The organism is Acinetobacter septicus (assembly GCF_019355975.1).
In the GTDB taxonomy this organism is placed as follows: Bacteria; Pseudomonadota; Gammaproteobacteria; order Pseudomonadales; family Moraxellaceae; genus Acinetobacter; species Acinetobacter ursingii.
In genome coordinates this window covers 3,284,662-3,342,332 of record NZ_CP079898.1, presented here as the reverse complement: position 1 = coordinate 3,342,332, position 57,671 = coordinate 3,284,662, and the positions used below count along the sequence as shown (strand labels likewise).

At 38.9% G+C, this 57,671-nt stretch carries 48 protein-coding genes and 2 pseudogenes (2 of these 50 only partly in view); 20 read left to right on the top strand and 30 right to left on the bottom strand.

What is annotated here, in order from left to right; translation table 11 throughout:
- Together I6L31_RS15720 and I6L31_RS15715 are read right to left on the bottom strand one after the other, a co-directional pair.
- Positions 1-1,972: the 5' portion of an ABC transporter permease gene (locus tag I6L31_RS15720; RefSeq protein WP_005003379.1), read on the bottom strand. 494 nt of this gene lie to the left of the window's left edge; only the first 1,972 of its 2,466 coding nucleotides appear in the window; it begins with the start codon at positions 1,970-1,972; its stop codon lies off the left edge, out of view.
- Positions 1,969-2,706 (bottom strand): ABC transporter ATP-binding protein, encoded by a 738-nt coding sequence (locus tag I6L31_RS15715; RefSeq protein WP_005003376.1) that lies wholly within the window; start codon positions 2,704-2,706, stop codon positions 1,969-1,971. Before I6L31_RS15715 ends, I6L31_RS15720 begins: the two co-directional genes overlap by 4 nt.
- A gap of 93 nt (positions 2,707-2,799) precedes the next feature.
- On the opposite strand from I6L31_RS15715, the gene I6L31_RS15710 reads away from it, so the two are divergent.
- Positions 2,800-3,387, top strand: coding sequence for an arylesterase (locus tag I6L31_RS15710; protein ID WP_005003374.1), 588 nt, complete (start codon positions 2,800-2,802; stop codon positions 3,385-3,387).
- A gap of 35 nt (positions 3,388-3,422) precedes the next feature.
- Here I6L31_RS15710 and I6L31_RS15705 read toward each other — a convergent pair whose 3' ends face one another.
- Positions 3,423-4,037, bottom strand: coding sequence for a carbonic anhydrase (locus I6L31_RS15705; RefSeq protein ID WP_010588747.1), 615 nt, complete (start codon positions 4,035-4,037; stop codon positions 3,423-3,425).
- A 320-nt stretch (positions 4,038-4,357) separates the two neighbouring features.
- On the opposite strand from I6L31_RS15705, the gene I6L31_RS15700 reads away from it, so the two are divergent.
- Together I6L31_RS15700 and I6L31_RS15695 are read left to right on the top strand one after the other, a co-directional pair.
- Positions 4,358-5,407 (top strand): alpha/beta fold hydrolase, encoded by a 1,050-nt coding sequence (locus I6L31_RS15700; RefSeq protein ID WP_005003372.1) that lies wholly within the window; start codon positions 4,358-4,360, stop codon positions 5,405-5,407.
- Positions 5,408-5,584: 177 nt separating this feature from the next.
- Positions 5,585-6,580, top strand: coding sequence for a hypothetical protein (locus tag I6L31_RS15695; RefSeq protein WP_005003370.1), 996 nt, complete (start codon positions 5,585-5,587; stop codon positions 6,578-6,580).
- Positions 6,581-6,637: 57 nt separating this feature from the next.
- On the opposite strand, the pseudogene I6L31_RS15690 reads toward I6L31_RS15695, so the two are convergent.
- Positions 6,638-7,570, bottom strand: a pseudogene (locus tag I6L31_RS15690) (IS5 family transposase).
- 29 nt (positions 7,571-7,599) lie between these two features.
- Between I6L31_RS15690 and I6L31_RS15685 the strand changes: the two are divergent.
- The 4 genes and pseudogenes from I6L31_RS15685 to gspG all read left to right on the top strand — a co-directional run bounded on the left by I6L31_RS15685 (position 7,600) and on the right by gspG (position 9,654).
- Positions 7,600-8,337: a polymorphic toxin-type HINT domain-containing protein gene (locus I6L31_RS15685; protein ID WP_005003368.1), complete on the top strand. Its 738-nt coding sequence runs from the start codon at positions 7,600-7,602 to the stop codon at positions 8,335-8,337.
- Positions 8,338-8,682 carry a DUF3969 family protein gene (locus tag I6L31_RS15680; protein WP_005003366.1) on the top strand — a complete coding sequence of 115 codons (345 nt, stop codon included), beginning with the start codon at positions 8,338-8,340 and terminating at the stop codon, positions 8,680-8,682.
- Positions 8,683-8,856: 174 nt separating this feature from the next.
- A complete protein-coding gene (locus I6L31_RS15675; RefSeq protein WP_005003363.1) occupies positions 8,857-9,294 on the top strand; it encodes a DUF6334 family protein in 438 nt (145 codons plus the stop codon).
- 3 nt (positions 9,295-9,297) lie between these two features.
- A pseudogene (gene gspG, locus I6L31_RS15670) lies at positions 9,298-9,654 on the top strand (type II secretion system major pseudopilin GspG).
- A gap of 53 nt (positions 9,655-9,707) precedes the next feature.
- On the opposite strand, the gene I6L31_RS15665 reads toward gspG, so the two are convergent.
- The 3 genes from I6L31_RS15665 to nfuA all read right to left on the bottom strand — a co-directional run bounded on the left by I6L31_RS15665 (position 9,708) and on the right by nfuA (position 14,958).
- Entirely contained in the window at positions 9,708-11,777 is a 2,070-nt protein-coding gene (locus I6L31_RS15665; protein WP_005003358.1) for a TonB-dependent receptor domain-containing protein, read from the bottom strand.
- Between the two features lie 210 nt (positions 11,778-11,987).
- Positions 11,988-14,132, bottom strand: coding sequence for a TonB-dependent receptor domain-containing protein (locus I6L31_RS15660; protein WP_005003355.1), 2,145 nt, complete (start codon positions 14,130-14,132; stop codon positions 11,988-11,990).
- A 187-nt stretch (positions 14,133-14,319) separates the two neighbouring features.
- Complete coding sequence (gene nfuA / locus I6L31_RS15655; protein ID WP_005003352.1) at positions 14,320-14,958, bottom strand: Fe-S biogenesis protein NfuA; 639 nt, start codon at positions 14,956-14,958, stop codon at positions 14,320-14,322.
- 162 nt (positions 14,959-15,120) lie between these two features.
- On the opposite strand from nfuA, the gene I6L31_RS15650 reads away from it, so the two are divergent.
- The 5 genes from I6L31_RS15650 (at position 15,121) to I6L31_RS15630 (ending at position 20,798) form a co-directional block, all read left to right on the top strand.
- Positions 15,121-15,738, top strand: a complete 618-nt coding sequence (locus tag I6L31_RS15650) for a rhomboid family intramembrane serine protease (RefSeq protein WP_035272011.1) — start codon at positions 15,121-15,123, stop codon at positions 15,736-15,738.
- Between the two features lie 187 nt (positions 15,739-15,925).
- Entirely contained in the window at positions 15,926-17,608 is a 1,683-nt protein-coding gene (locus I6L31_RS15645; protein ID WP_005003349.1) for an arylsulfatase, read from the top strand.
- Positions 17,605-18,606, top strand: a complete 1,002-nt coding sequence (locus I6L31_RS15640) for an SUMF1/EgtB/PvdO family nonheme iron enzyme (RefSeq protein WP_005003345.1) — start codon at positions 17,605-17,607, stop codon at positions 18,604-18,606. The genes I6L31_RS15645 and I6L31_RS15640 overlap by 4 nt, the downstream gene beginning before the upstream one ends.
- Before the next feature lie 148 nt (positions 18,607-18,754).
- On the top strand, positions 18,755-20,287 hold the full coding sequence (locus tag I6L31_RS15635) for a hypothetical protein (RefSeq protein ID WP_005003344.1): 1,533 nt from the start codon (positions 18,755-18,757) through the stop codon (positions 20,285-20,287).
- Between the two features lie 142 nt (positions 20,288-20,429).
- Positions 20,430-20,798, top strand: coding sequence for a DUF1090 family protein (locus tag I6L31_RS15630; protein WP_005003343.1), 369 nt, complete (start codon positions 20,430-20,432; stop codon positions 20,796-20,798).
- A gap of 72 nt (positions 20,799-20,870) precedes the next feature.
- Here the strand turns inward: I6L31_RS15630 and I6L31_RS15625 are convergent, their stop codons facing one another.
- Together I6L31_RS15625 and I6L31_RS15620 are read right to left on the bottom strand one after the other, a co-directional pair.
- Positions 20,871-22,208, bottom strand: coding sequence for a D-serine ammonia-lyase (locus I6L31_RS15625; RefSeq protein ID WP_035272248.1), 1,338 nt, complete (start codon positions 22,206-22,208; stop codon positions 20,871-20,873).
- A gap of 148 nt (positions 22,209-22,356) precedes the next feature.
- Complete coding sequence (locus tag I6L31_RS15620) at positions 22,357-23,988, bottom strand: inorganic phosphate transporter (protein WP_004996551.1); 1,632 nt, start codon at positions 23,986-23,988, stop codon at positions 22,357-22,359.
- A 437-nt stretch (positions 23,989-24,425) separates the two neighbouring features.
- Here I6L31_RS15620 and metH point away from each other — a divergent pair, with 437 nt between their 5' ends.
- Complete coding sequence (gene metH, locus I6L31_RS15615) at positions 24,426-28,112, top strand: methionine synthase (protein WP_005003340.1); 3,687 nt, start codon at positions 24,426-24,428, stop codon at positions 28,110-28,112.
- A 29-nt stretch (positions 28,113-28,141) separates the two neighbouring features.
- Here metH and I6L31_RS15610 read toward each other — a convergent pair whose 3' ends face one another.
- The 6 genes from I6L31_RS15610 to I6L31_RS15585 all read right to left on the bottom strand — a co-directional run bounded on the left by I6L31_RS15610 (position 28,142) and on the right by I6L31_RS15585 (position 36,527).
- Complete coding sequence (locus I6L31_RS15610; RefSeq protein WP_005003338.1) at positions 28,142-28,522, bottom strand: type II toxin-antitoxin system VapC family toxin; 381 nt, start codon at positions 28,520-28,522, stop codon at positions 28,142-28,144.
- The gene (locus I6L31_RS15605; protein ID WP_005003333.1) at positions 28,519-28,746 is read right to left on the bottom strand and encodes a type II toxin-antitoxin system Phd/YefM family antitoxin; all 228 of its coding nucleotides are present in this window, start codon (positions 28,744-28,746) and stop codon (positions 28,519-28,521) included. Before I6L31_RS15605 ends, I6L31_RS15610 begins: the two co-directional genes overlap by 4 nt.
- 63 nt (positions 28,747-28,809) lie before the next feature.
- The gene (locus I6L31_RS18645) at positions 28,810-34,041 is read right to left on the bottom strand and encodes a DEAD/DEAH box helicase (protein ID WP_219349269.1); all 5,232 of its coding nucleotides are present in this window, start codon (positions 34,039-34,041) and stop codon (positions 28,810-28,812) included.
- 161 nt (positions 34,042-34,202) lie between these two features.
- Complete coding sequence (locus I6L31_RS15595) at positions 34,203-34,775, bottom strand: nucleotidyltransferase family protein (RefSeq protein WP_005003327.1); 573 nt, start codon at positions 34,773-34,775, stop codon at positions 34,203-34,205.
- Positions 34,776-34,845: 70 nt separating this feature from the next.
- Positions 34,846-35,139 carry a cold shock domain-containing protein gene (locus I6L31_RS15590; RefSeq protein WP_004996544.1) on the bottom strand — a complete coding sequence of 98 codons (294 nt, stop codon included), beginning with the start codon at positions 35,137-35,139 and terminating at the stop codon, positions 34,846-34,848.
- A 164-nt stretch (positions 35,140-35,303) separates the two neighbouring features.
- Entirely contained in the window at positions 35,304-36,527 is a 1,224-nt protein-coding gene (locus I6L31_RS15585; RefSeq protein ID WP_005003325.1) for an MFS transporter, read from the bottom strand.
- 105 nt (positions 36,528-36,632) lie between these two features.
- On the opposite strand from I6L31_RS15585, the gene I6L31_RS15580 reads away from it, so the two are divergent.
- Positions 36,633-37,421, top strand: a complete 789-nt coding sequence (locus tag I6L31_RS15580) for an AraC family transcriptional regulator (RefSeq protein WP_005003324.1) — start codon at positions 36,633-36,635, stop codon at positions 37,419-37,421.
- Here I6L31_RS15580 and I6L31_RS15575 read toward each other — a convergent pair.
- The 3 genes from I6L31_RS15575 to I6L31_RS15565 form a co-directional block, all read right to left on the bottom strand.
- On the bottom strand, positions 37,418-38,701 hold the full coding sequence (locus I6L31_RS15575) for a glutaminase (RefSeq protein WP_005003323.1): 1,284 nt from the start codon (positions 38,699-38,701) through the stop codon (positions 37,418-37,420). The two genes, I6L31_RS15580 and I6L31_RS15575, sit on opposite strands and share 4 nt — an antisense overlap.
- Positions 38,702-38,920: 219 nt before the next feature.
- On the bottom strand, positions 38,921-39,403 hold the full coding sequence (gene def / locus I6L31_RS15570) for a peptide deformylase (RefSeq protein WP_004990282.1): 483 nt from the start codon (positions 39,401-39,403) through the stop codon (positions 38,921-38,923).
- 155 nt (positions 39,404-39,558) lie between these two features.
- Positions 39,559-40,425, bottom strand: coding sequence for a Cof-type HAD-IIB family hydrolase (locus I6L31_RS15565; protein ID WP_005003321.1), 867 nt, complete (start codon positions 40,423-40,425; stop codon positions 39,559-39,561).
- Positions 40,426-40,724: 299 nt separating this feature from the next.
- Here I6L31_RS15565 and I6L31_RS15560 point away from each other — a divergent pair, with 299 nt between their 5' ends.
- Together I6L31_RS15560 and I6L31_RS15555 are read left to right on the top strand one after the other, a co-directional pair.
- A complete protein-coding gene (locus tag I6L31_RS15560; RefSeq protein ID WP_035272242.1) occupies positions 40,725-40,928 on the top strand; it encodes a hypothetical protein in 204 nt (67 codons plus the stop codon).
- 243 nt (positions 40,929-41,171) lie between these two features.
- Positions 41,172-42,467, top strand: a complete 1,296-nt coding sequence (locus tag I6L31_RS15555; RefSeq protein WP_004990289.1) for an MFS transporter — start codon at positions 41,172-41,174, stop codon at positions 42,465-42,467.
- A gap of 49 nt (positions 42,468-42,516) precedes the next feature.
- On the opposite strand, the gene I6L31_RS15550 is transcribed toward I6L31_RS15555, so the two are convergent.
- The 10 genes from I6L31_RS15550 to I6L31_RS15505 all read right to left on the bottom strand — a co-directional run bounded on the left by I6L31_RS15550 (position 42,517) and on the right by I6L31_RS15505 (position 51,711).
- Entirely contained in the window at positions 42,517-43,116 is a 600-nt protein-coding gene (locus I6L31_RS15550; RefSeq protein WP_005003312.1) for an alpha/beta hydrolase, read from the bottom strand.
- A 29-nt stretch (positions 43,117-43,145) separates the two neighbouring features.
- Positions 43,146-43,460 carry a hypothetical protein gene (locus tag I6L31_RS15545; protein WP_004990294.1) on the bottom strand — a complete coding sequence of 105 codons (315 nt, stop codon included), beginning with the start codon at positions 43,458-43,460 and terminating at the stop codon, positions 43,146-43,148.
- Positions 43,457-44,035, bottom strand: coding sequence for a nicotinamide riboside transporter PnuC (gene pnuC / locus I6L31_RS15540; RefSeq protein WP_004990296.1), 579 nt, complete (start codon positions 44,033-44,035; stop codon positions 43,457-43,459). Before pnuC ends, I6L31_RS15545 begins: the two co-directional genes overlap by 4 nt.
- An 80-nt stretch (positions 44,036-44,115) precedes the next feature.
- On the bottom strand, positions 44,116-45,249 hold the full coding sequence (locus I6L31_RS15535; RefSeq protein ID WP_004990298.1) for an acyltransferase family protein: 1,134 nt from the start codon (positions 45,247-45,249) through the stop codon (positions 44,116-44,118).
- A gap of 232 nt (positions 45,250-45,481) precedes the next feature.
- The gene (gene pgaD, locus I6L31_RS15530; protein WP_004990302.1) at positions 45,482-45,895 is read right to left on the bottom strand and encodes a poly-beta-1,6-N-acetyl-D-glucosamine biosynthesis protein PgaD; all 414 of its coding nucleotides are present in this window, start codon (positions 45,893-45,895) and stop codon (positions 45,482-45,484) included.
- Between the two features lie 28 nt (positions 45,896-45,923).
- On the bottom strand, positions 45,924-47,186 hold the full coding sequence (gene pgaC, locus I6L31_RS15525) for a poly-beta-1,6-N-acetyl-D-glucosamine synthase (protein ID WP_004990303.1): 1,263 nt from the start codon (positions 47,184-47,186) through the stop codon (positions 45,924-45,926).
- A 12-nt stretch (positions 47,187-47,198) separates the two neighbouring features.
- Positions 47,199-49,274, bottom strand: coding sequence for a poly-beta-1,6-N-acetyl-D-glucosamine N-deacetylase PgaB (gene pgaB / locus I6L31_RS15520; protein ID WP_004990304.1), 2,076 nt, complete (start codon positions 49,272-49,274; stop codon positions 47,199-47,201).
- Between the two features lie 474 nt (positions 49,275-49,748).
- Positions 49,749-50,141, bottom strand: a complete 393-nt coding sequence (locus I6L31_RS15515) for a hypothetical protein (RefSeq protein WP_004990307.1) — start codon at positions 50,139-50,141, stop codon at positions 49,749-49,751.
- Between the two features lie 647 nt (positions 50,142-50,788).
- Positions 50,789-51,130 carry an FKBP-type peptidyl-prolyl cis-trans isomerase gene (locus tag I6L31_RS15510; RefSeq protein ID WP_004990308.1) on the bottom strand — a complete coding sequence of 114 codons (342 nt, stop codon included), beginning with the start codon at positions 51,128-51,130 and terminating at the stop codon, positions 50,789-50,791.
- Between the two features lie 44 nt (positions 51,131-51,174).
- Positions 51,175-51,711: a YaeQ family protein gene (locus I6L31_RS15505; RefSeq protein ID WP_004990315.1), complete on the bottom strand. Its 537-nt coding sequence runs from the start codon at positions 51,709-51,711 to the stop codon at positions 51,175-51,177.
- A 203-nt stretch (positions 51,712-51,914) separates the two neighbouring features.
- Between I6L31_RS15505 and dctA the strand changes: the two genes are divergently transcribed.
- The gene (dctA, locus tag I6L31_RS15500; protein WP_004990317.1) at positions 51,915-53,174 is read left to right on the top strand and encodes a C4-dicarboxylate transporter DctA; all 1,260 of its coding nucleotides are present in this window, start codon (positions 51,915-51,917) and stop codon (positions 53,172-53,174) included.
- 48 nt (positions 53,175-53,222) lie between these two features.
- On the opposite strand, the gene I6L31_RS15495 is transcribed toward dctA, so the two are convergent.
- Positions 53,223-54,221, bottom strand: coding sequence for a CobW family GTP-binding protein (locus I6L31_RS15495; protein ID WP_005003310.1), 999 nt, complete (start codon positions 54,219-54,221; stop codon positions 53,223-53,225).
- A 498-nt stretch (positions 54,222-54,719) separates the two neighbouring features.
- On the opposite strand from I6L31_RS15495, the gene I6L31_RS15490 reads away from it, so the two are divergent.
- A complete protein-coding gene (locus I6L31_RS15490) occupies positions 54,720-54,953 on the top strand; it encodes a hypothetical protein (RefSeq protein WP_004990327.1) in 234 nt (77 codons plus the stop codon).
- A gap of 197 nt (positions 54,954-55,150) precedes the next feature.
- Here the strand turns inward: I6L31_RS15490 and I6L31_RS15485 are convergent, their stop codons facing one another.
- Positions 55,151-55,609 carry a hypothetical protein gene (locus tag I6L31_RS15485; RefSeq protein WP_005003306.1) on the bottom strand — a complete coding sequence of 153 codons (459 nt, stop codon included), beginning with the start codon at positions 55,607-55,609 and terminating at the stop codon, positions 55,151-55,153.
- Positions 55,610-55,873: 264 nt separating this feature from the next.
- Between I6L31_RS15485 and I6L31_RS15480 the strand changes: the two genes are divergently transcribed.
- Both I6L31_RS15480 and I6L31_RS15475 read left to right on the top strand, forming a co-directional pair.
- Entirely contained in the window at positions 55,874-57,502 is a 1,629-nt protein-coding gene (locus I6L31_RS15480) for an NAD+ synthase (RefSeq protein WP_005003305.1), read from the top strand.
- A protein-coding gene (locus I6L31_RS15475; protein ID WP_005003302.1) for a hypothetical protein crosses the window boundary here: on the top strand, positions 57,492-57,671 show its beginning. Its footprint extends 885 nt past the window's final position; only the first 180 of its 1,065 coding nucleotides appear in the window; the start codon lies at positions 57,492-57,494; its stop codon lies beyond the right edge, outside the window. Before I6L31_RS15480 ends, I6L31_RS15475 begins: the two co-directional genes overlap by 11 nt.

Here is a 57,671-nt window from a genome sequence, read left to right as displayed (position 1 = left end):
GTGGTGGAACATAAAAACTACCTAAATAACTTCCTGCATTTTCATCCATGCTGTGTGGTGAAAAAATAAAGAAAAAATTCGGACTAAAACTTTCCCACTCTACACTTCGTAAGTTGATGACCCGCGCAGATAACGTCCCTTCTGGCAAATTAAATGTCAGCTTGTCTCCGACTTGTATGCCTAATTCTTCAGCGAGTTTAGCCTCAACTGAGACTTGATTGACCTGATTAAATAAGGGTTGACCTTGTGTAATGACATTGTCCTTTGGCAAGGCCTCTGCCTGAGTCAGATTTAGCTCACGACGTAAAGAATTATTGTGTTGAATCAAGTCGGCTGCAAAGGGCTGATCATTTTTGGCAACTAACCTTCCCCGAATATTCGGATATAAAGGCGTACTATGCCAGCCATTGTGTTCAATTTGTTGCTTAAACTCAGGCATATCAAAAGGCGGCAAGCCATACACAAATTGATTTGGCGTTCCTTCTGGTAATTGTTGTTGCCAACGCTGCAATAGATCGGTGCGTAATACAGTTAATACGGTAATTAAACTTAAGCCCAAAGCCAGTGCGGTAATCTGTAAACTGGTGTGCGCTGGTGTCCGTATATACACTGAAAATCGATTTTTGAGTTGCTTAAAAAATTTTAACAGACTCCAAACAATCCCATATAGAATCGCGCTCAGTAAGAGTATCGCTGCCAGCATCAGACCACTCAGTTGAATATTTTCACTCAACACCATACTAAACACCGCTAAACTCAACACACCTGCTAAAAACATAAAGGCAAATGATCGTTTGGAACGTGTTTCCTGACGAATCACTCGAATTGGAGGCGTATTTAGTAACTCCCAGATACTCGGCAAGATAAATCCGGCCATCACTACGATACTGGTGAATATCGCAATCGGTAATGGGCCGAACAAAAATGCAATCACTGAAAAACTTAACTCGAGTTGCGGAATCAACTGCAACATCAGTTGTAATAAGCCATAGCCAAGTCCCACGCCTAATAATGAGCCAATCAAAATTGAAATGAGACTGACTACAGCCAATAATCCAAGATATGCCCAGACGATCTGTACACGAGTTGCCCCGAGACAACGCATCAAGGCAATGTGATCCTGATTTTGTTGGACATAGCGCTGACTGGTTAAAGCAATGGCGATACCACACAGCAAAATCGTTAAAATATTGGTCAACTGTAAAAACGTATCCAGATTTTCAATCGGTTTCATCAAACGTGTATTGCCTTGAGCAGCGTTACGCAGCCTTAAGCTCGATTCTGGATCGGCCTCTGTATCATCCTGAACATGATGTTGCGCTTTAAATTTTTTTTCAAAATTTTGAATATTTTCAGGCAAACCAGACATTAGCAACCGATATTCAATCCGACTACCGACTTGAATCGCATTGGTTTTGGCAATATCTGATTGGTTAATCATGACAGTGGGAGAAAATCCAGAAAAGCCCAATTCCTGATTGGAATCATGCTTAATCACACCCGCAACTTTAAATGCACCATCTGCGATAAAGACCTGCTCACCCAATTTGACCTTAAGCAAATCCATTGCGCGTGGACTTAACCAGATTTCACCAGATTTGATCTGCTTTGCCTCGGGTTCAATCTGTAATTTTCCACGTAACGGAAAGTGTGTATCAATGGCTTTAACATTGACCATGACAAATTGATCATTCGTTCGTGCCATTGAGCTAAAAACAGTGACATTAGATTGCTGAAAGTTTTCAGTAGTTGCTTGTTGCTTCCATGTATCTGCAATGGGTTCATTGTCAGAAAGAACTAAATCGGCTGCTAGCATTTCAGCAGCTTGTAAAGTCACAGCATTTTGGATCTGATCATTACTAAATTTAAGTGCAGTGGTTGCACTGATGGCAAGTGACAAGGCAATGATGAGTAAATAAATACCGCCCGACCGAAAACTTTGGATAAATAAGGGTTTAAGCAATGCACTCATGTCCCATCCTCCATCTGATCAACTGGATGAGAGGATTCTTGGGCAGAGACTTGATCTTCAAATAATTTACCATCGATCAGTTGTAAGCGACGCTGGCACATTGCTGCCAGCTTGGCATCATGCGTGACCAAAATCAGTGTCGTGCCTAATTCACGATTCAGTTCAAATAACAGGCTCTCAATGTCTTGTGCAGTTTGACCATCCAGATTTCCTGTTGGTTCATCGGCAAAAATAATTTTAGGTGATGCAATTAAAGCACGTGCAATGGCTACACGTTGCTGCTCACCACCCGATAATACTTTGGGGGTTTGCAGCGCTTGGCGCTCTAATCCTACTCGTTTTAACCAAGACAAGGCTTTTTCTTCAGCCTGCTGATAATCAAACTTTGGCTGCAAACGTAAAGGCAGCATCACATTTTCTAGGGCACTCAAATGTGGTAACAGTTGAAAAGACTGAAATACAAAACCAATATTTTCCAGACGAACTTTTGCTCTTGCTTCTTCACTCAGTTGATGTACGGCTTGCTCACAAACCCATACCTCGCCTGAACTCGGCTGATCCAATGTTGCCAACATCCCTAAAAGAGTGGATTTTCCTGACCCCGAACGCCCAGTAATTGCAACTTGCTCACCTGCATAAATATCGAGATTGATATCATTTAAAATAGTTAATATTTTGTTATTAAATTGAATGGATTGTGTCAGTTGATGGGCAGAAATAATCGGTTGTGGCATGATGGTCATTATCCTGTCTGATGCAATGATCGGTCATTTTTTAATATGCAAATTTTAAAACGCTTGTTCAAACCCAAAACTGTAAAATACTACATGGTTGCTACGCTCAGTCTGATCCCTTTTGCCATAGAGGCAAAAACCATTTTGATTGTGGGAGATAGCATCAGTGCAGGTTATGGAATCAATCATGAACAAGGCTGGGTTCAATTATTGCAAAAACGTCTTGACCAACAGTATCCGAAACAGCATAAAGTGGTCAATGCAAGTGTGAGTGGTGAGACCACCAGCGGTGCGCTGGCTCGAATGCCAAAACTACTACAAAGTTATAAACCTGATGTGGTCGTCATCGAATTGGGTGGTAATGACGCATTACGCGGTCAACCGCCTCAAATGATCCAAAAAAATTTGGGGCAACTGGTACAACAGAGTCAGCAAGCCAACGCGAAAGTAATATTATTTGGTATGAAAATTCCGCCTAACTATGGCACAGCTTATAGCCAAACCTTTGAAAATAATTATAAAGTGATCAGTCAACAATACAAAATCAAACTACTGCCTTTCTTTATGCAAGGCATCGCGGGACATAAAGATCTGATGCAAAATGACCAGATTCACCCGAATGCCAAAGCACAAAGTATTTTATTGAATAATGCCTACCCATATATTAAAGGCGCGTTATAACGCGCCTTTAACTCAATTAAACATCTATAGGATGCTTAAAAATCAAAAAAAGTCACTTCACCTGTTTCCAGTGAATATTCTGCACCGACCACGATCATTTTGCCCTTTTCGATCAGGTGTTCAAGTACAGCAGAACCATGACGCAGTTGATTCACAGAAGCAAACACATTGGAACGAACCGCATGCATACATAACTTTGCATGGTCGTGTTTTAGATCAGTTTGCAGCAAAATTTCAACGGAAGGACGGACTCGATTGACAATTGACATCAAGTTGTCAGATGGCGGATGATCTGGATTCATCAACGTATCGACCGTGGCTTGAATTGCCCCACAGTGACTATGACCTAACACCACAACCACGGCACAATCATAACGTTCAGCCGCGAACTCCACACTTCCCACTTGTGACGGTGCAACAATATTGCCTGCCACACGGATCACGAACAAATCACCTAGCCCTTGATCAAAGACAATTTCAGCAGGGACACGCGAATCAGAACATCCCAAAATAATGGCAAATGGATTTTGGTCTTGAGCCATATCGGTACGTTCTTGATGTGATAATAATTTGCGGTGAGTCACTTCACCTGTTGCAAATCTCTTATTACCCGCTTTAAGACGTTCAAGCGCTTCCTGAGCAGTGATCATTTGTTTTGCCATCAAATAATGAGTTCAAAATAGTGTAATAAGCTAAACTCTGAAAGTCACTGACAAAAACTAAACTATGACAATCTTTCTCCATTTTGATATTTTTTTAATCAATTTAAGATAATGACTTGTTGTCTATAAATTTATTTACATTTTATTTCGATAATAATACGACCTATTTAACATTTTTTGAGTCTAAGCAGTTGACCAAATTGACTATAATTCTCCTAGATTTTTTTTAGCAGCAAATGACGGATACAAAGCCTTTATTTCATAATATAAAGACTCAAAACGTCAGCAACTTTCAAGGATGAAGTTAAATGACTTTCCGTATTCCTCACATTAACTTTTTCTATACATGGGCATTTGCTATGAGTATATGTATGGGACTATTTGTTGGTGGAAGTTTACAAAATGCTCAAGCCGCAGACTGTCATTTTAATTTACATGATGAACTGCAACAGCAACGTAACTGGGCTGGCTTAAAAACCAAAAGCTTAAAAGTAGATGATATTACTTGGGTCTATAGCGAAGGCGGTGCATCAAATAAACCAACGATTTTATTGATTCATGGTTTAGCAGGCAGCCGTGATAACTGGAATTCAATTGCCAAAGTATTAACCCCTTATTATCACGTGATCATTCCTGATCTGCCTATGGCGGGCGATACCATCGTTCCAAAGGATTTTGATTTATCTGTACCCAATGTCACTGAGAAACTTCGACGTTTTACCGAAGCTGCACATGTGTCCAATCAGATTAATATTGTCGGGCATTCGGTTGGCGGTTCAATTGCTATGCTATATGCATCGCAATATGCGTTTGACACACAAAGTCTATTTCTCATCAGCAGTGCGGGCGTTTATCATTCCGCCAATACTATTTACCTGAAAGATCCAACTTATCTCAAACAATTGATTGTTTCCAAGAAAGGCGATCTGAATTATGTGCTGAATCAAGTCATGTATCATCAGCCATTTTTGTCCAATGATTATAAAAATGCGTTGGAACAAAATTTAATCACCCATGCACAGGAAACCAGTAAAATTGTCGATCAACTGGTAGCACTTAAACGTCTATATACACCAGATACATTTTCAGTTTTAGCTCGCTCGATTGAAGCGCCCACCTTAATTTTATGGGGTGCAGACGATAAAATTGTCAATGTTGAAGCCGCGGGTGAATTAAAGAAAATGTTGAAACGTGCCGAAGCACCGATTATTTTAAATCATGTCGGACATATGCCAATACTGGAAGCGGATCAATTGGTTATTCAATACTACTTGCCTTTTTTGGAAAAAACCCAAAAACAAAAAAATCCACTAACCGATCCTTTAGTGTCTCTAGGTAGACATTCCGTTTCCGATTAAAACAATAGATAAATCACTAGACTTGTTTCATCATTGTTTAAACCCTCTTTATTTTTCTCCTACAGGGAGAAATAAAAGGGAGTTATGAAAAAGTCTACTACACATTAAAAGTTAAACATGCAGAGATGATTTTTAAAGTAAAGTGTTTAAAACTCAGACATTCAATTTAGAGATATTATGAGCAACCCGATCATTGACCAATTAATAGAAGCACAGCTTGATTTTCTGGATCAGGAGTTTTCTCAAAAAACGACGATTCAGTCTGAGTTTTCTGAATTTTATCATTGGTTTAGAAAGCAACAATTAAAAGATTTATGGTCATTTGAACAAATTTATCATTTGATTCAAACGCAAATTTTAGATACTGCTGCAAGTCCCTTTTTAATCGAGCAAATTACCGAACATATTCGTTTTGCCTTGATTCATCCAAGCAATGATCAGACAACGATTGAAGATATTATCCCTGTGGTAACGATTGACCATATCGCCCAATATGTGGCGAGTAAAAGCGAACACCGTAAAGCACTGATTAAACGCATTACCAATAATCCTGCGTTTTCAACCATGGTGACGCAGCTCATCCAACATTCCATTCAGGATTATCTGGATAATTCCCTCATGAATAAAAAAGTTCCCGGTGTTGGACGTTTTATGAAAATGGGAAAATCTGTACTTGAATCTGTAACCGACTCCAATCTGGATGACACAGTCGCTAATTATTTACAAAAGAATATTATTAAGTTAAGTCAGCTGAGCGAAACAGTACTGAATCAGCATTTTAATGATGAAAAGCTTTATCAATTTCAGGCGAATTTATGGCACAAGATCAAAAAATTACCTGTAAATGTTGTGCGTAATTATATTGAAGTCAATGACTTGCCTAAAACTGTGGGAATGGGTCATGAAATCTGGGAACACATCCGCCAGACCGATTATTTAAAACAACAAGTGCATGATGGTGTCTATGCATGGTACGCACGTAATCAGGAACGTTCTTTTGATTTGTTGTTACGCGATATAAATATCAATGAAGAACTGATTCAGAATCAACTGACCGAATTATTAACCCCCATTATTCAGGAAATGGTTCAATCCAAACATTTGCGTGAACGTGCACGACATTATTTGGAAAAGTTTTATTATTCTGAACAGGTTAAAAATATTTTTAAATGATTACGGCTTTGTTGCAAAAAAGGTTTGAAAGATAATGCTGCCCTAAGTGAGCTAAATTCAAGGGACAACTTGGGTATGAGGGCGACCTAATTCTGTGAATTTATTCAAAACTGCTACACGTGCATGAACCTCATTCACCTGACTAGGAAAACTCCTTGCTGTTAATTTATCGCCTAATAATTTGATGCAATGCATTTTGGTTTCCACTAAACTTCGACGATGATAACCAGACCATTTTTTCCAAAGTGACCTACCTAACCGTTTGACTGTTTTTAATAAGTCATTCCTCTCTAAATATCTCAATTTCTTATCTTTCCGAGGCTTTGCATTCTTCCTAGGTAGAATGACTGCATGTGCAGCTCGATCTAAAATGACTTGTCGGCAGTGCTTTGTGTCATAAGCACCATCTGTATAGACTGAATCAATTCGTTCATCCAACGGAATTTGATCAAGCAAATCACCAAGCACCTGTGAATCACTCACATTGTTTATTGTGAACTGAACTGCTCGTATTTGAAGGGTCTTAGCATCTATATCTATATGCAGTTTGCGCCATTGGCGACGATATTCAGGCTGATGTTTCTTACACTTCCATTCGCCTTCACCTAAAAATTTTAACCCTGTAGAGTCGACGAATAGGTGTAACCTATCACGACTTTTCTGATAGCTTATCGCAATATCAATATGCTTTTGTCATTTACAGAGGGTGGAGTAATCTGGTGCTGTCCAATTCAAACCACAGAGTTTAATCAGGCTTTGAGCAAAGCCAGTGACCATACGTAAAGAAAGACGGAATAGAGATTTGATCATTAAACAGCTTTGAATCGCTGTGTCGGAATAAATTTGATTTCGTCCATGCTTGCCTTGTGGCTGTTCATACCATTGGGTCTTGGGATCAAACCAGATTGAAATATTCCCTCGCTTGATTAAAGCTTGGTTATACGAGGACCAATTGGTTGTACGGTAGATTTTAGGAGCAGGCTTCTTCATCTGGAAATTATATTGCTGAAGAAGCCTTCATGAATAGCTTTATGCAACAAAGCCGTGCTTACTTAAAATCCTTATATCCTTGCGGGTGCTTTGATGACGACACACCAGTCTTAACAAAAGATGGTGCAAAACGTATTGTTGAAATTAAAGAGGGTGATCTAGTTCTTGCTCGAAATGAAGAAACTGGTGAAATAGCTTATAAGCCCGTTAAGCGCGTATTTGTTGTACCGAACCGTCGTATTTATTTGCTTAAAACAATTGATAGTACTGGTAAAGAAAATACAATTGAAGTTTCTGATGATCATCCATTCTGGGTAGTAGACAAGAAATGGGTGGAAAGTATTGACCTTAAAGTAGGTGATCAACTTTTAGATGCAAATAATCAAGTTCATAAAGTTGTTTCATTTACTGAAACAGATAGAGTAGAAACCACTTATAATTTGGAAGTTGAGGGCTATCACACATATTTTGCAGGTGACGCAAATATGTGGGTACATAATTGTAATTTAAAAAATGTGTATAATGGTATCAAAAATGCACCTAATTATCCTGCAGGATTTAAAGCCATTCAGGATGGAAAAACATTTAATACAGTTAAAAATCAAGATGTTCTAAAAGGCCTAAGAGAACATGAAGCTGGTGTTTGGAAAAAAGTATATTCAGATGGATATGCCTCAAATGGTGCGAAGGTATCTATCCATTATTTCCAAAGTCAGTCTGGAAAGGTTTTTGATGTTAAAGTGAAAAATGGTTGGAGTAATAAATAAATGAATGAGTTCGGAAAAATTGATTTGGAAAAGTTAATTTTAATAGTTAATTTGGGTGTTTTACACTCTTTAAGAAACAATTATATAGATATAAATGAGGCTGAATATTTTTTGTATACGCCGTATATGCTTAGACTCTTGAAGGAAAATAATTATTCTATTGATTTAATTAATATGATTCATAAGGGGACTGAGCTAGAAGATCTTAAGGGATTAAATATTGATTTTAAAAATGAAGTTGAAAAAATGTTTGAAGAATGTGAGGAGATGATCAAAAAAATTCCCAAGGTTAGTTTTGAATGTGAAAAATGGTATGATCAAAATTTATTTGATAAATATGACTGATCAGAGGTTGATGTAAGAATGTTGATAATAAAATCACATGGATGTGATTGTATTTTTTAGTTAGATTTAGACTTCCTTGAAAGAGGTTTGTGAAATATTAATTGATGTATGTCTAAAGATTTAGATGCCGCATTAAATTTAATTAAACAAGAAAAAAGAAGGTGAAATAATATTATGGAAAGTAATATTTTTGATGTTGTCAAAGATAATGTTGAAATTAGAAAAATTGATAGTGTTTATTTGATAGGTAATGAGCATGCCGATTCTAAGAATTTCGTTGAAAGCATAATATTCGAAATTAATAATAAGTTTTGGATTATTACTGTAAATAATGATTTTGATGAAGTTGAGTTAAAGATACTACCTCATTTAATGGAAGATTTTAGTCCAGAGAGATGTTTGGATAATCTGTCAAATTTAAAAGGTTTAGAAATAGGAACAATGTTTGCGATAATAAATGAAAGAGGATATACCGATGGCATTAAATTAAGTCTCTACAATCATTCAGAACCTGAAAATAATCCCTTTTTTGCAGTATTAACAATAGTAGCATTAGCTTCTGGACTACACTATGAATTAAGACAGACAGGTATTGATACATATTTGATTTAGTGGATGAAAATGTATAAACGATTTCCAAGAAATAATGGTTTCACTCTTCTAGAGCTAATGATTGTTCTAGTCATCATCGGTTTGCTAGCGGGTATAATTGGGCCAAATTTATTTAAAAACTTGGAAAAGTCTGAGAAAACTACGGCTAAGTCGCAAATTGATGCATTGACTAAGGCAATTGACCAATATCGTCTTGATAATGGCTCATTTCCAGATAATGGTTGTGGTTTAAATGCTTTATTAACTGCTCCTTCGGGAGCAAATTGATGGAATGGACCTTATATCAAAAAGATACCTTCTGATCCTTGGGGGATGACTTATCACTGTCTCAGTTTAAGAAAAGTGGACAGATTGACCTAAAAAGCCGCTGATGCGGCTTTTTAGATGGCAATGACAAGATTGGGATGCGAGGATTAGAAGTTGGCTACGAAACTAATGCCATAACGACGACCATCAAGCAACTGGTCACCATCAGCATTTTCTGCTTTTTCATTTAACAGGTTGTATACACCAAATTTACCTTTCAGATTTGAGGTAAATTGATAGTTAAAACCAACATCTAAAAACTCATAGCCAGGATTTGGATTAGACATTGATGTGCGGCTTAGATATGCAGAAGTTTCGCCGCGATAATGCAAACGTGACCAGATATTTAAAGCATCATTAATGTCGTAATCAACCGTAATATTAAACATATGTTCAGGCATTTCGTTTAAAGGACGACCTTTAAATTCACCCGATTTAATTTCTGTATCTGTGAAAGTATAGTTTGCACTTACAGTCATATACTCGTTCACATCTGATTCTACAGTCGCTTCGATCCCTTTAAGTTCCGCTTTATCAACATTGATACGGTCACTAATAAAATAAAATGGTATCGCACCTTCAGCACATTTCCACGCAGCAACATTATTTCGGTTGGTTGTAGAGCCATCTGTATCTGTTTCACAGGTACGAACTTCGGTAATTTTATCTTTAAACTGAGTGATATACCCTGTTAGTGATGCTCGAAGATAATCATTTTTCCAGTTAAGTCCTAGCTCTGAAGATACACTACTTTCTGGATCAAGCTCTGGATTGGCACGAATGATACCGCGTCCTGTAGGTGTTGGAGAACCACCACCACCTGTGACGCTATAGAAACCTTCCGTTGCTGAACGAATGTCAGGTTGTTTATATCCCGTGGAAACGCCACCTTTTAATGATAAGTTATCATTGAAGCTATACACACCATATAGGCGCGGCGAAAGATTTCCTTTGTAGTTTTCATCATAATCATAACGTAAACCACCTGTGAGATTAAAACGATCGGTCATACTCCAAGTATCTTCCAAAAATACAGCAGCAGACCAACGCGTCAGTTCACTAAAAGTTGGAATGTTTGGATTACGGTTAGTCGCCTTGTCATTTAATGATTCATCTTTATAGTAAGCACCAAAAGATAAAACATGATCGGCTAAAGTCCAGTTCCATTGGTTATTGAACGTCCAAGTCTCTAGTTCTATACCTTTAGTGTCTAACGTAGTATTTTCACGGTCAGGATTTTTAGAATTTTCGTACTGTAAATACGTCGTGCTATTCAGGCTGTCTGTGTAACGCCCATTATGTGTAATCGAATAAACATCGCGATAATTGCGTGAAGATGAATCAGCGGCATTGGCTACAGCTTCCACTGTTTTTCCGACCGTCGATTTACTTTCTTGTTTAACAAAATTAGCATCTAAAGCAAGGTCATGATGATCATTAATCAAATAGGTTAAACGTGTATTTAAGCTTTCTCGTTCATTACCACGAAAACCACCGACATATTGGTCTTCTTCACGTTCTTGTTTATTAACATTGAGTTGTAAACCTAGCTTATTTGGAATAAGTGGTCCTGCAAGATAAACCGATCCATTTTTAATATCTCCAGCATCGCCTTGATCCTGAATGACCGTACCTAGCTCAACTGTACCTGTCCACTCATCACTTACTTTCTTAGTAATGATATTGATGACACCACCCATGGCATCCGTACCATACAACGTTGACGCAGGTCCTCGAATAATTTCGATACGTTCAATTGCCGCTATTGGTGGCAAGATATTTTTTTCAAATCCATTATCATCCCCATTAGGGTTTACATCTTTAGAATATTGACGTTTACCATCGACCAAAAATAGCGTGTAGTTTGATGACATACCACGGATACTGACCGTCTGAGCAGAACCTGAACCTGAAATGACCACCCCTGGCGTATTTCTAAGCACATCAGTTATATCGTTATATTCACGTTTATCCAGCTCTTCACGGCTAATGACGGTCATAGATGCAGGTGCTTTAGAGACGTCCTGTTCGTAACCTGTAGCAGTAACAACGATGGTCTCAAGTTTTACCTGTTCCGTCGGTTTGTTACTGATCGCACCATCTTGATTAATTTCAGTATTTGCAATAGCAGACATACTTGACAAAATTGATGCCGCTAAAAGTGAACGCCGAATCATTTCCCACCCCTTTTGATTTCTTAAAAACTTAAAATAAGCTTAAAACTCGCAGGCATTTTAGCAAACAAATTGTAAAATTCAATAAAAACGAGAATTATTATTATTAATGATTTAACCAACAATCAAATTATTTAGGAAATTTTAATAATAAATTTTAGGTAAAAAAAGACGCACGAGGCGTCTTTTAAGATTCTTAGATTAAATTAATTCTTAGAAACGATATGTCATTCCCACAAATGCTGATTGACCTTCCAAATAGTATCCAGAGGTACTTCGCGCTAACTTTTTGTTTAACAAATTATTCATACCTGCACGGATAGTGATATCGTCATTGACATCATAATTTGTCGCTAAACCCAAAACTGTATGGGCTTTTTGCAAAGTTGTATCTTTCGTAACTGTGGTTGAATATTGTTTTCCAGTATATTCTGCTAACAGGTTTACCGCCCAAGCATCATTAATAAGATAGTCTAAAGAGGAAGTCGCTGTTAATTCTGGAGTATTAATTAAGGCTGCACCTGTATCCAGATTTTTTGCTTCAAAGAAGTACGTTGCACTATTGGTCCATTTGAGTTGATCAGTCACAGGGATTGCTGCACTAAACTCTAATCCTTCTGTTCTTGCTTTTTGTATATTTCTGAGCTGAGTCCACCAAACACCATTAATTCGACCTAGCGGTGCATATTCAATTTTATTTTCAAAGTCTGTGTAGAAATAAGTCAGATTAATATCTGTACCAAAGCCTGTGTAATTCACTCCAATTTCATAGTTTGTGCTTTTTTCTGGTTGCAAATCAGCATTGCCCGCCATATAACAACCACCAGAAATGTATCCCATTGAAGCTAAAGAGGTACAACCATTACCTCCTGACTGCGTTGCAGCACCAGCAGTACTTTCTTTAATGGTAGGTGCACGAAAACCACTTGCTACTCCACCTTTAATCGCCCAATCTTCGCTTGGTAAATAGACCAGATAAGCTCTTGGACTATTATGATCCCCAAATTTTTCATCGTGGTCATAACGATTACCCAAGGTTAATTTAAATTTATCACTCAAATCTAAAGTATCTTCAATGAATACAGCCCATGTTTTACCTTCGAGCTTAGCATTACCAGCATAATCTGCACCATCATAGCTAGGTACTACGTTACCATTGGCATCTTTAATCGGTGTACCAATTGTATCTGTATTATTAAGCTCTGATCGACGCCATTGTCCGCCCACAGTTAACTTATTCGGTACAATGAGATTAAAAGGTAAATTGACCTGCCCTTCAACAATTGATTCATTGGATTTTGCGGTTAAGCCATCGCCAGATTGATCATAATCATTGTAATAAGCAGATAATTTTGAGGTAATTTCATGTCCCCATTTGCCATCCCAAGATGCCACATAACCTTGTTTTTCTAATTTATCAGCTCCCCAACTCTGATTTGTATTTTGACCAGTAATTGCTCCTGTTGCTCCATTTTGAGTAGTCACTCCTTTGGCTTTTAAATTCTTTTCGATACCGTAGGTCGCCTCCAACGATAAATCATGATTTTCATTTAATCGAAAGTTTAATTGGCTACCAAAATTATTATTAACGTAACCTGTTGTACCTTCAACATTATTTAAATTTGCATCACCACCTCTAGGAGGGCTGGTTACTGTGTAACCTTTATCAGATTCACGACGAATCTGACTCGCATTTAAACGCAATCCAACATTATCGGCTAATGGCCCACTCACCACAGCACCCGTTTGGAATGTACGACCTTTATCTCCAGATGTCGTTGGCTGGGTATAATTATAAGTTGCACTACCTGTCCAGTGATCCTGAATTTTTTTCGTAATGATATTGATTACACCCCCCATTGCATCTGAACCATAAAGAGATGACATTGGCCCCCGTACCACTTCAATCCGTTCAATCATATCTGGAGTAATCCAGTTTAGATCCTGTCTTCCTAAATCTGGACGATAATTGGTATCACGTGATGAACCAATCCGCTTACCATCAATCAATATCAGTGTGTAATTATCTGGTAAACCACGTAATTTTATTTTTGATCCGTCGCCATTTGTACTTAAACCACCTGTTACGCCTGGCACACGTTTTAATAAATCGGCCAGACTTGATACTGGACGTTTTTCTATTTCCTCAGCAGTAATCACAGAAATAGAGGCTGGAGCCTCCTTTAAATCGACTGCCTGACCACTAGCAGTTAAAACAATTTTTTCTAATTTTGCTGAATCTGTTTGTGTAGTACTTTGTTCAGCATTTACAGTGCTATCTTCCGCTGCATGAACCATTGAAAAAAGTGTCGCTGCAATTGCAGCCGAGAGAACTGTGCGTAATATAGGTTGAGACATTTTCATCCCCTATTTTAAGAAATATTAAAAGAAGCTTAAAAAAACGATTGCATTGTAACAATTCATATATAAAAAACAATACTAATGATAATAATTATCATTATTTTAATCTATTTTATTTATAAATCCGATTTTAGGCCAAAAAAAACCTCTAACGAATTAGAGGTTTTCTACATATTTCAAAACATTATTTGAAATATGCACCTTCCGACTGTGAATGGTCAGTTTGGTCTACGACACGCTGTAACTCAGGTATATGTTGACGTAAAGTAGTTTCAACACCTTGTTTAAGAGTCACATCAATTGCTGAACAGCCCTGACAACCACCACCAAATTTAAGTACAGCAGTTAAACCTTTTTCAGGATCATTTTGTACTTCTACTAAAGCACAATTACCCCCATGTCCTTCCAAACCAGGTTTAATCTCTGACTGAAGGATATAAGTAATACGCTCTTCAATCGATGCATCAGGCCCGACACGCGGCACTTTTGAGTTGGGCGCACGAAAAGTCAATTGACCACCAAAACGGTCTTTGTTGTAGTCAATCACAGCATCTAATAAATAAGGAATCGATGGCTGGTCGATATAAGCAGGAAATGCAGCATAATCTTGTTTATAGTCAGTCGGCACCACTTCATCAGGCGCACTATATGCCATACAACATTCAGCACGTGGAGTACCTGGATGCTCAACAAAAATACGAACGCCAATCCCTGGAGTATTTTGTTTGTCCAACAGATCACTTAAATACTCTTGTGCAGTTGGAGTAATCAAAAGGTTGGGAATTTCTTCTGCAACCACAGTGTTGGTGTTCTCAGTCGACATAATCATGATCCTCAAGCTGAAGCGCTTATTTTAACTGAAGATGCGGGAGAATTAAAAAAAATCAACCAAAATTGTCGGATTTATTCATAGGAAAATATGTGCTCTGTTGTTTTTTTAATGGCATTATGGCAGTTAACGTTAATATTATTTATAAATTTCACTATGTTTCATTTGCCTTTTAATCATACGATTACGCTTATCGCGATTACCGTGATTGTCTCCCTCATGGCCTTTTCCAACCAGAATATCATGAATCGTCTGATTTTCTGGCCGCCAGCCATGCAGCGTGGACAATATGACCGCTTTATTACCCATGGCTTTGTACATGCCGATGGGACTCATTTATTGTTTAATATGATTACCCTGTTTTTCTTTGGCAGTGTGATTGAAAGTTTTTATCGTCAGTTTTTTTACGATCTTGGCTTTGTACTGTTTTATCTGGGCGGTCTGATTTTTGCGATTTTGCCAAGTTATTTAAAACATAAAAATGATACCAATTGGGCAAGTTTAGGGGCATCGGGTGCGGTTTCAGCAGTACTTTTTGCCTATATCTTGTTTGAACCCTGGAAATTGATTTTGGTATTTTTTATTCCTGTGCCTGCGATTATTTTTGCAGTTTTATATGTGGGATATAGTGTCTGGTCAGGTAAACGCGGCAACAGTAATATCAATCACAGCGCGCATTTGTGGGGAGCGGCTTACGGTGTGGTGATGACCATCCTCTTAGAACCTCGTTTGATTCAGCATTTCTTAAATAAGCTGACTCAATTGCCTTTTTGATTGGACCTCTCTTTTTTTAATTTGATTTCTATCTTTTTGAAGCCCTTCGGGGCTTTTTCACAATCAGGAATGTAGTTATATCAAAAAATGTTCAGCATTATTTGTGCAGATGTTTCCCGAACTAATTATTTAAAAAATTAAAACGGTATGGTTAAGCTTAGTTGAATTTTACAATAATGCTTTAATCATGAAAAAACAACCACTTGTATTAAGCTTAAGTTTCATCTTTTTAAGTTTATCTTTGAGTGCGTGTCACGATAACAATGACACATCTGCGACATCTACGCCTGTGGTAGAAGCAAAAAAGCCAAACGTTTTGTTCATTATGGCAGATGATCTGGGTTATTCAGATATAGGGGCTTTTGGTGGAGAAATTCACACTCCGAATCTGGATGCTTTAGCCAATGAAGGCCGTTTATTGAGTGATTATCACACTGCTCCAACTTGTTCACCGACTCGATCACAACTGATTTCAGGCACAGATCATCATTTGGCAGGTATCGGAGCGATGGCTGAACTTACACCTAGCCATCTTAAAGGGCAGCCAGGTTATGAAGGTTACTTAAATGAACGTTCGCTATCGATTGCCGAAGTACTACGAGACAATGGCTATCGAACATATATTAGTGGAAAGTGGCATTTGGGGTTAACGCCTGAAACCAATGCACAAGCGCGCGGTTTTGATCACTCATTTACCTTGTTACAAGGTTTTGACTTGCACTTTAAGCGTACCCCAACAGGCTATAATCGCAATGCAACCTACACCGAAGATGGTCAAGTCATACCATTGTCTTCTTTGCCAGATAATTTCTTTTCAACCAACTATTACACCGACAAACTCATTGAATACTTAGACTCAGGCAAAAACTCTGGTAAGCCATTTTTTGCCTATGCAGCATATACAGCCCCACACTGGCCGATCCAAGCGCCAGCAGAATATCGTAATAAATATAAAGGGGTCTATGATGTAGGTTATGACGCCATTCGCAATGCACGCATCGCGAAACAAAAACAGTTAGGCATCATTCCAGCCAATTTTGTTCCCGCCGAACCTATTGCAACAGCAAATGCGCCTGCACAGTCTGGCCGATGGAGTGAACTCAGCCCAGAACGTAAGGCGCTTGAAGCGCGTAATATGGAAATCTATGCGGGCATGGTCGAAAATCTGGATGCCAACATTGGACGCCTGATTCAATATTTAAAAGCCAATGGTTTATATGACAATACCTTGATTTTCTTTGTGTCTGATAATGGTGCAGAAGGTTCAACAGGTAGCGCAAATGCAGGCGCTCAGGTGGATAATTCATTGACTGGTTTGGGTACAGATAATTCTTATACCTTTATTGGTCCTCGCTGGGCTGAAGTCAGTGCTGCCCCGTTTCATCTTTGGAAAAATACCGCAGGTGAAGGTGCAACCACCGCTCCAGCCATCGTAAAACTGCCGCACCAAAATAAGATACAACCGATTCATAACAGCTTTGCATCGGTCTTGGATGTATTCCCGACCGTTCTGGATTATGCCAATATCAATATTCCACAAGGTCAATATAAAGGTCGTAATATCAATACGCCAAGCGGGCGTTCGTGGAAAGCGGTTCTGGAAAATAAAGCAACGACAATTCGCCCTGAAGGATTCAGCTTTGCAGATGAACTACATGGGAATAAATATGCGAAACAAGGAGACTGGAAAATCGCATTACAAGGCAAAGCCAATCTTGGTACTGGAACATGGGAGCTATATAATCTGAAACAAGATCGTGGCGAAAATCAAAATCTGGCAAATACCTATCCAGATAAAGTTCAGGAATTGATTAAAGTCTATCAACAATACACGCAACAAAATGGTGTAAAGGAATACCTTGTTCAATGAAAGCGGTATTCCTTTCAATTTTAGGTTACAGCTTGTTACTGGCTGGCTGTAGCCAAACATCGCAACCTGTATTTCCTAATAAAACTAAAGATGACCCTACACCAGCATTATTAACACTTGGCTCAGTCTCAACCTGCAAAAATTATTCAGGATTGCCAGATCAATGGCGAAAGAATAATCACGCAGGTATGGTTTGGGTCGACTCGGGTACAGTCAATCTGGGTTCAAATCTGGCTTACCCCGATGAAATTAATTTTGGAGAAAAAAAGCGGCAGGTAGCTGGCTTCTGGATCGATCAGACTGAAGTCACAGTGGCACAGTTCGCAAGCTTTGTTCAAGCAACAGGCTATATCACTGATGCTGAACGACAAAAGCAGGCTGCGGTATTTTTACCCGATGCTAATCATCCACAACAATGGTGGCAGCTTAAATCTGGCTACACTTGGCAAAGGCCAAATGGACCACAAGCAGAAAAAGCATTACCCAACGAACCTGTCCGTTTTGTCACGAAAAATGATGCCGAACATTATGCTGTCTGGCTAGGTCGAGATTTACCGTCTGAAATAGAGTGGGAATATGCCGCCAAAGCAGGACAAACTCAAGATACCCCCTTGCACCAAGCCCCCATGGATCATCATCAACATCCCCAAGCCAATTATTGGCAGGGTGAGTTCCCATTTCACAATACAAAGCAAGATCAATTTGAGGGTATCGCACCTGTTGGGTGTTTTGCGGCAAATAATTTTCAACTCTATGACATGATTGGTAATGTATGGGAATGGACATCTTCGGTTTATCAGGGTGCGCATGATCAACACATGGGAGATTATCAACATCTGCGCCAAACCAATATACCCAGCCAGAACTTCGTGATTAAAGGCGGCTCATATTTATGTGCAGATAACTATTGCGCACGTTTTCGTAACAGTAGTCGCCATCCGCAAGAGTTTGATTTAGCCACCAGTCATGTCGGATTTCGTACCATCATGAGAGAATAATACAAAACCTCAGTATCTTAATTTACGAGTAGACACCAGATTTAACGCTTTCTTGCAATTTTGGTAGTTAATGCCAACCCTGAAAGTAAGTTGGCATAGATAATGTTTACATCTGTATATTAATGCCATTTAAAGTGAGTTTTTTTGCATGTCCAGTCCAATTGAAGGTTTGCAGTTCCCAGTCAATCCTGCAACTCAGAAGCCAAGTACTTCACAAACAGGCAAGGCAATTATCTCGGAAGCATTGTCTTTAGTGGATCATAAAATTTCTCAACAGGCTGCAAAAGAAAAAGACTGGCGTAAAAATTATCCGACCTATTTTAAGGCTTTGGTCGAACTGGGTATCGAAAAAACAGTCAACCCGATTACCATTGCAAAACAAGGCTTGCATAAAGCACATCATAGTTTTGAATTTTATCGAAATGGTGAGCAATACTTACTCAAAGATGTACCCCAGATACCTGATATTGCAGAATTTAATACAGTGATCATTAAAGGTGAAAGTCAGGAAAAACCTGAATGGTATGTGCCTTATCATGGTCAAAAACTACAAGGACAAGCGCTGCTAGATCAAATTTCAAATTGGGAACAGCGTGGAATCATTGAACCGAGTCATGCTACAGCATTAAGAGAAGTTCATGCACATCCAGAATGGTTCGATTTATCTGATCGTACTATGGTGCTTTTTGGGGCGGCATCTGAAGCGGGCCCCCTAACATGGCTTGCCAAATGGAAAGCGAATATTGTCGCGGTTGACTTACCCAATGCCAAAGTTTGGGAGAAAATATTAACCACCATCCAACAAGGCAATGCCACTCTCATTGCACCAAGTCTGAACCCTATCCATGATACAACCCCTTCTTATGACCTTAAGGACAAGCTGGGTGCAAATCTGTTGACGCAATTACCTGAAATTGCTGAATGGCTGATCAAATTTGAGCAAAGTCTGGATTTAGCGGCCATTGCCTATCTGGATGGTGAAAAACATGTCCGTGTTTCGATAGCAATGGATACGATTATGAGCTTAGTGAGTGAACGCAAAGCCAACACCAGTCTGATGTTTATGTGCACGCCGACTGATGTCTATGCGGTACCTAAAGAGGTTGTTGCGGCAGCACAGCAAAAATCTCTGGATCGCTCTAGCCTGCAAAAGTTACTGACCAAAGGGATTTCGACACTTTCTCTCAAACATTTTTTTGAAACCAACGATTCAAGTCTGATCACTTCTGATAATGGGAAAAAATATGGAATTGCAGATTGTTTAGTGCTTGAACAAGGACCGAACTATGCCTTGGCAAAGCGGATCCAGCAATGGCGAGCAACATTGGCGCGTCATCAAGGACAACGCGTGAGCATCAATATTGCACCCTCTACTACCACCCATTCAGTTACCAAGAATCCGTTGTTAAAAGCAGCATTTAATGGGGCGGATTTGTTTGATGTCGAAGCCTTTAGTCCAGAAACCACCAATGCAATTATGGCTGCACTTTGGGTTCATGACTTAAGAAATGATCAGGCTTTTGCCAACCCTGAAACGTCACTTGAACACCCTCTAGAGTTGATGATGGAAGGTGCTAATCATGGTGGATTGTGGCGCGTGGCTTATCTGGCAAGAACCGCTCTACCTTTTGCTGCAATTTATGGTTTTGTCAGTGATAAAATCCCTTTGAAAAAAGGATAAACAACACTGTTTTAAATGCCAATATTTATCGGATCAGACTTGATAAATTAGGCTTTAAGCATGGCAAATATGATTATTCCTAAACGTAAGTTTAATCAATTGCCATGTTTAAAGTTAATTTTATTTATACGGTTTTAGTCTGATGAATCATGTCCAAAAAGTAGTCGTTATTTTGACGACAATTATGATCGGGATCTCCCCCATCTATGCTGCACAAAATTGTGAAATTAAAAAACAAGAACTCAGCAATCAACTTCTTTATGCTGAAAAATATGCGAGTAGCTATCGGGTTGCAGGCTTAAAACGAGCCATTCAAAATGTTGATCGTTATTGCCAAGACGACACTCCTACTCAAATTAAAATGCAGCTACAAACTGAGCATAAAATTGAAAAACTCAAGGCCGAACTTTATAAAGCCCAACAAAATCAGGATACCCAGAAAGCATTAAAGAAACAACAAGAGTTAAATCAAGCGCTGTTTGAACTTGAGCAAATACAAACCACCAGTTAATACGGTGATTTGACTGCTTGATTTGAATAAATCCGAGCTAATACCTCGTCAATGAAAACATCCGTGTACGTACTAAGTTAGCAGGCGTTGACTCTGAAGTAGATATCTTTGCATTTCTTCGGGTGGTACCATCCCTCCTCCTGTTGCCCAAATGATATGCGTGGCATTGGCTAATTGAGATGGCGTAAACTGATGTAATTGTTGATAAGATGTTTGGGCAGTTGTGTGATAGCCGCCCATGAATCCTGCCGCAGCAGAGGGTTCAAGTTGAATCTGTTCTGATTGATTAAGTTGCCCAATGAACGCATATAAACTTTGATCAGAAAGAGTGTAATAACCGTCAATCAGTCCTTGCATGACACGACCAACAAAACCAGAAGCGCGTCCAACGGCAAGACCATCTGCGGCGGTCTGATTATCCAGCCCAATATCATTGACACTAATTCGATCGTGTAAACCTGTGTAAACACCAAGTAGCATGCATGGCGAATGGGTGGGTTCTGCAAAGATACAATGTACGTGCTCACCAAAAGCCTGTTTAAGCCCAAAGCTGACTCCACCAGACCCGCCGCCCACACCACAAGGCAAATACACAAATAATGGATGTGCTGCATCGACCACTTGATGACGCTCGAATAATTGCTGTTTGAGTCTTAACCCTGCTACAGCATAACCTAGAAATAAAGTTTTGGAATTTTCATCATCGATAAAAAAGCAGTTTGGATCAGCCTCAGCAGCTTTACGCCCCTGTTCAACGGCAACACCATAATCACTGGCATATTCAACGACATTAACCCCTAAAGAGCGAAGTTTATCTTTTTTCCATTGTCTTGCATCAGCAGACATATGCACCGAAACCCGAAAACCCAGTTTGGCACTCATGATCCCAATTGAAAGTCCCAGATTTCCTGTTGAGCCAACAGCGATCTGATAATTGTGAAAAAAGGCACTAAACTCATCCGAATCAAATTTTCGATAATCATCCTCTAAAGAGATTAGCCCAGCAGCCAAAGCTAACTTTTCAGCGTGGGCAAGCACTTCATAAATACCTCCACGCGCTTTAATCGAACCAGATATAGGTAAATGACTATCTTGTTTCAGCCACCATTGTCCCTGTAATGGAATTTTCCATTGTTCCGAAAGCAACTGTTGCATCTGTGCAATACGCACCAAATCGGATTCAATGATACCTTGCTGTTTTTGAGTTTCAGGAAAAACTTGAGCAATAAATGGAGCAAAACGTTTTAAGCGAGCTTCTGCATCCTCAATATCGGCTCGGGTTAGACCCACATTCTGTAGCGCTTGTTTTAATGGCACATTTTCAGGTGGAAACCAAAACACAGGTTGGTATTGCTGTAATGTCTGAATCAATGGGTCTTGTTGTAATTGATCTAAATTTAAAGCAGTCATTTTGATGGATTTCAACATGGATTTTCATCCCAAGGTAGCAAACATTCGCTAAAAAGAAAGCGATCTTCACATAAAAATTTTAGAGAATAAAAAAGGTCACTGATGTGACCTTTTCAACTCTATAAATTCAATTGTACAAGCTCGGGATTTATCCAACAAATTGTAGGAACAACCAGTACAGACCACCCGATAAACAAATAGTTGCAGGTAAGGTAAAGACCCAAGCCGATAAAATGGTTTTCACCGTATTAAAGTTTAAGCCAGATTTATTGGCAACCATTGTCCCTGCCACTGCACTATTTAGTACATGCGTAGTGGAGACAGGCATACCAAGACCATCCGCTGCTGCAATGGTACTCATCGCCACCAACTCAGCAGACATACCTTGACCATAAGTCATATGGTGTTTACCAATACGCTCACCAACAGTCACCACAATTCGTTTCCAACCCACCATGGTTCCCAGACCCAGTGCCAATGCCACAGCAACTTTGACCCAAGTTGGAATATATTGTAGGAAAGAGTCCAGACTATCGCGGTACTGTTTCACTACTTTTTGCTGATCGGCTGTCATTGCAGGAAGTGCTTCAGCTTTATCCAGACGCTTAAATGTAGTAGTACTTAAGTACATGTCATTACGGATATTACCAATCGCATCTTCAGGAATATCTTTCAAACTTCCATAACTACCGACACGTTGACCCAAATGATCGGTCAAACTGGCTAATGCAGGAACCACATCAGGAGTTTGCTGTTTGGTTTGAATATACTTGGTCAAAATGACACGTGCTTTTTCATCTTGCATGTCTGTATGCTGAGTATAAAGAACAGAAGAAGTCTGACCAGATAATTGTTCAAAGGTTTGCAATTGCTGTGCATCTAGACTCTTATTTAATGAATAAGCCATCGGCACCAAGCCAATCAACACCAGCATGATTAAGCCCATTCCTTTTTGACCATCATTAGAACCGTGCGCAAAGCTTACGCCTGTACAGGTAAAAATCAAAATGGCACGAATAATAGGTGGCGGTGGCTTATTGCCTTCAGGTGGCTGAAACAGTTCAAGTTGGCGTTTAAATACTTTTTTTACCAATAGGAATAAAATAGCAGCAAAAGCAAAACCGATTAGTGGTGAAAATAGTAAAGCTTTACCCACTTTAATCACCTGATCCATATCGATGCCACTGGTACTGCCCGTTGCAGCATTAATCAGATGGTTCATAATGCCCACACCCAAAATCGAACCGATCAGGGTATGTGAACTTGATGCAGGAATTCCTAAAAACCAGGTTCCCAAATTCCAGATAATCGCAGCAATCAGCAAAGCGAAAACCATGGCAAAGCCAGCACCACTGCTGACATTCATAATTAATTCAACAGGTAATAATGCAATAATACCGTAGGCCACTGCCCCGCTTGCGACCATAACACCCAGAAAATTACAAAAACCTGCCCACATTACGGCGACAGGTGCAGGCAATGCATTGGTGTAAATGACCGTTGCCACAGCATTGGCTGTGTCATGAAAACCGTTTACAAACTCAAATCCCAAAGCAATAAAAAGTGCTGTTGCCAGCAAGATCACGGAATATAAACTGAGTGCAGGCACATGTGCCAAATCAGCATTTACCTGTACAGCGATGTAAATCAGGGTTGCAATAATAACCGTAAAAAACACCGGCATAAAAAACTTCGGTGTGGGTACATGTACATTCGTCGATTGAACATGTCCAGCTTCGACATGATTTGAATCCGAAACGGGAGGAAGATTTGAATTCATGTAGACGGTTCAAGAGGATCGTTAAAATCCCCATATTCTTAAATTAAATTATGACAATTATATGACAAATAGGGGTCTAATGAAGTCATTTTTTAAACACTTGACCTCATAAAAGGCATTTTTTAGTTTAATTTTATGCCAGTACAATCAATAAAAACAAATAAATACAAAAACTTAAAACACAAAAACCATCATGACATTCAATTGTTGTATTTTGAAGTAAATATGATGAAATTATGACAGCTGGTCACATTTCCGATGTCACATTTCATGTAAAGCTATTTTGAAACAGGAATATTGCATTTTGATGAAATCGTCACCATCTCAATCCTGAATGGTATGAATCTGTGTTTGACCGTCTCGGCGATCAATCAAAGCCACTTATTGTGAGGGATTCTGTTACAATAACGCGCCTTTTAAATCTATCTGGGGTTCTTATGTCCACGCTTGCCACCCTGAAATCACTTCTTGCCCAACGTATCCTGATTATTGATGGTGCGATGGGAACGATGATTCAACGCCATAAACTCGAAGAAGAAGATTATCGTGGTGAACGTTTTGCAGACTGGGCATCTGACCTTAAAGGCAATAACGATTTACTGGTACTCACTCAGCCGAAAATTATTCAGGGCATACATGAAGCCTATCTGGATGCAGGCGCGGACATTATTGAAACCAATAGCTTTAATGGCACTCGTGTTTCCATGTCGGATTATCACATGGAAGATCTTGTTCCAGAGATTAACCGTGAAGCAGCACGATTAGCGCGAGCGGCCTGTGACAAATACTCCACCCCAGAAAAACCGCGTTTTGTGGCGGGTGTACTTGGACCAACATCTCGTACCTGTTCAATTTCGCCGAATGTCAACGATCCTGCATTTCGTAACATCACTTTTGATGAACTGAAAGAAAATTATATTGAAGCGACGCATGCACTCATCGAAGGTGGTGCAGATATTCTTTTGATCGAAACGGTGTTCGATACCTTAAACTGTAAAGCTGCGATTTTTGCGGTCAAAGAAGTGTTTAAGCAAATTGGTCGTGAATTACCCTTGATGATTTCAGGCACGATTACCGATGCATCAGGTCGTACTTTGACAGGTCAGACTGCCGAAGCATTTTGGAACTCGGTGCGTCATGGTGACCTACTCTCAATTGGTTTTAACTGTGCCTTGGGTGCAGATGCAATGCGTCCGCACGTCAAAACCATTAGTGATGTGGCAGATACCTTTGTTTCAGCCCATCCCAATGCGGGCTTACCCAATGCCTTTGGTGAATATGATGAAACGCCAGAGCAGACCGCCGCATTTTTAAAAGAATTTGCCGAAAGTGGTCTGATCAATATTACAGGTGGTTGTTGTGGTACTACACCCGACCATATCCGTGCCACTTACAATGCAGTTAAAGATATTCAACCACGTCAAATTCCTGAAACGCAACCTGCTTGTCGTTTAAGTGGTTTAGAACCGTTTAACATTTATGATGATTCATTGTTCGTGAATGTCGGTGAACGAACTAATGTCACAGGTTCCAAAAAATTCTTGCGTTTAATCCGTGAGGAAAATTTTGCAGAAGCGTTAGAAGTTGCTCAGCAACAGGTTGAAGCAGGTGCGCAAATCATCGACATCAACATGGATGAAGGCATGCTGGATTCACAAAATGCGATGGTGCATTTTTTGAATCTAGTTGCATCTGAACCCGATATTTCACGTGTCCCGATCATGATTGACTCATCTAAATGGGAGATCATTGAAGCGGGCTTAAAATGCGTACAGGGCAAACCTGTGGTCAACTCGATTTCCTTAAAAGAAGGTTATGACGAGTTTGTCGAAAAAGCACATTTATGCCGCCAGTATGGTGCTGCGATTATCGTGATGGCTTTTGATGAAGCAGGTCAGGCCGATACAGCAGCGCGTAAGCGTGAAATCTGTAAACGCTCTTATGATGTTTTGGTCAATGACGTTGGCTTCCCTGCTGAAGACATTATTTTTGATCCGAACGTGTTTGCCGTGGCAACAGGGATCGAAGAACACAACAACTATGGCGTCGACTTTATTGAAGCGACAGGCTGGATTAAACAAAACTTGCCACATGCCATGATTTCTGGCGGTGTATCCAACGTATCCTTCTCATTCCGCGGTAATGAGCCTGTGCGTGAAGCGATTCATTCAGTATTCCTATACCATGCCATCAAACAAGGCATGACCATGGGCATTGTGAATGCAGGTCAAATGGCGATTTACGATGATATTCCAAAAGAACTCAAAGATGCGGTTGAAGATGTTGTTCTGAATCAAAACCAAGGTGCAAGCGGTCAGGAAGCTACTGAAAAACTGCTTGAAGTGGCTGAAAAATTCCGTGGACATAGTGGCGCACAACGTGAAGCTGAAAATCTAGAATGGCGTAATGAATCCGTAGAAAAACGTCTGGAATATGCGCTGGTCAAAGGCATCACTACTTATATTGATGAAGATACCGAAGAAGCACGTTTAAAAGCCAAACGTCCTCTTGATGTGATTGAAGGCGCATTGATGGATGGCATGAATGTGGTCGGTGACTTGTTCGGTTCAGGCAAAATGTTCCTGCCGCAAGTGGTGAAATCTGCCCGTGTGATGAAACAAGCAGTCGCGTGGTTAAACCCATACATCGAAGCAGAAAAAACAGGAAGCCAATCTAAAGGTAAAGTATTGATGGCGACCGTGAAAGGCGATGTGCATGATATTGGTAAAAATATCGTGGGCGTGGTTTTAGGCTGTAATGGCTACGATATTGTCGATTTAGGCGTGATGGTGCCTGCGGAAAAAATCCTGCAAACTGCGATTGATGAGAAGTGTGACATTATTGGGTTGTCTGGTTTAATTACGCCAAGTCTGGATGAAATGGTCTTTGTCGCCAAAGAAATGCAGCGTAAAGGTTTTACCATTCCATTATTGATTGGCGGTGCAACCACATCCAAAGCCCATACCGCAGTGAAGATTGATCCTCAATATTCAAATGATGCCGTGATTTATGTGGCTGATGCATCACGTGCCGTCGGTGTTGCGACCACCCTACTTTCCAAAGAAATGCGCGGCAATTTTATTGATGAGCATCGTGCTGAATATGCCAAAATTCGTGAACGTTTAGCCAATAAGCAACCGAAAGCCGCAAAACTTTCTTATGCCGAATCGGTTGAGAATGGCTTTAAAATTGATGACAACTATACACCGCCTAAGCCAAATATTTTAGGTACGCAAGTCATTAAAAATTATCCACTTGAAACTTTAGTTCCTTATTTTGACTGGACACCGTTCTTTATCTCTTGGAGCTTGGCGGGTAAATTCCCGAAAATTCTAACAGATGAAGTGGTCGGCGAAGCCGCAACGGATTTGTATAACCAAGCGCAAGCGATGCTGAAAGACATTATCGAGAATCATCGTTTTGATGCTCGTGCGGTGTTTGGTTTATACCCTGCACAACGTACAGCTGCGGATACGGTGAGTGTGTTTGATGAAGCAGGTCAAAAGGTTACACATACTTTCGAGCATGTCCGTCAGCAATCAGACAAAGTCACAGGCAAGCCGAATTTATCTTTAGCCGACTATATTAAGCCGACAATCAATCAGCAAGATTATTTAGGCGGCTTTACCGTGTCGATCTTTGGTGCTGAAGAACTCGCCAATGAATATAAAGCCAAAGGTGATGATTACTCAGCCATCCTAGTACAGTCATTGGCGGATCGTTTTGCCGAAGCCTTTGCCGAGCATTTGCATGAGCGGATTCGTAAAGAGTTTTGGGGCTATAAAGCCGATGAAACTTTGGACAATGAAGCACTAATCAAAGAAAAGTATGTCGGCATTCGTCCTGCGCCTGGCTACCCTGCTTGCCCAGAACATTCTGAAAAAGCGGTATTATTTGACTGGTTAGGTTCGGAAGCGAAGATTGGTACTAAGTTGACTGAACATTTTGCGATGATGCCACCATCTTCGGTAAGTGGTTTTTATTATTCGCATCCTCAAAGTGAATACTTTAATGTGGGCAAGATTGCTCAGGATCAGCTTGAAGATTATGCGAAGCGTAAGGGTTGGTCTCTAGATGTGGCGAAGCGTTGGTTAGCGCCGAATTTGGATGATTCGATTGGTTAAGCATATAGGAATTTAAAATTCATTCTCGATTATTCAGGAATGAATTTATGCAGATCAATATTAGGAATAAATTTATAATGTTTATCATTTGCAGTCAGTAAAGGTTCACCAAATTGTATTGCTGTTGCAGCGATTAAAGCATCTGCCATTTGCATTGAATGGCTCAGTGCATATTCCTGAACATAGAATGATGCACGGGCAGAAATTTCCTGATCAAGATGAATAATATGCACATTCCAGTAATGCAGGGCTTTCTGAAAACGTAAGCTTTCTTGTTTATTCAGCATTCCCTGCAACAATTCCATATAGGTGATAGCAGAAATTGAAAATGGAATATGACTTTCAACTGCTTCCTTAGCAGATGCTTTTCCTCGCAAATACCAAATCAACACATCGGTATCAATAATCAAAACCGTCTACCCTGACGCATTGCTCTCACAGTTTCATCCACAGTCAGCGCATGTTGATCTTGTTGCCACATGCCAAAAATATCCTCATCCTGCTTTTGCTGCTGAATCGGTATAATTTTTGCGAGTGCTTTGCCTCGATAAGTTACTGTAACTTCTTGCCCATGCTGAACCTGTTGAATGATTTTACCGGATTGAATACGTAATTCTTTAGTTGAAACTTGCATAACTCACCCTCCAAGTATCCACTTAAAAGTGTACACTCAATTAAATTCTATGCAAGTATTTTCCTATATCTCCAACTTCGGCAACCCTTTTACAATCTTCATAGTTTCAAGGCTTACATTGATAACACACAAGAACAATTCCAAAGGATAAGCGGCATTATCCATTGTTTCAATCGCCCAATCATTTGCATCATTGGTGATACCACTGTCTTTATGTGTAGAAACACCCTGCCGTTCCATTACCCACTCAAGGGCAGACTTACCATTAACGATATAGTCATACGCCTCTAACGGAATATCCCGAATGGTGATTTTTGAATTATAAATCACCGCTTGTTTTTCACCCTTTTTGGCAAATTTCATTTTGGTGACATAAAAATCTTCATCTTTAAGTTGGTTATAAGGTGTTTTGCCTGTATCCAAAGTTGCGGGATAAGGTTCAACCGTTTCATAGTTAAGATGCCAATAAGCTAAATCCCGTCCTGCTTGGCTAAAATGCCAAAAATCCTGAGCCTGTTTTACACATGGAATACGGGGTAATTCTTTGGTGAGATTATCGGCAAAACGAGTACGGTAATCTTCGCTATGTAGCAAGCCATAAACATAATAGAAAATATCTTCTTTTGTAATATTTTCATTTGGATAGGCTTTTTGGAAATGGGCTAAACCTGCATCACTAATCCCATCTTTACGCACCAGTTTAGGTTGTTCGCTTTGTGGGTTTTCTTCTGATGGTGTATTAAATAAATCACCTTGATCGTTTTGATTTTGCATTAGTTGTTCTCCTCTGTTTCGTAAAGATAAAGAGGAAAACACTGTGCATCTCCAATGAGGTGATAATCTGGTAGCTTGTCCGTCATTAGAACAGAAAAGCCCTTGTTCCCTGCTAATGATAGACAAATAACAAGGTTTTGTTGTTGATTTTTCTTGGTATTTTTCGTATAATGGTCGATGGTCGATGGTCGATGGTCGATGGTCGATGGTCGATGGTCGATGGTCGATGGTCGATGGTCGATGGTCGATGGTCGATGGTCGATGGTCGATGGTCGATAAAACATCATTTAGGTGGGTTGATTCCTCATAAGTAGATAGTGGGAAACATTGCCCTTTTGAAATAAGTTCATAATCAGGGATTTTCTCAGTTATTAAAGCTGAAAACTCTTTTGTTGAACCTCGACCAGTTACAGAGATTACCTTATTCTTTGTAGAGTTATCACTAAAAATCTTCGATAATCGGCTTGTTCTATGATTCAACCACTTATTTTTACATAGCCAAGATGTATTAAATGGGCGATATTCTGCTTTAATAATATCTTCATCACTGTATATAATCTCTCTATCATTCTTTAAATGTTCTTTTAAACTACTAGACCAACTTATTTTTGTAGGATCGTTATCAAATATAGGTGTGTTATTCTGTTTATTTCTTTCTCTTTGTTTATCATAAAAATTAATAGAATTTTTAGTATTCTGAATTAAAGTATCTTTATTTGAATTATAATTCCAAGCATCTCGGCTGGTTAGCATACCTTGTGAATAATCATTAAACAATGTACTTTCTTCTAACTTCTTATTACCTAATGAAATAAATTTAGCTCCATCAAACTCTTTATTTCTTTGATTTATCCAATAATAGAGTTCATCAGGAATAATTTTTTGCCAAGCATCTTTTTGGCTAATTCCTGTAATACTTTTTAACTCTACAATTTTTTCTAGCTTTTGCTCACGAGTTAAATAATCTCCTATATCATGGAAATAAATTTCCCCTTGTTTTTCAATTTGAGAGTTTTTTACTAAAATAGAAACTGCAATCGGTGTACGTGTACCTTGACCAAACACATTATCCTTTTCTTTACGTCTTTGTTCACCTGAAGTTCTAGCATTTCCCCGTAAATGGAATATATATAAACTACTAAATTCCTCTGCTAAACATTTTCGTAATCCATCCATAGAGTTAGCATCAACAAAACTTGCATTACTAACAAAACCAATTACACCATTTCCCCCTATACGGTCACTTGCCCAACGCATTGCACGAATATAAGAATCCATCAAATTTTTTGTCGAGCTTGCTTTAGAATATTTAGCATAAGTTTCAGATATTCTATTATCTAAACTTGGATAAGCAACATTTTGGTTATTGTCATTTTCAGACTTTTGACCTGCTGAATAAGGCGGATTTCCAATAATCACCTGAATATCTAACTCTTTTTGACGTTTCCGTCTTGCACTATTGCCATCCTGAGCTTGAGTCACAATATCATGCTCATACATCTGGAATGTATCAGTTAAACAAACACCCTCAAACGGCGTATAGTCATTAAAAATAATATCGTGGTAGGTTGCTTCAATATTAATTGTCGCAATGTAATAGGCAAGAAGAACTAGCTCATTGGCATGGATTTCATGTTTATATTTATAAGGTAAGCGGTTTGGCGGAATTAAGCCACTTTGTAGCAATCGAGTGATAAATGTCCCTGTGCCTGTAAATGGGTCAATAATATGAACATGATCATCTGCCAAAGTTTGGTTAAATTCAGACTTTAAGACATCATTGACACTATGGATAATAAAATCAACCACTTCTACAGGAGTATAAACAATACCTAAACGCTCGGTCATTTTTGGAAAAGCATTACGGAAAAACTTATCATAAAGCTCTACGATAATTCGTTGCTTACCCTGAGCATTATCTATACCCTCTGCTCTCAGTTTCACACTGGCATAGAAACTATTTAAGGTATCTGCTTCTTTTTCTAAATGATGTTCATGCAGTTTATTTAAAATATCCTGCATTGCCAATGAAATTGGATTATATTGAGCAAAATCATATTCACTAAACAGTGCATCAAACACAGGTTTGGTAATGAGATGCTGTGCCAACATTTCAATAATTTCAGCATCACTCAACGCATCATTCAGGTCATTTCTCAATTTTTTAGCAAAACTTTCAAAGGCTTGTATTTCTTCTTTATTTTCAGGATTGGCTAAAATATGGGTGATACGATCAATATGAGTTTTGGCAATTTTGGCAATATCATTTGCCCATTCTTCCCAATGCTGACGATTACCACATTTCTGCACCACTTTGGCATAAATCGCACGTTCTAACTCATCTATTTCAAAATTTAAGACATTTTGTTTTTCATCAATTAATTCTTTTCGAGTAGGCGATTTGCCTAAATTATCCTGCCCTTTCGCCCCTTTGGTTTTATCGGTCAACGTTTTTTGTCGTTTAGTTGCTTTATCTGAAATGGCAATCACTTCCATTTTAGCAGGCTTTTTATTATTCAATTCTAATTGATTAATCATGGCATCAAAACGGTCATCATGCGCTCGCAATGCCTGTAAAACCTGCCAAACAACTTTATAAGTTTTGTTATCATTTAAGGCTTCATGCGGTTCAACACCTGCTGGAATCACTACAGGCAAAATAATATAACCCCTTTTTTTATTCGGTGCTAAACGCATCACACGCCCAACTGATTGCACGACATCAACTTGCGAATTTCGAGGCGTTAAAAATAATACTGCATCTAAACTCGGAACATCGACACCCTCAGATAAACAACGCACATTGCTTAAAATCTTGCATTGATTTTCTTCGGGCTGTGCTTTTAACCATTGTAATTTTTCTTCTTTAGTTGTTGCATTCATGCCACCATCAATATGTTCAGCAATGCATTGCAAAGAATTTTCGATTAAATCGGCATCTTGTGGATTATGCTGTATTTCATAGGTCTGATATTGTTCAACCACGGCCTGAAACATTGCAGCAATATTTTTGGAACTGACCTTATGTTGTTTACTTTTACCCTTACTCGTATGAGGTTCAATCACCTGACAAAAAGCGACTGCTCTTTGCATCGGGTTTGGGTCATCCTGTAAATCAGTTTCACTATTTTGCTTGGATAATGCTTTCCAACAACCAATAATTTTCGCTGCATCATCGACCTTTAAACTGTTATTTTCATCAGCAAGTAAATCCTGCAAGCGTTTATTAACATGGCTTTCATCAACTGCCAAAACAATCACTTTATAATCAACCAATAATCCACGCTGTACCGCTTCGGAGAAATTAATGACAAATAACTCTTTGCCATAAATGGCTTCATTATTCATGCCATACAGTTTGGCTTTATCACGCTCCGCATTAATCTCCACATCTTCGCTATAAATACGTGGCGTTGCCGTCATATATAAGCGTTTTTTGGCATGGATAAACTCTTCATCATGCACACTGGTAAAGGCAGAATCATCTTCACCATCAAAGGTTGCTCCTGTGGTACGGTGTGCTTCATCACAAATAACGAAATCAAATTCAGGCAATAAATGACTATTTTGTGCTTCACTAATGACATTAATTGAATGGTAGGTTGAGAAAACCACACTCATTTTATGCTCTTTATGGCGTGACTGCATTTCTTCGGCAAGGCGTTTGGCATTAGTGGTGGCTGGATAATCCAACTCATGTACCAATAAATTTACCGCATCTTCATCAGCTTGACGTTTTTTGCCAATATCACTGTCCGAACACACCGCAAAACTACATAATGGTGTACTTGATTCTTGCGTCCATTCGGTTAAAGTTTGCGAAAGTAAGGATAAACTCGGCACTAAAAATAGAACTCGTTTCCCTCGCCCTGCCATTGCTTCGGCAATTTTTAAACTGGTAAACGTCTTGCCCGTCCCACATGCCATAATTAATTTGCCACGAGAAATATTTGGATAATTAAGTTGCTCTGTGACTGCTTGCAATGCTTGTTTTTGATGTGAACGTAAATTCTTCTTGGGTTTCAGTTCTAATTGTTGTTTAGGCTGATATTTTTCCCAATCAATAACACTATGTTCCAAAGCATATAAATCTATTTTCTGAACAGGTAAATGTTGACCTTTTAACGCATCTTTGGCATGTTTTGACCAGTGATTTGTGGTACTCACAATCATTCGATGGGTAAAAGGACGTTTACCTGATGCAGTAAAAAAACTATCTATATCTTTCTTCTGTAAATTATAATCTTCGGAATAAAGCTTACATTGAATCGCATGGTAATCTTCCGTATCTCTGACCTTGGCAACAAGATCAATGCCTGTATCTATACCTAAATCTTCACCATTTCGTTCTAGCCAATATTGACGGAAACCCTGCCATAAAAACACTTCATTATAAAGCTCCTGATATTTTGGTTCATTGGAAAAATAACGTAGCATCAAATCTTCAAAATAATTGCCTTTTTCTCGTTGTGTTTTGGCGTGTCTTCTAAATTTATCTATAAGCTGAAAAAAAGACGACATATCAATCCTTATTGACCTCATAAAAGGTTATTGGTGATTTCCAATTTTGTCTATCATTCTAGCAGCAAAGACTTTATTATCAATGGCTTCACAAAACAAAATTTGTCTTTTAAGCACACTTTTCAAAATGATGATAATTACTAGATAGCCTACCGATTATTCTATACAAACTTCCGCTTATAATTCTCATGATTTTCAATATTAGTAAGCTCATCTTTTTCATCCCAAACTTGTAACTCCCAAGGGAAATAAAAATTTGATTTATTTTTAAAATCGATATGCAAACCACGATATCCACTTTTATCTCGAAAATACCAGTTTTTTAAACCAAATTTTTCCTGCCATCCATCCAGCAATTCAATAATTTCTTTAACTTCTTGCGTATTTAAAATAATTCTTGCGCCAAAAATATCATTTAACCAATTATTGACTGGATATTGGTCACTATGACTTGAGAATCTTGAAATTTTATCATCAATACTTTCTAACGTTTTAACTCGATAATAATACTGTAATAAAAATCCTTTTTTATTTTTAATCAAATAGTCATTAATGCTTTCATGTAAATTTAACCGATATTTTGCAATATGTTGATAAGGTACACGGGAAATCGTTTTAGACAGATTGAACTTTTCAATGCGCCCAGTTTCAAAATAATCCTGAGAAAAATCAGCATGAATTTTGTTAATCGTTTCAATCATTAATTCAACTTTATCCAAAACATCTTTGCTCATATTTTTCTCAATATCTAAACGATTTCAAAATTATCAAGTTACCTCACTTTTTTGGATAGATTAAGTCCATCTACTTCCTAAAACTATCCAACAAGGCATTGGTAATTGACTTGTTATTTTCCACCGCTCTTGTTTTTTTAGCTTTGGCAGATTGATCTATGACTCTTTCAATTTTTACAGCTTTATATTTACCGTTATTTTCAACAACCATGAATTTGACGCGCTCATTGCGTTTAGGCTCGCCACCTTCAAGCGGGAAATCAGAAATATGAAAGAAAATATCCTGCTCTAAACCACCAATAAATCCAAAACCTTTTGATGCATCGTATTGTTTGATTTTTCCCTGATAAATTTCAGATTTCATGATTTAACCTATAATGTTACGCAATCATCAAATTATACATGAATCTGCTGAAACCAAGAAAAATCTAGGAACATAGAATGATTCTAAATGAGTCGTGACATATTTTTCTAATTTTACAGAATTAAATTATCCCCTTTTGCAGAGGATAATTTGAAAAATGACTTCTATTTCACATGGGTTTTAGGTAAAAAGAACGTTGCCAAACCCAGTAATGGCAAATATGAACATAGTTTAAACACCCATTCGATTCCATTAAGATCAGCCAAATGTCCAAGTCCTGCTGCGGCAATCCCACTGACACCAAACATTAAACCAAACATCAGTCCTGAGATCATGCCTACTCGTCCTGGAACAGCTTCTTGAGCATAAACCACCATAGCAGCAAAAGCCGAAGACAACACCAAACCTGCAATTACGGAAAGAATCGTTGTCCAGAATAAATCTGCATACGGCATCATTAAAGCAAATGGCGCCATGCCAACAAAAGACACCCAAATCACCGCTTTACGTCCAATCTTGTCACCAATTGGTCCACCTGCAAATGTTCCCACGGCAACCGCAGCCAAGAAAGCAAATAGATGCAGTTGTGCAGTGGCTAAACTGACATGAAATTTATGAATCAAGTAAAAAGTAAAATAGTTGCTAATACTGGCGATATAAGTAAATTTAGCAAACATCAACACGCAAATCGTGCCAATTGCCAAGGTTAATTGACGACCATGCAATTTACTACTGGCATTAACAATACGTGAAACTGCCTGCGTTTTGGCATGACGAATCGTCCATTGACTAACGCGAGTTAATATCCAGATGGCTAATAATGCAAAAACCACTAAGCAAGCAACTGCATGTTGTCCAAATGGCACAATAATCAATGCCGCCAATAGAGGGCCAATTGCCGTTCCCGTATTCCCACCCACCTGAAAGGTAGATTGTGCTGTACCAAACCGCCCACCCGATGCCATACGTGCAACACGTGAAGCCTCTGGATGAAAGGTCGATGAACCAACCCCAATCAAAGCCGAAGCAATTAATAACACGGTAAAGGTAGGCGAAAATGCGAGTAACAAAATTCCCAGAAACGTCACACACATGCCCATTGGCAATAAATATGGTTTCGGGTGTTTATCGGTATACAGTCCAATCCACGGTTGCAATAAGGATGCAGTCACCTGATAGACCAGTGAAATCAATCCGACCTGCGTAAAACTTAAGGCAAAGTTGGCTTTGAGCATGGGATAAATGGCAGGCAGTACCGCCTGAATCAAATCGTTGAGTAGATGTGCAATCGCGACAGCACCGACCACTTTAACGATCATCACTTGTGGCTGTGCATTTATATTTGTATTTTCCATGATATTTTCTTTCAACGGTATTGAAGACGTCATCCCAAGAAACTCCAATCATTGTTTAACTGAGCTTGCTATTGTAATCTGTCGGTTATACAACTATCTTCCAATAATCATTGTATAAGTGACAATTTCAATCTCATCATGATGCTATCTCATCCGCAATCTGAATTAATGATCGGTCTTTCCTCTGAGCATCGTTATCGAGAAGTGACCTATGCCCATGCACACGTGCAGGCGCAATTACTGTATGCATCTAAAGGAACTATTCAGATTTTAACCCATGATCAAGTCTGGATTATGCCGCCCATGTGTGCATTATGGATTCCTCCGCGGGTTGAACACAGTGTGATTTCTTTAAGTCATGTACAGTTAAACACTGCCTTGGTGGAACAAAATGCCGCTCAAGCAATGGGTCAAACTTGTTTTTTGATTCGGGTCAGTAATTTATTACATGAATTACTCATTCGTTTTAATGAACTAGATCAGCTTAGAAAAAATGATTCCGCTCCCTTTCAAGCGCTTTCCCAAGCTCTACAAATTATTATTTTTGATGAAATCCAGAGAGCTCATTCTTTAGAAGTGCAAATTCCGTGGCCAAATGACAAACGCCTGATCAAGATTTGTGAAAGTTTGTTGCAATCACCCGATCAATTAAAAGATTTAAATACTTGGGCAGATGAAATTGGCACCAGTTCCCGTACACTCATGCGAATGTTCCAAAAAGAAACAGGACTTTCATATCGGGCATGGATTCAACAAATGCACATTGCTTTAGCTTTAAGCAAAATTGCAGATGGCTTATCCATAAGTCAGATTTCAGAATCTTTGGGATATACCAATGCCAGTGCATTTAGCGCGATGTTCAAGCGGCATTTAGGCAAAACACCGCAACACTTTAAAACTGAAAACATATCAAGTTCATTGATTTAATTGTGATGACCTTTTTTTTGTTCAAGTAAATCATCTAAATCCTGATACACATGTAATACCCGATCCTTATGTGTGCGGGCATGATCCAAGCGTTGTTCAGGGTCGACTAAAAGCAAGCTATGACCATCATCGATCAAACGATCAACACCCTCTAAAAACATACGTTTACCGACATCATGGATCAATGAAATCTGAGTTAAATCGATAATAATCGTACTTTGATCAACAGGTTCACGCTGAAAAATACGCAATAACATTTCAGCTTCAGTAAACTTCAAGACTCCGCGTAATACATAAACACTCAGTGATGCATTTTGTCCAGTCCGATAATGACTCTGGACAATGGTTTGCGCTGAAGGTGTCCCTTCCATCAGGTGCAGCCCCATATCACGGCTCAGCCGTTCCATCATATCAATCCCACGGACACTATTACCATGTTCATCCAGTTTGGGTGAAAAGGCTGCAATACTCACCTGACCGGGCAATACACCTAAAATTCCACCTGCCACGCCACTTTTAGCAGGAATACCAACTGTTGTCAGCCAGTCACCTGCGGCATCATACATACCACAACTCATCATCACACTAAGCACTTGGCGCACCACTGAACGGTTCAATAACCGTTTTCCAGTCTGAGCATCCACGCCACCATTGGCGAGTACGCTGCCCATACGCACCAAATCTTTTACCGTCACCAAGATTGAACATTGGCGAATATAGCCATTCACAATATCCACAGGATCCGTTTCCAGAATTCCAACGGTTCTAAGCATATAACCAATCGAAAGATTACGATAAGCCGTTTTAATTTCTGAATGATATACGGAATCATCAAAACATAATTCACGTCCTGCCAGTTCGCTCATAAACTGGCGTAAAATTTCTGCACTAGATATATTGTCTTTAATTGGAATCAGAGAGTGCGTAGTGATTGCACCCGAATTAATCATTGGATTTTTAGGACGGCCATCTTTTCCCAGTGAAATTTCATTAAAAGCCTCTCCAGAGGGTTCAACACCGACTTTTTCTAATACCTCATCGATACCCAGTTGTTGTAATACATAAGCATAAGTAAAAGGTTTAGACATCGACTGGATGGTAAACTCAACGTCATCATCACCGACTGAATAAATCTCACCATCGACGGTCGACATGGCTAAGGCCAAACGATGTGGACTGGCATTCGCCAACTCTGGAATATAATCAGCCAGATGTCCGCTATCATCTCCATCACATTCATCAAGCACATGTTCCAGATAATCTGGTAAAGGAGTTTTCATACAAACAACCTATTCTATTCATTATTTTGCATTTAATTTTGATGGTACAGGGTATTGATAATCTTAAATTTATATCTTTTGTAATGATTTTTAGTTCTATCCTATTTATTCGATTCACTGTGTAATGTGGGGTAAATCATCCCACCATCTAAATATCATCACAACGATCAATGTCAGTGACATTTTAAATTGAATCAAATCAACAATACGCACACCAGATCAGTTTAAGCGTTCCACAAATAAGACTCCATTTAAATGATCTACTTCGTGTTGCACAATGCGAGCAGGAAAACCTTCAAAAGCGGTTTCGATGACTTCACCATACAACGACTGATAACGCACTCGAATAGAATAAGCTCTTTCGACCTCACCTCGTTCGTTTGGCACACTTAAACAGCCTTCTTCACCTAAACACGTATTTGGGGATAATTCCAAAATTTCAGGATTCACCATGACCACAGCATCCATTTCTGGTGCATCGGGATAACGTGGGTTCGGACGCGAAGCCACAATAATAATTCGTTTGGAAATATATACCTGTGGTGCTGCAATACCTACACCATGGCGCTCAAGCATGGTCGTCTGCATGGCAGCAGCTAATTGTAATAGCCACTCACTATTAAACTCGGATTGAGCCACAGGTGCAGCCTGAAGTTTCAAGATTGCTTCACCGCGCTGGGCAATAGGTAAAACGGTAGCCATTTAAATAGACCTATGATCATGTCATGTTTATTTTGCGTTTGAAATTTCGTTGTGACAAGTCAAATGATCACCTCAATCAGTCAACGCTTTGTCTGACATGTTTTTTCAATCCATCTTTAAATCAGTTGAGATTTAAATTCAGCCAATGGATCATTTCAAAATGATGAGCCATTCTTTTGCAAAAATTGTTCAGTTTTTTTGTAGCGCTGCAATGATGAGTTTTGTAGTACAGCATCAATCACTTCTAATACACCTTGCTGCTCGTTAGTTGGGGCAAAATATTGTGCGGTTTGTTTGAGTTTTGGTACAGCATTCGCCATAGCAAAACCATATCCCGCCATTTCAATCATTTCTTGATCATTGTAATTATCCCCTATTGCCAAAACCTCCTGATGATCAATGCCCCATTTTTGTTGTAAAAACTGTAAACCGTAGGCTTTATGTCGGTTTGGAATAATAAGATCGATAAAACTAAAACCACTGGAGACCATTTTTGCAGCAGTGTGTTGAATATAAGGCTTTTCAGACACATCATCCAAAATTTGTTGGTTATCGTCTTGGGTTGTCGTTAGGGTAACTTTACAAATCTGATCATGCACCTGTAACAGATCGTCAACCTGCCGAAGTTGCTTAAAATAAATGTTAAGTTTTTGCTGAGTTTTTTCACTGACATTGTGCTGAATATAAGCGCAGTCTTTGGCACATAAAATGAGATTTTGGGCATAATCAGGAATTAAATCTTGTAGGATCTGTTGCAAAATCTCTGGACTAAAATGATCGTAATTTAAAGTTTGCGCCCTATCAACCACATAAGCTCCATTTTCAGCCACAAATGCCATGTCATTGGCAATTTCTGGGAAATAGGCTTTTAGGGTATAAAGCGGATTACCACTGGCCGCAACGAAATGAATTCCACGCTGTTGAAGCTGCGAATATTGTTGTAAAAATCGGGTTTTGTCGTATTTCTTCTCTGAATTTAAAAACGTTCCATCCATATCAACTGCAATAAGCTTGACTGGCATTTAAACCTCGTATCTTGATAATCATTAATCTTGCATCAGCTTTCTTTCAATCGGCTTATTTCACGCACTTTTTTATTTCTCTCTATTGGAGAAAGTAAAAAAATCCAAAGCATGATGAAAACTCTATTATGATTATCCTATCAGGAGATCACCGTTTTATGAACTGATAATACATGGGCTGATCAAGTTCTTAAGCTGGGTCAAGCCTGTTTAAATAGAGGATCATGTTTACTTTTAATCTTATCTTCAGCTTTTGTTTTTATGCTCATTTACACAAAAACAAATCGAATTTTAAAATCATGAACACTACGCAGCTTTTCTTGGGATTAATCTTTAGCTGTATTGGCTTAGGCTATTTTATGTATGGCAAAAAGCAAAAAGTGATTGTGCCTTTGGTATGTGGTCTGGTACTGATGATTTTTCCTTACTTTATTGAAAATGTCAGCTTACTCAGTGTGATTGGAATTGTACTCTCGATTATTCCTTATTTTGTACGTTTATAATCTCAAATCATTGATTCTCAACAATACACTTTTTTCATAACTTCATTTTTATTTTCCCTATGAGAGAAAAATAAAGAGAGTTTAAATAATGATGAAAAAAGTCTATTAGGCTGACTTCAATAAGATTGCGTTGGTTGTTTATTTACTCCATTCTAGCGAATTGTGTAGAGTAGAACTGCCTTACTTTTAATTTAAATTTCAAGTAATATCAGGCCCATCATTTTACTTTTGAATCATGACAGCATGGATGCTATTCCTCATCTTTCCACTCAGGATAAACGAACTCTTGCGCTCTCCTCACTCGGCGGTGCATTAGAGTTTTATGATTTTGTCATCTATGTCTTTTACGCCAAGATCATTTCGGATTTATTTTTTCCAAGCACTCTAAGTCCTTTTTGGGCGATGCTGAATACTTATGGCATTTTTGCAGCAGGTTATTTTTTTCGGCCTTTAGGTGGTGTGGTGATGGCACATTTTGGTGATTTGGTCGGGCGTAAACGACTATTTTCACTGTCAATTTTATTGATGTCACTGCCTACTCTAATGATTGGGCTACTACCCACTTTTGAATCGATTGGTTATTTTGCACCAGTTTTATTATTGTTGATGCGCGTGATACAAGGCATCGCTATTGGTGGAGAAATTCCCGCGGCTTGGACATTCGTTTCAGAACATGTCCCAGAACGGCGCATTGGGCTTGCTAACGGCTTATTAACCGCAGGTTTATCTTTAGGAATTTTACTGGGTTCACTGATGTCTTTGTGGATTTCATTACAGTTTACTGAAACAGTAATACATGACTGGGCATGGCGAATTGCCTTTATCGCAGGCGGAATTTTTGGGTTATTTGCCCTATATTTACGCAGTTACTTAAAAGAAACCCCCGTATTTAAAGCCATGCAAGCCCGTAAACAACTCTCCAAAGACTTACCAATTAAACAAGTCTTGATAAATCATAAAGCAGCAGTGATTATTGGCATGTTGTTTACCTGGTTTTTAACGGCTTGTGTCGTCGTGATCATTTTAGCCATGCCTAATTTGCTTACCACCGTTTTTGGCTTTGATCGGGCTAGTGCATTTCAAATGCAAAGTGCAGCAATTATCATGCAAATGTTGGGCTGTATTTTAGCAGGAACCTTGGCTGATCGTTTTGGCTGTGCCAAAGTGATGATGATGGGTGCAACAGCGCTAGCTGTTGTGGCTGCGTTTTTTTATCACAGTTTGGGGCATGCCAGTCACATCATTATTTTCATGCTATACATGTTACTGGGATTATGCTCAGGGACTGTGGGCATGGTGTCATGCAGTATGGTGAAAATGTTCCCTGCCCCTATTCGTTTTTCAGGGATTTCATTTTCGTATAATGTGTCTTATGCGGTTGTGGGCGGTTTAACCTTGCCACTAATTCAAATTTTAAGCCAGTACAGTGATATTGGAGCAATGTATTATATCGTTGCTTTAGCCATAATGGCGTGTCTCACAGCAGTCGTCTTTAAGAAGAAATTCGAATCATCAAACAGCATTAAGCATGTCATTTAAACCATTGCTAAAGCTCATGACGATCAATCATCACGAGCTTTGATGCGCATTAAAGTGTTTTTAAAAATTCCAGACCACGCTTAAGCTCAAGTTCGTTGATTGAATGTCCTAAACCTTTATAAGTTTCAAGTTCGACATTAAAACCCGCTGCACGTAGCGCCTTAAAAGCATCCTGACTTTCATACACAGGAATAACTTCATCTGCTTCACCATGCATTAGACTCACTTTTGCCGTATTGTTGGCATTGGCTTCAATCGGAGAAGCCAATCGTCCAGAAAAGCCAATGACTGCTGCAATTGGCCAACGACCAGAAGCAACGGCATCCAGCGACATCATGGTTCCTTGAGAAAATCCACAAAAAACCACTTGATTAAGCCGATCAGCAAAACCTTGCTCCTCCAGTATCCGCTGTACTGTTTGATCGAAATATTCTCGTGCTTGCTGAATACGTTCAAAGCGATTTTCTTCGGTAATTCCAGTTAGACTAAACCATTCAAACACTTCATGGCTATGCATAAAAGGAAAAGGCGCATTTGGCGATGCAATACTTAAATCTTCAATCTGACGCTGCCAATATTGTGCAATCGGCAATAGATCACGCCCATTGCTACCGACCCCATGAAACATGATTACTAGTTTATTCGTCATCTGATCTCATCTCCAATATTCAATGTCATCTATCTTAATTCGCTCTTGTTACCAATGCTTGATACATTCATATCGATCTTGTAATGCCCTTGCTTCATTTCGATGCTTAATTTTTTTATTTTGTATCGCGTTTGGTATTGAATCAAAATATAAAATTCATCTGCACCGTCATCTAATCCAGAAACGGCCCAAGTGGTACCTTTAGGAAAATCTTGCAGCCATTTGGCTTTATAAACATCTGAAACAGAATCAAAATCCAGATAATTCTCTGGTGTTTGGCAAATTTTTTCAGCCAATTGATCAAAGCATTGCTGCTTATACTGTTCCAGATCAAATATTGTCATATTACTAATTTTGTCTGTTGCTTACGCTTAACCTGCTCCCATTGCCACCAACCGAAGGCAGCCATAAGGACAAATGCAGCATATAAACCTGCGGTCAGATATAAGTCTTTATAAATAAACATGCCCACATAAACAATATCGACAAATACCCACAAAATCCATGTGGCAATGTGCTTACGACTGGTCCAATACGTTGCCAATAGACTAAATGCTGCCAGTTGAGAATCTAACATCGGCACAGCCGCATCGGTAAAGTGTTTTAAGCTGAGACCAAAAATCACCCCGCCCACTGCTGTTATCAGCATTTGTATAATGACGAGCTTAGGACTAATCGGTTCTATCCGAATATCATGATCAACCTGTTTACCTTTGAGCCAGTGATAAAAACCATAAAAGTTCACCACCATAAAGAAAAATTGTAGGATGGTTTCGCCGTATAGCTTAAAAGTAAAAAATAAATAGGCATATAAAACAAAAGCCAAAAAGTTAAACCACCAGCACCACATATTGCGTTTAATGGTGAGACCAACGCCAATCACGCTAATTATCACGGCAACAATCTCAAGTGGAGACATGTTCTATGCATCAAAAAATGGAAAGCGCTATTATGAAATGTTTCTGACTATACGCAAATGATTTCTATTCGCTAAGTGAATTATTTTAAAACCCAGTCCGATAAACGATTGCTCAAATTAATCGCCAAAGTATCGACATAACGACTATAAAGATCGGCAGAGATGATCAATGCAATAAAAAAAAGTAAGATTGCCCAAATTGCAGCCGCGTCATAGCCCCAACCTAGCGCAATAAAAGAGTTAAATAAGGGCAGACATACACAGTACATGAGTAGTAAATGCAATAAATAAATTGAAAATGACAATTTACCTAAATACACACAAACGCGATTATCCAGCTTTTGCGATAGCATCGGATTCATCAGGATGCTATACACAATCAAAATCCCTGCAATAAAATTACAATACTCGTAAGTTCGCTCGCCCACCAAAACATAAATCCAGTGATACGCCAGACTGGTATTGTGCGCTCCAGCCAAATAAAGTCCGAATAGCAATAACAATAGCGCAACTAGTGATGAACGAATAACACGACCATATAGAAATATCAGCGAACCAATGAGAAAACACAACAATCCCAAATAAAGCTCTTGGCTCTGAAAGAAAATTGAGGTCGTTGGAAACAGTAAAATCAGCGGTAAAAATAGTCGCTTATCCAGACTGTAAATATATAACAATCCAAATAACAAAAATGAACCGAGTAACTCCACCTGCATCGTCCAAAGTACCCAGTTGAGACTGGATTCTGCAAATAGAAATGATCCAATCGTCCCTTCATAAATCGCTTGGGAAAAACCAATGTCTTGGGTCGCTAAAACTTTTAGCCAATACTGCACATGAGAGCTGTCAATATCACTAAACTGCAATGCTGCCCATAATAAGATGCATGAACCTAAAGCAGGAATCGCTAAACGCGGATAACGTTTCACCATCATCGATTTTAGCTTTGCTTGCATATTACGACTATTACAAATCACATAAGACAAAATAAAGCCGCTTAACACAAAAAAAACATAGACCGCAGCCGTACCTGAATACCAAAAGGCAAAAGGCGAATGGTGAATAAAATGTACCCATGCATTACTGGCAATTTCATGTTCATCAAAATGATGTAAATAAGGGTAGAAACTTAAGCTCAGATGTGAAAATACCACAGCCAGACAGGCTAACCCGCGAATACTTTCAACTGCATTAAGTTTAACGGACTTATCCATTATGAGACATCTTCATCTTTCAATTGCACGCTCTTCATTCATTCCCTTTATTCTGACAGGTGGTAACTCATCTCCTGTCTATAACTTAGACTTACGATCAATCCATGAGTTACAGCAAGTCTTTTTGTCATTTGAATTACACTATTTCCTTGTAAATCCAAATACCTAATGTAAATGCCAGCTTGTTTGAAACAAGCTGGCATTTTGCAATGAGCAACAAGTGCGAATCTACTTAATCAATATGCGTGATTCGACCCATTTCGTCATGATGCACGACACTGATTTTTTGCGCACGACCCTGATGAATCTGGGTTTCATCCAGTTCAAAATATCGTGCATAATCAGTTACATCCTTTTCAAGCGTTCGCTTGACACTTTTCGCAGGGACATAATTGCTCCACAGTAACAACGCAACAGCACAGGCAATCAATGAAGTGATGCCGTGTTCCAAGCCCAGACTAAGGGCATGGAAAATCTGATGGATGAGATGGCTTTTTTCTAGCTCGACAAGCGCCCAAACCAGAAGAAATGGACGCCATAAGAGTAACCATGCACCCCACATCATCATCGTAGAGGTATTTGATACATAGCGTCTGTGCCATGGCAACTGATGGCGCACGTCGATAATCAAATTGTTAGATTTCATGAAATTTTCTCGAAAACATGCTTAATATCTACATGCGCATGCCACGGTCAGGACTGACCCAGCGCGCGCGTTTTTCATCACCACGAAGCAGGACTTTTGGAAACGCCACGATTGTAGCAGTAATGGTAATTAACCAAAACACAAACGGGTACCAAATCATCCAGTAGTAGTTTTTACCTAAATTAGGCTCATAACGACTGTCCATCCATTTGCTTAAAGCAAACTGAAGTAAACAGGTCGCACCTAATAATATTCCGCTGCCATAAGGTAAAAATGGCGAGCTGATTCCAGACAATTCTCCAAGCGGTACTACAAAATGTAATAACCAGAGAATTGCCATAATAAGCATCAAATATGACCAGACCAGTGTTAGACATAATTCAAACATCAGCGGCCATAAAAAATTCAGTTTTGGCTTAAAGAACACGTCCAGATTTTTGACTAAAACCTGCGCGCCTCCCATAGCCCAGCGCAAACGCTGTTTCCATAAACCATTTAAGGTTTCAGGCATTAAAATCCACACCAATGCATTGGGTTCAAAACGAATATCCCAACCAGCGCGTTGCAGTTTCCATGTGATATCGATATCTTCAGTCAACATATTCGGTGACCAATAACCGACTTCATGTACTGCACTCTTACGAAAAGCTGTAATCACACCCGAAACCGTGAATAATCGTCCGAAACTACGCTGCGCACGTTTGATCATCCCAACAATAGAAGAAAACTCACCGACCTGAATCCGTCCCAATAAAGTAGAACGAGTTCGGATACGAGGATTTCCTGTGACCGCAGCTACAGTTCGATCTTGCAGAAAATGACGAATCATCCATTTGGCTGCATGTGGATCGAGCAAGGCATCACCGTCAATTCCAATCAAAAACTCAGCTTGAGTCAATAAGCTACCTGCTTGTAAAGCCACAGCCTTGCCTTGATTTTGCGCCAAATGAACCACACGTAACTTTTCAAATCGTTCAGCCAGACGGTCAAGCACTTCGGCAGTATTATCCGAGCTCCCATCATTGATCGCAATCACTTCAAAGTTAGGATAATCCAGACTGAGCGCATGGCTAATCGTTTCTTCTGCATTATCCCCTTCATTAAAGCAAGGAATAAGCACCGCCACCATTGGATAAACATCTAATTCCGCTGGTTGCTGATATGGGGGCTCTTTACGCTCTTTCCAATAAAAGATCAGCGCACCCATCATCCACAAATACGACATAAACAGCGGATAATAGAACACAAAGTTCAGTGCTGAATGCCATAAATGCTGTAAGGTTGTTGACATGGTCAATTCCTGCTACGGGACTAACTTTGAAGGTTTAGTCGCAAATACATCATGCAACATTTGGGTATCTGGATGATCTTTAAACGGATCATCTGGATAATATCCAACGTGCATAGCCCCCTGACTGTACAGGGAACGAATCGTATCGACGAGTTCTTGCGATGGCACAGGTTGATTGGTGCGCCAGTTAGTCGCCTGTAACTCAAATACGGTTTTTTTGATTCCGTTTGGATATTGTTTTACACGTTTCACAATATCCTGATAGAACTTGGTCGGATCTTCTGCTTGTTCCATGTAAGGCATGGCCATAATTGCAGTAAAATCGTAACGTTTTAGTGACTGCTCCAGAGACTGGGAGTACCAGTTTTCTGCATAAGGAGATAATGCGACTTGCGCATACAAATTACGGGCGGTCATCAAATAAGGCTGATAATAACGCACATCGGAAGCAAGCTTCATGGCAAAGTTATCTATGGTCTTGATTTTTAAATCAGTCCATTTAGATAACAAGGCATCATTATTCCGAATTTTTTCCAGATCAGTTGGCAAGCCTGCTTTGGCATAGGCTTTCAATGCATCTGGACTCGCATCTTCATAATCAGATAACGTGGTATCGTCATGAAACAGTATACCATCAAATGTGGAATATTTTGCCAAGTCAGTATAAATTCCTTCGATCACTTTACGTGCTTCAGGTGAATACGGACTTAAACGAATATATCCCATATTCAAATGGTCACTGTCTTTAGGCTGTTGAGTCACCACCAGTTTTTTAGAGGCTGGATTATTTTTCGGCAATTCCCATGCCATCAAAGGCATCCACGCATAAACACGATTGACACCTGTCCGTGTTGAAATCTGCCATGCGACACGATTAAACAAATCAGCGCGCATCGGAACATAACGATTTGGGAAATACACCATATCGGCAGAACCATTGGCATCTGGATCAGAAAAAGCTTGAAGATAAACTGTATTGACACCAGAGGCACGAATCCGATCTAAAACATGTCCCAAATTGCGTTCAATCTGTGCAGGATCAGGATCATAGATATAATCCAGATCGATATGCATGATTTTTTGCGGACGATTATTATCGGTCAGGTTCATTTGACGCGTTAAAATGTCTTGCGCCAAATCATCGGTACTTTCGCCTTTCATCACCAAAATACGACTGAGGTGCCCTAAAGATTTGGTCACATGATCTGGACCATCATCAAGTGTAATGGTAATTGGCATACCGAGTTTTTTAGCAATACGCACAGTTTCCATGTTATAGCGACCATAAGGCCAGACCATGACTCGTGGTGCCCGAATACCGTTGGCTTTAAACGTATCGATATTTTTCTTTAAATCATCACTAATGCGCTTTTCATAGGCACGATCAGACTCATAAGTTTTGGTTTTTGCATCATAAATACGTGTGGTTGCCGCAGGTTCAGAGTTGCCTTGTGGATTTCCCATGACACCATGATGCAAATCATAACTGTGGCTACCGATTTCGATTAAGCCACTGTCCTGCATTTCTTTAATTTCTTTCCAGCTTAATAATTTGCTGCGTTCAAGTTTTTCATCACCAAACTGCACCATTTTATTCGGCTTAACTTCCAGCCATTTTCCAACGACCGCTAATACCGCTGGGATTTTACGCGCTTTTAAAATCGGATAGGCATATTGATAAAATGATTGATAGCCATCATCCACAGTAAGTAATACAGGTTTAGGTGGAAGTTTGAGTTTACCTTCATTGGCTTTAATCAATTGATCTACACTAATAAAGTGATAACCGTTTTTAATCAGCCAATCCAGATGCATTTCAAAACGCTGTGGCGTTACAGCATAATCTGGAATAACCTCATCCTTAGATGTTATTTCATGATAACCAATAATCGTGAGAGTCGACACATCGATTTGTGGTTCTTCTTCGGGTGCTTCACCTGTATGTGGATCAGTCACAGCTGGGATCTCCGCTGCTGTAGGCAAATCTGTTGTTGCAGGCGTTTCCGCATAAACAGAACTGACTCCTATAGAACCGAACAATAATGAAATGCTCAGAGTTAAAGATTGCAAGGGAAATCGTGTTGGCATAGAAATATCATCTTTCAATTCGGGTTATTTTCTGAAGGCTTTGTCTGATCGAAAATATCTATTTTTCTATCCACAATCCATTGCTTTTGACAGAAATCCATCAGGCTTTTAACAGTGTCAGTTATACTAATCAAATCTGAAAAGAAACTTAAAAATTTTTGTAGGTTTTTCTTAACTTTACAGTCATATTGCAAGCTATAAAAAATTTTTAGATGAATATTCAAACATTTGTTTTTGTACAAAAAACACTCAAAAACCATTACAATCCATTGATTATTTTTGCATAAAAAAAGATGGCAAAATTACCATCTTTCTTATAAGAAAATTACAATAAATTATAATCACTTCACTTAGTTTTTCTTAAAAATGTGACAAAACGTTCATATCACCATTTAATAAACTTTGTTCATAAATCCCTTTTATTCATCCCTAGGGAAGAAAAATAAAGAGCGTTCAAACCATCATGAAAGAAGTCTAATATTCAATGATTGCAAAATTCGGATTTTCAGCCATTTGCTCCAGATAATAACGTTCTTTTTGATACAAATATTTATATAAACGATTAATCCACTGTCCACGGCGGAAAATTTTGATCTTTTTATTGACCCCATCATAATCCAATAAAGTGATCGGCTCTCCTTCTTGAAATAGAGTGATACGATAATTTGCGGACTGATGCGGATGCATGGATAATGTCTCTTTAATCAATTCAACTTTATAGTCTTCATCTAGCCAATAATGCTTATCAAAATTAACTTTTTCTTGCACCCACAATCCAGGATACTCATCCTCAGTGGTATCAATCATAAAGAAGTGGTGTAGCTCTTTTAAAAGCTCTGTCGCGGTTAAATCAGAATAATCATTCATCGTCGTGGTCTCTCTTATTGTTACTTTTATTTTAGAATTTATATGAAGCCAAATTTTCAAAGTTTGTTAGAAAATATTTAGCTTCGCTTTGCATTTATAGCATTCAGTTGTATTTTGCCTATTGATCTAATTTTACACAAATAAAAGTCAAATAAATCACATAAAATTGTTGTAAATTTATTTAAATTTCGCCTCAACCCTTAAAAGTATTCTGAAAAATATGTGTTCAAGATTAGGTTAATTTCTTCTATGAATGAAGGTATTGTATTTTTATGCGTTCTATCTGTATGCGTTAACTCTATTTGATGATGCCTTTTGAATTAGATGAACCTAACTTAATCGTTCAACATCCCATTGCATTTCATCAATTTAAACAAGCAAATCTCTTCTAACTCTGCTTAGGTTTAGCTCGGACTATTCTTTTTTATGATGTTAAAAATTTAAGATATATAAGACTTCTTTCATCATTGTTTAAACTCTTTTATTTTTTCTTGCATAGGGAGAAATAAAAGGGACGTAGAAAGAAGCCTATTGATTTTTATTCATTTAAACATCACATTTTAAAATGTGCCATAACATAAATTGCTCATACACATCGAACCTACAATATCGGAATAAAAGATCCGATGTGAGAGATGATTTAAAGTTTAATCATCACGCGTTTTGACATCGAACAATTCAATTTCAAAGATAAGATTTGAGTTTGCAGGAATAATTTTACCCATCTTGCGCTCACCATACGCAAGGTGCGAAGGAACGATTAACTTACGTTTGCCGCCAACTTTCATTCCCATGATGCCCTGATCCCAACCTTTAATCACACGACCAGTGCCAATGACACATTCAAAGTATTGACCACGATCTAGTGAAGAATCAAACTGTGTTCCATCTTCAAGCCAGCCTGTATAATGTGTGGTAATTAAAGCTCCTTTAACGGCTTCTTTACCCTCTCCTACTTTCAAATCGATAATTTCTAGTTCTGCGGTCATGACACATTTCTCCAGATCAAATAACGTGGCTTATCTTGTCAAGATTATAACCCTTGTAACTGTGTCCATTGAATCACAACTTGTGCCTGATCACCGATGAGTGTCCACTCACCATCCATCACGTTCAGTTGTAATTGCATGGTACGCTGACTAAGTTGCTCAAGTTGTGCTGAACTCTCTGCTGAAATTTGCCAGACTTCCACATTTTCAAGGGTTTTAATTTTAGGATTTCTTTTCCACCATTCATCGACTTGTGAGCCATAAGCAATCACAGCCACCTGTTTACAACGCGCAGCCGCTTTTTTGACTTTATCTTCAGACGGCAAACCCACTTCAATCCACTGCTCAAGTAAACCTGTTAAGTCTTTTTTCCATAAAGCAGGTTCATCGGTTTCAAATAAATCCTTGGTAAATTCGAGTTGTTCATCTGCATAACGTGCAAATGCCACGATACGAACCATCAAACGCTCTAAAGTTTCAGAAGGATGCAGCGCTAATGTGAGTTGATAATCACCATATTGATGCTGATCCATATCTGCAATATTTAAGTCTGCTTTATAAATTGTTGCTTTTAGCGCCATAATGAAACTGTCCATTTTTGATGGGCGCTAGCATACCCGATTTTAGCAATCAGATTGAAGTTATCGTTTTCATCTATTTATTCAAATTTCCTGACATTGCAGCATTGTTCGATCTTTAGTTATTTTCTTTTTTTGATGGTCCAATCTAAAACTGGCGAGCTTTTTGCAATGTTTGGGGAAATTTTCGATGATGAACCTGTACAATGTGGCAAAAAATTAAATCCAGTCTTTTTCTTCAAGTCATTATTGCATTGATTTTGGGGATCGTAATTGGTCTGAGTTTTCATGATTTTTCTTTAAATTTAAAGCCATTAGGTGATGGTTTCATTTCTTTGATCAAAATGCTGATCGCCCCTATCGTGTTTTGTGTTGTGGTATTGGGTATTTATGGTGCAAGTGATATTAAAAAAATGGGAAAAGTTGGTGCAAAAACCATTCTCTATTTTGAAGTAGTCACGACTATCGCCCTCATGCTGGGCATTGCCGTCGCTTATATCTTCAAACCTGGCGTCGGAATGAATATTGATATTACTAAGCTCGACAGTAAGGATTTAAGTACTTATACCGAACGTGCACACGCGATTAGTTCAGGTTCAGATTTTATTTTGCATATCATTCCGAAAACCTTATTCGGTGCCTTTACCGATGGCGACATTCTTCAAGTCTTACTGATTGCCATCTTATTTGGTGTCAGTCTGCTGCTGATTCCTAAACAATTTTCATCACTGGTCTGTCAATCCATCGAAGCTTTTTCTGAAGTTTTATTCAAGATGATGGGACTCATTATCCGTCTCGCACCTTTAGGCGTTTTAGGTTCGGTGGCCTATACCACAGCAAAATTTGGACTAGACTCGCTCATGCAACTGGGCTATCTGGTGATTTTGTTTTATTTGACCTGTATTGTCTTTGTGGTAGTGATTTTGGGTTCCATCCTTAAACTTGCAGGTTTAAATATTTTCAAGTTTTTAAACTACTTTAAAGATGAACTTTCCATTGTTTTAGGTACAGCGTCTTCAGATTCTGTTTTGCCACAAATCATGAAAAAGCTCAGAGCGCTTGGTATTAAAGATTCAACGGTCGGCTTGGTCATTCCAACGGGTTATTCTTTTAATCTGGATGGATTCTCCATCTACTTAACTTTGGGCGTTATTTTCATTGCACAAGCCTGCAATATTGATCTTTCCATGCATGACCTACTGGCTATTTTATTGGTTTCACTGGTGACATCTAAAGGCGCGCACGGTATTCCAGGTTCAGCCTTGGTGATTTTAGCCGCGACTTTATCGGTAATTCCAAGTTTACCTGCCATTGGTCTGGTACTTCTTCTTTCGGTGGATTGGTTTATTGGAATTGTCCGGGCCTGTACCAACCTCATCGGCAACTGTGTTGCGACTGTTGTCATCGCACACTGGGAAAAAGATATTGACCATGCACAGGCGAAAGCAGTGTTAGATCAAAAATAAATTGACTTATAAACCTCAAATAATCTTAAACATAGAATAGAAACCTGATCAGATTTCTATTCTCGCGGCCAATAAATCAGTTTCCAGTTTGAGCCAGTTGTGCTCATGCTGACTAATCATTTCAATACGGTTATCAATATTTTCTTCACCCGTTTTATAATTAAACTGATTCGGGTTGCAATTAAAATACATCCAGCCCTGATGGGTATGAAAAATGGCTTTTATACGCAACCAATTCTGCTGTTCACATAACACATCCAATAATCGGTCAAAATTAAAGATCCAACGACGCGGAAATTTCCAGCCAGCAACCATATAACCCTGCGCCTGTTCTACATAATGGTAAGGTAATTCTTTAATTTCAGTTGCTTGTTCCGTAGCCAGCTGTTGTCTTTGCTGGATCAGTAAGGGCTGAATTTTACGTTCATGGGTAACATGTGCCAGATCAATCTGTTTTAGCTGAAGCTCCCCATGCGCGGTACTTAACCATTGTTGTTGGTAAACCTCATATTCTTGTTGAAGTTGCAACAATGCCTGATCATCGTCAAAGGTCATCACATCTGTATGCGAAATGACGACTATTTCAGCGGCCTTGATCTGATCCTCATAGAGATTTTGTTTGACCCAATTACTTTCATGTAATCGACTGCCATCTACCACTGTGACCAATGCCCGCATATCCAGACTACTTTGCCAATGCGGCTCAGTCAGTTGTTCCATCAATTGTGCAGGATGCCCTAATCCGGTGGGTTCTATAAATAAACGATCTGGTTTTGACTCGGAGAGCAACCGCGCCAACGCGATATGTAAAGGCAATTGGCTACTACAACACATACAACCACCAAGCAGTTCTTTGATTTCAAACCCTTGCTGCTGCGGCAAAAGCTGTTGATCAACGCCAATTTGACCAAACTCATTCATGAGGACTGCCCAGACTTCATGCTCAGGCTTTTGTTGTAATAAATGTTGCAGCAACGTCGTTTTACCTGCACCTAAAAATCCTGAAAGAATATGAGTGGGAACAGGTCTTGAATTAATAATTTTCACGTTAAACTCAGCTTATCAATCATGGGAGCATTTTGGCTTTTTCAGACGTCTTCGTAGCGAAGTGATCTATCTTATTATGGATCTTTTAAAAATACCTAGCTCTTTCTTGATGCATTCACTTAAAGTCATTTTGTGATAAAAATCACACCACATATTCAATAAAATAATTAAAATCCATTTATTTAGTGAAATATCCAATTTAGCTATTCTCTGTTTGTCTGTGTTTGTGTAAATATGAGTAATGATATTGGTTTATTTTTAATCATCACGAAATAAATCCATACACTTTTTACAGGATTAAATTGCATGATTTTTACAATAAAAATACAGTCACCCACCATTTGTAATTTTTGTGTAAATCTACTCGTTAAGCATTGTTGCATTGATTGCTGCCTGTCAACAGAACTTCTAGCATGATGTTCAAGCGAAGTCGTTTGATTACTCAACTCAAAGTCATTCACTGATCGCTTTTTTTAATTTAAATAAAGGATGCCTCCAATGAAACTCGTTAAAATTCTACTAGCTTCATCACTTACTTTAGCTGCTGCTACTACTTTTGCTGCAAAAGCAGATCATGCTCAAGAGCAAGAAAAAGTGGTAGTATCCACTCAAGAATCTCCAAACACAGCGACGCCTGAGTCAGCTGCTGGTCAACCTACCTCAGCTCAACCTGGTTCTGAAAATGCTGCGGAAGCTCAAGGACAAGCTCAACCTACACAGCCAGCTCAATAATCTAAGGCTCTCTCAATAACAGCATTTATTTAGGTTTAAATTTCCCAGTTTAAACCAAGTGACAGAGGTTAAATCATTGCTGCGATTTGACCTCTGACGCTTTTAGATCGTTTATTTTTCTAATGATTAATCTTCAGTTTTGATCAACACACAAATCAACTTTTTATCCATACCCAAGTCAACGATACTCTTATGTTTTATTTCGGAATAAATGGAATACATGTAGCAAGATCTTGACAGGGTTGTCCTGTGTGCAAGCGAATAAAATAGTCTTGTACCATCTGTGCTTGCTGTTCAATACCATATTGAAAAAATTGTTTGCCCTGCTGTAACACATAATTATATTTACGATCAAATAGAGCTGTACGAATCAGCTTAACACCTTGCTGATACTGCCAAACATGTACCAGTTCATGAATAAACCACGACTGCTTTAAAATCGTATCTTGAGTAAAATCCTCACACCAATTTGCTGGATGAAAATAAATATTGCCATTGGGACTAATCGCATAGTGTTTTAAAACCAATCGATGCGCCACAATTTGAATATGCTCAAGTTTAATGGATGTGCCAAACACACTCATTGCCAATTGCTTTTCAGCATGGGTCAGCAAGCGTTTTTGAACCATCAAGTGCTTGTTTAAACCGTATATCATCTTATTCTAAACACATCATGATTTGCTTAATATAATGCTATGATGAGTTGCTTAAAAAATGTCAATTTGTAAGTATTCCATAATAATATGCAAAAACTTGTCATTTTTTACGCCGAAAAACATTGGATTGGTATATATTATCCACCTTGCGCTTTTACGTTATACGTTAATTTACTTTGTTACCTCATACGCAAAGTTGAACAAAAAAAATGATAAATCAACATGTTGTGTATATCTATATATTTAATCTAGGATTAGGTTTGGATGAAAAGTTTTAAAATTGCCCTTGCCCAATTTTCACCGCATATTGGCAATATAGATGCAAATGCTCAAAAAATGATTGAGCAGGCGCTTGAAGCAAAAAAACAAAATGCTGATTTAATTATTTTCCCAGAACTTTCAGTGATTGGTTACCCTTCTGAAGACTTATTGTTACGTCCAGCACTTGCCAAACGTATCGATAAAGCCTTTAAACAGCTTGCTGAAGTCAAAGATATCGTCATGGTATTTGGTTTTGTACATTTAACCGAAGAAGGCCAACGTTATAACTCAGCGGCGGTGATGAAAGACGGTCAAGTCCTCGGAATCTATAACAAACACAATCTACCTAACTACGGTGTGTTTGATGAAAAACGTTATTTTAATGAGGGTCATCAGCATCTTGTTTTTGAATATTTAGGTCATAAATTTGGTGTCTTGATTTGTGAAGACATCTGGTCAATCAATACGGTTAAGCAAGTCGCACAGCTCAATGTGGATAGTATTGTTATTTTAAATGCATCCCCTTATGAAGTCGGTAAGCCACAACATCGTGTACAAACCCTGACGGAATTGTCTAAACAATTTAATGTGAATTTGATTTATGTCAATCAAGTCGGTGGACAAGATGATCTGATTTTTGATGGTAGTAGTTTTATTATCAATCATGACAGCAGTTTGGCACTTAAAGCACCTAGCTTTAAAGAAGCTCTTTATTTCACAGACTTTAATCCTGAAGATAAAAAGTTTAATGTGGCTGATCCATCGCCAAATCTGGATGCGATTGCTGAAATCTATCAAGGTTTGGTCATGGCAACCCGTGACTATGTTCAGCGTTCTGGTTTTCCAGGTGTAATCTTAGGTTTATCTGGCGGTATCGATTCGGCACTAACACTTGCAATTGCAGTGGATGCTCTTGGTCCAGATAAAGTACAAGCCGTCATGATGCCTTATACTTATACGGCGCAAATCAGTGTTGAAGATGCTTCTGAACAAGCACGACGTATGGGCGTAACCTTTGGGATTGCTGAAATTCACAATATTGTGAATAGCTTTATGCAAACCCTGTATCCATTTTTTGGCAACAGTCCTGCCGATGCTACCGAAGAAAATCTGCAAGCTCGTGCACGTGGTACGCTATTGATGGGTTTATCCAATAAATTTGGTAATCTGGTGCTCTCAACAGGTAATAAATCTGAACTGGCAGTCGGTTATTGTACACTTTACGGTGATATGGTCGGTGGTTTTGCAGTCCTCAAAGATGTGTATAAAACCATCGTATTTGAATTGGCAAAGTATCGTAATAGTTTAAGTGATACGCCTGTCATTCCTGAGCGTGTGATCACTCGACCGCCATCAGCAGAATTACGTCCAGACCAAAAAGATCAGGACTCATTACCTGCTTATGATATTCTGGATGCAATCCTGTATGCCTATATAGAAGAAGATCAAAGTCAGGCTGATATTATTGCCAAAGGTTTTGATAAAGCAGTTGTTGAAAAAGTCATTCGTCTTGTAGATCGAAACGAATATAAACGTCGTCAGGGCGCGATTGGACCGCGTATCAGCTCACGTGCTTTTAGTCGCGAACGCCGCTACCCTATCGTAAATGGTTGGAGACCAGATGACATCTAAGGATCAAACTGTCACGGATCAGACATTATCGCCTAGCGAACAACTTGCTCAAGCACTTTTGCTTGAGCAAGTGCGTTATTTTAAACAGCAGCTTGCTGGTGAACATTCACCAGAATATCTACAGCATATTACCCATCTCATATTTAATACCTCACAACATTTGACACTT

What these genes read in the sequence shown, in the direction of transcription:
- I6L31_RS15715 (WP_005003376.1), bottom strand. Translation starts at nt 2,706, where the DNA reads ATGCCACAACCGATTATTTCTGCCCATCAACTGACACAATCCATTCAA.
- I6L31_RS15710 (WP_005003374.1), top strand. Translation starts at nt 2,800, where the DNA reads ATGGTTGCTACGCTCAGTCTGATCCCTTTTGCCATAGAGGCAAAAACC.
- I6L31_RS15705 (WP_010588747.1), bottom strand. Translation starts at nt 4,037, where the DNA reads ATGATCACTGCTCAGGAAGCGCTTGAACGTCTTAAAGCGGGTAATAAG.
- I6L31_RS15700 (WP_005003372.1), top strand. Translation starts at nt 4,358, where the DNA reads ATGACTTTCCGTATTCCTCACATTAACTTTTTCTATACATGGGCATTT.
- I6L31_RS15695 (WP_005003370.1), top strand. Translation starts at nt 5,585, where the DNA reads ATGAGCAACCCGATCATTGACCAATTAATAGAAGCACAGCTTGATTTT.
- I6L31_RS15685 (WP_005003368.1), top strand. Translation starts at nt 7,600, where the DNA reads ATGAATAGCTTTATGCAACAAAGCCGTGCTTACTTAAAATCCTTATAT.
- I6L31_RS15680 (WP_005003366.1), top strand. Translation starts at nt 8,338, where the DNA reads ATGAATGAGTTCGGAAAAATTGATTTGGAAAAGTTAATTTTAATAGTT.
- I6L31_RS15675 (WP_005003363.1), top strand. Translation starts at nt 8,857, where the DNA reads ATGGAAAGTAATATTTTTGATGTTGTCAAAGATAATGTTGAAATTAGA.
- I6L31_RS15665 (WP_005003358.1), bottom strand. Translation starts at nt 11,777, where the DNA reads ATGATTCGGCGTTCACTTTTAGCGGCATCAATTTTGTCAAGTATGTCT.
- I6L31_RS15660 (WP_005003355.1), bottom strand. Translation starts at nt 14,132, where the DNA reads ATGTCTCAACCTATATTACGCACAGTTCTCTCGGCTGCAATTGCAGCG.
- nfuA (WP_005003352.1), bottom strand. Translation starts at nt 14,958, where the DNA reads ATGTCGACTGAGAACACCAACACTGTGGTTGCAGAAGAAATTCCCAAC.
- I6L31_RS15650 (WP_035272011.1), top strand. Translation starts at nt 15,121, where the DNA reads ATGTTTCATTTGCCTTTTAATCATACGATTACGCTTATCGCGATTACC.
- I6L31_RS15645 (WP_005003349.1), top strand. Translation starts at nt 15,926, where the DNA reads ATGAAAAAACAACCACTTGTATTAAGCTTAAGTTTCATCTTTTTAAGT.
- I6L31_RS15640 (WP_005003345.1), top strand. Translation starts at nt 17,605, where the DNA reads ATGAAAGCGGTATTCCTTTCAATTTTAGGTTACAGCTTGTTACTGGCT.
- I6L31_RS15635 (WP_005003344.1), top strand. Translation starts at nt 18,755, where the DNA reads ATGTCCAGTCCAATTGAAGGTTTGCAGTTCCCAGTCAATCCTGCAACT.
- I6L31_RS15630 (WP_005003343.1), top strand. Translation starts at nt 20,430, where the DNA reads ATGAATCATGTCCAAAAAGTAGTCGTTATTTTGACGACAATTATGATC.
- I6L31_RS15625 (WP_035272248.1), bottom strand. Translation starts at nt 22,208, where the DNA reads ATGACTGCTTTAAATTTAGATCAATTACAACAAGACCCATTGATTCAG.
- I6L31_RS15620 (WP_004996551.1), bottom strand. Translation starts at nt 23,988, where the DNA reads ATGAATTCAAATCTTCCTCCCGTTTCGGATTCAAATCATGTCGAAGCT.
- metH (WP_005003340.1), top strand. Translation starts at nt 24,426, where the DNA reads ATGTCCACGCTTGCCACCCTGAAATCACTTCTTGCCCAACGTATCCTG.
- I6L31_RS15605 (WP_005003333.1), bottom strand. Translation starts at nt 28,746, where the DNA reads ATGCAAGTTTCAACTAAAGAATTACGTATTCAATCCGGTAAAATCATT.
- I6L31_RS18645 (WP_219349269.1), bottom strand. Translation starts at nt 34,041, where the DNA reads ATGTCGTCTTTTTTTCAGCTTATAGATAAATTTAGAAGACACGCCAAA.
- I6L31_RS15595 (WP_005003327.1), bottom strand. Translation starts at nt 34,775, where the DNA reads ATGAGCAAAGATGTTTTGGATAAAGTTGAATTAATGATTGAAACGATT.
- I6L31_RS15590 (WP_004996544.1), bottom strand. Translation starts at nt 35,139, where the DNA reads ATGAAATCTGAAATTTATCAGGGAAAAATCAAACAATACGATGCATCA.
- I6L31_RS15585 (WP_005003325.1), bottom strand. Translation starts at nt 36,527, where the DNA reads ATGACGTCTTCAATACCGTTGAAAGAAAATATCATGGAAAATACAAAT.
- I6L31_RS15580 (WP_005003324.1), top strand. Translation starts at nt 36,633, where the DNA reads ATGATGCTATCTCATCCGCAATCTGAATTAATGATCGGTCTTTCCTCT.
- I6L31_RS15575 (WP_005003323.1), bottom strand. Translation starts at nt 38,701, where the DNA reads ATGAAAACTCCTTTACCAGATTATCTGGAACATGTGCTTGATGAATGT.
- def (WP_004990282.1), bottom strand. Translation starts at nt 39,403, where the DNA reads ATGGCTACCGTTTTACCTATTGCCCAGCGCGGTGAAGCAATCTTGAAA.
- I6L31_RS15565 (WP_005003321.1), bottom strand. Translation starts at nt 40,425, where the DNA reads ATGCCAGTCAAGCTTATTGCAGTTGATATGGATGGAACGTTTTTAAAT.
- I6L31_RS15560 (WP_035272242.1), top strand. Translation starts at nt 40,725, where the DNA reads ATGAACACTACGCAGCTTTTCTTGGGATTAATCTTTAGCTGTATTGGC.
- I6L31_RS15555 (WP_004990289.1), top strand. Translation starts at nt 41,172, where the DNA reads ATGGATGCTATTCCTCATCTTTCCACTCAGGATAAACGAACTCTTGCG.
- I6L31_RS15550 (WP_005003312.1), bottom strand. Translation starts at nt 43,116, where the DNA reads ATGACGAATAAACTAGTAATCATGTTTCATGGGGTCGGTAGCAATGGG.
- I6L31_RS15545 (WP_004990294.1), bottom strand. Translation starts at nt 43,460, where the DNA reads ATGACAATATTTGATCTGGAACAGTATAAGCAGCAATGCTTTGATCAA.
- pnuC (WP_004990296.1), bottom strand. Translation starts at nt 44,035, where the DNA reads ATGTCTCCACTTGAGATTGTTGCCGTGATAATTAGCGTGATTGGCGTT.
- I6L31_RS15535 (WP_004990298.1), bottom strand. Translation starts at nt 45,249, where the DNA reads ATGGATAAGTCCGTTAAACTTAATGCAGTTGAAAGTATTCGCGGGTTA.
- pgaD (WP_004990302.1), bottom strand. Translation starts at nt 45,895, where the DNA reads ATGAAATCTAACAATTTGATTATCGACGTGCGCCATCAGTTGCCATGG.
- pgaC (WP_004990303.1), bottom strand. Translation starts at nt 47,186, where the DNA reads ATGTCAACAACCTTACAGCATTTATGGCATTCAGCACTGAACTTTGTG.
- pgaB (WP_004990304.1), bottom strand. Translation starts at nt 49,274, where the DNA reads ATGCCAACACGATTTCCCTTGCAATCTTTAACTCTGAGCATTTCATTA.
- I6L31_RS15515 (WP_004990307.1), bottom strand. Translation starts at nt 50,141, where the DNA reads ATGAATGATTATTCTGATTTAACCGCGACAGAGCTTTTAAAAGAGCTA.
- I6L31_RS15510 (WP_004990308.1), bottom strand. Translation starts at nt 51,130, where the DNA reads ATGACCGCAGAACTAGAAATTATCGATTTGAAAGTAGGAGAGGGTAAA.
- I6L31_RS15505 (WP_004990315.1), bottom strand. Translation starts at nt 51,711, where the DNA reads ATGGCGCTAAAAGCAACAATTTATAAAGCAGACTTAAATATTGCAGAT.
- dctA (WP_004990317.1), top strand. Translation starts at nt 51,915, where the DNA reads ATGTGGCAAAAAATTAAATCCAGTCTTTTTCTTCAAGTCATTATTGCA.
- I6L31_RS15490 (WP_004990327.1), top strand. Translation starts at nt 54,720, where the DNA reads ATGAAACTCGTTAAAATTCTACTAGCTTCATCACTTACTTTAGCTGCT.
- I6L31_RS15485 (WP_005003306.1), bottom strand. Translation starts at nt 55,609, where the DNA reads ATGATATACGGTTTAAACAAGCACTTGATGGTTCAAAAACGCTTGCTG.
- I6L31_RS15480 (WP_005003305.1), top strand. Translation starts at nt 55,874, where the DNA reads ATGAAAAGTTTTAAAATTGCCCTTGCCCAATTTTCACCGCATATTGGC.